Source organism: Rhodopirellula sp. UH5 (genome assembly GCF_056839225.1).
The window spans coordinates 922,747-980,417 of sequence record NZ_CM166390.1 but is presented as its reverse complement, the minus strand read 5'-3'; the positions used below and the strand labels follow the sequence as shown (position 1 = coordinate 980,417).

At 57.2% G+C, this 57,671-nt stretch carries 42 protein-coding genes (2 of these 42 only partly in view); 22 read left to right on the top strand and 20 right to left on the bottom strand.

Features of this window, described 5'->3' with window-relative positions; genetic code table 11:
• Positions 1–1,323, top strand: the 3' portion of a protein-coding gene (nadB, locus tag UH5x_RS03505) for an L-aspartate oxidase (protein WP_047815435.1). The gene continues 360 nt to the left of window position 1, outside the view; the window shows 1,323 of its 1,683 coding nt (coding positions 361–1,683); its start codon lies beyond the left edge, outside the window; it ends in the stop codon at positions 1,321–1,323.
• A 21-nt stretch (positions 1,324–1,344) separates the two neighbouring features.
• Here nadB and UH5x_RS03500 read toward each other — a convergent pair whose 3' ends face one another.
• The 3 genes from UH5x_RS03500 to UH5x_RS03490 all read right to left on the bottom strand — a co-directional run bounded on the left by UH5x_RS03500 (position 1,345) and on the right by UH5x_RS03490 (position 6,569).
• The gene (locus tag UH5x_RS03500) at positions 1,345–3,792 is read right to left on the bottom strand and encodes a cytochrome-c peroxidase (protein ID WP_482634723.1); all 2,448 of its coding nucleotides are present in this window, start codon (positions 3,790–3,792) and stop codon (positions 1,345–1,347) included.
• 8 nt (positions 3,793–3,800) lie between these two features.
• Positions 3,801–4,775, bottom strand: a complete 975-nt coding sequence (locus UH5x_RS03495; protein WP_482634722.1) for a DUF1559 family PulG-like putative transporter — start codon at positions 4,773–4,775, stop codon at positions 3,801–3,803.
• 282 nt (positions 4,776–5,057) lie between these two features.
• Positions 5,058–6,569 (bottom strand): OprO/OprP family phosphate-selective porin, encoded by a 1,512-nt coding sequence (locus UH5x_RS03490; protein WP_482634721.1) that lies wholly within the window; start codon positions 6,567–6,569, stop codon positions 5,058–5,060.
• Positions 6,570–6,802: 233 nt separating this feature from the next.
• Here UH5x_RS03490 and UH5x_RS03485 point away from each other — a divergent pair, with 233 nt between their 5' ends.
• The 4 genes from UH5x_RS03485 to UH5x_RS03470 all read left to right on the top strand — a co-directional run bounded on the left by UH5x_RS03485 (position 6,803) and on the right by UH5x_RS03470 (position 12,472).
• Entirely contained in the window at positions 6,803–8,983 is a 2,181-nt protein-coding gene (locus tag UH5x_RS03485; RefSeq protein WP_482634720.1) for a DUF5722 domain-containing protein, read from the top strand.
• A 94-nt stretch (positions 8,984–9,077) separates the two neighbouring features.
• Entirely contained in the window at positions 9,078–9,455 is a 378-nt protein-coding gene (locus UH5x_RS03480; RefSeq protein WP_482634719.1) for a hypothetical protein, read from the top strand.
• Positions 9,456–10,472: 1,017 nt separating this feature from the next.
• The gene (locus UH5x_RS03475; RefSeq protein ID WP_482634718.1) at positions 10,473–10,670 is read left to right on the top strand and encodes a hypothetical protein; all 198 of its coding nucleotides are present in this window, start codon (positions 10,473–10,475) and stop codon (positions 10,668–10,670) included.
• 47 nt (positions 10,671–10,717) lie between these two features.
• Positions 10,718–12,472 (top strand): glycoside hydrolase family 43 protein, encoded by a 1,755-nt coding sequence (locus UH5x_RS03470; RefSeq protein ID WP_482634717.1) that lies wholly within the window; start codon positions 10,718–10,720, stop codon positions 12,470–12,472.
• Positions 12,473–12,677: 205 nt separating this feature from the next.
• On the opposite strand, the gene UH5x_RS03465 is transcribed toward UH5x_RS03470, so the two are convergent.
• Positions 12,678–14,798 carry a S9 family peptidase gene (locus UH5x_RS03465; protein ID WP_482634716.1) on the bottom strand — a complete coding sequence of 707 codons (2,121 nt, stop codon included), beginning with the start codon at positions 14,796–14,798 and terminating at the stop codon, positions 12,678–12,680.
• Positions 14,799–15,164: 366 nt separating this feature from the next.
• Here UH5x_RS03465 and UH5x_RS03460 point away from each other — a divergent pair, with 366 nt between their 5' ends.
• Entirely contained in the window at positions 15,165–15,659 is a 495-nt protein-coding gene (locus UH5x_RS03460; protein WP_482634715.1) for an ACT domain-containing protein, read from the top strand.
• 224 nt (positions 15,660–15,883) lie between these two features.
• Here UH5x_RS03460 and UH5x_RS03455 read toward each other — a convergent pair whose 3' ends face one another.
• A complete protein-coding gene (locus tag UH5x_RS03455) occupies positions 15,884–17,278 on the bottom strand; it encodes an alpha/beta hydrolase family protein (RefSeq protein WP_482634714.1) in 1,395 nt (464 codons plus the stop codon).
• Between the two features lie 538 nt (positions 17,279–17,816).
• On the opposite strand from UH5x_RS03455, the gene UH5x_RS03450 reads away from it, so the two are divergent.
• A complete protein-coding gene (locus UH5x_RS03450) occupies positions 17,817–19,151 on the top strand; it encodes a sulfatase-like hydrolase/transferase (RefSeq protein WP_482634713.1) in 1,335 nt (444 codons plus the stop codon).
• Positions 19,152–19,809: 658 nt separating this feature from the next.
• On the opposite strand, the gene UH5x_RS03445 is transcribed toward UH5x_RS03450, so the two are convergent.
• Complete coding sequence (locus UH5x_RS03445; protein WP_047815428.1) at positions 19,810–21,360, bottom strand: arylsulfatase; 1,551 nt, start codon at positions 21,358–21,360, stop codon at positions 19,810–19,812.
• Between the two features lie 516 nt (positions 21,361–21,876).
• Positions 21,877–22,215, bottom strand: coding sequence for a hypothetical protein (locus UH5x_RS03440; protein WP_047815427.1), 339 nt, complete (start codon positions 22,213–22,215; stop codon positions 21,877–21,879).
• 303 nt (positions 22,216–22,518) lie between these two features.
• Here UH5x_RS03440 and pyrH point away from each other — a divergent pair, with 303 nt between their 5' ends.
• Genes pyrH through UH5x_RS03425 form a run of 3 tightly spaced genes read left to right on the top strand, consistent with a single transcriptional unit; the run spans position 22,519 to position 25,615 of the window.
• Entirely contained in the window at positions 22,519–23,298 is a 780-nt protein-coding gene (pyrH, locus tag UH5x_RS03435; RefSeq protein ID WP_047815426.1) for a UMP kinase, read from the top strand.
• 43 nt (positions 23,299–23,341) lie between these two features.
• A complete protein-coding gene (gene frr / locus UH5x_RS03430) occupies positions 23,342–23,902 on the top strand; it encodes a ribosome recycling factor (protein ID WP_047815425.1) in 561 nt (186 codons plus the stop codon).
• 6 nt (positions 23,903–23,908) lie between these two features.
• Complete coding sequence (locus UH5x_RS03425) at positions 23,909–25,615, top strand: APC family permease (protein ID WP_482634712.1); 1,707 nt, start codon at positions 23,909–23,911, stop codon at positions 25,613–25,615.
• A gap of 40 nt (positions 25,616–25,655) precedes the next feature.
• Here the strand turns inward: UH5x_RS03425 and UH5x_RS03420 are convergent, their stop codons facing one another.
• The 6 genes from UH5x_RS03420 to UH5x_RS03395 all read right to left on the bottom strand — a co-directional run bounded on the left by UH5x_RS03420 (position 25,656) and on the right by UH5x_RS03395 (position 32,297).
• Complete coding sequence (locus tag UH5x_RS03420) at positions 25,656–25,895, bottom strand: hypothetical protein (RefSeq protein WP_047815423.1); 240 nt, start codon at positions 25,893–25,895, stop codon at positions 25,656–25,658.
• A gap of 91 nt (positions 25,896–25,986) precedes the next feature.
• Positions 25,987–26,805, bottom strand: a complete 819-nt coding sequence (gene proC, locus UH5x_RS03415) for a pyrroline-5-carboxylate reductase (protein ID WP_482634711.1) — start codon at positions 26,803–26,805, stop codon at positions 25,987–25,989.
• A 55-nt stretch (positions 26,806–26,860) separates the two neighbouring features.
• Positions 26,861–28,369 (bottom strand): protein kinase domain-containing protein, encoded by a 1,509-nt coding sequence (locus tag UH5x_RS03410; protein ID WP_482634710.1) that lies wholly within the window; start codon positions 28,367–28,369, stop codon positions 26,861–26,863.
• Positions 28,366–29,415, bottom strand: coding sequence for a leucine-rich repeat domain-containing protein (locus UH5x_RS03405; protein ID WP_482634709.1), 1,050 nt, complete (start codon positions 29,413–29,415; stop codon positions 28,366–28,368). The genes UH5x_RS03410 and UH5x_RS03405 overlap by 4 nt, the downstream gene beginning before the upstream one ends.
• Positions 29,416–29,536: 121 nt before the next feature.
• Positions 29,537–30,121, bottom strand: a complete 585-nt coding sequence (locus tag UH5x_RS03400) for a pyroglutamyl-peptidase I (RefSeq protein ID WP_047815420.1) — start codon at positions 30,119–30,121, stop codon at positions 29,537–29,539.
• 214 nt (positions 30,122–30,335) lie between these two features.
• Entirely contained in the window at positions 30,336–32,297 is a 1,962-nt protein-coding gene (locus UH5x_RS03395) for a hypothetical protein (RefSeq protein ID WP_047815419.1), read from the bottom strand.
• A gap of 652 nt (positions 32,298–32,949) precedes the next feature.
• On the opposite strand from UH5x_RS03395, the gene UH5x_RS03390 reads away from it, so the two are divergent.
• A complete protein-coding gene (locus UH5x_RS03390; protein ID WP_047815418.1) occupies positions 32,950–33,336 on the top strand; it encodes a DUF2237 family protein in 387 nt (128 codons plus the stop codon).
• A 79-nt stretch (positions 33,337–33,415) separates the two neighbouring features.
• Here UH5x_RS03390 and UH5x_RS03385 read toward each other — a convergent pair whose 3' ends face one another.
• Positions 33,416–33,850 (bottom strand): secondary thiamine-phosphate synthase enzyme YjbQ, encoded by a 435-nt coding sequence (locus UH5x_RS03385; protein ID WP_047815417.1) that lies wholly within the window; start codon positions 33,848–33,850, stop codon positions 33,416–33,418.
• 474 nt (positions 33,851–34,324) lie between these two features.
• Here UH5x_RS03385 and UH5x_RS03380 point away from each other — a divergent pair, with 474 nt between their 5' ends.
• Both UH5x_RS03380 and UH5x_RS03375 read left to right on the top strand, forming a co-directional pair.
• Positions 34,325–34,549: a hypothetical protein gene (locus tag UH5x_RS03380; RefSeq protein ID WP_047815582.1), complete on the top strand. Its 225-nt coding sequence runs from the start codon at positions 34,325–34,327 to the stop codon at positions 34,547–34,549.
• Between the two features lie 342 nt (positions 34,550–34,891).
• Positions 34,892–37,588: a U32 family peptidase gene (locus tag UH5x_RS03375; RefSeq protein WP_482634708.1), complete on the top strand. Its 2,697-nt coding sequence runs from the start codon at positions 34,892–34,894 to the stop codon at positions 37,586–37,588.
• A gap of 118 nt (positions 37,589–37,706) precedes the next feature.
• Here the strand turns inward: UH5x_RS03375 and UH5x_RS03370 are convergent, their stop codons facing one another.
• The gene (locus UH5x_RS03370; protein WP_482634707.1) at positions 37,707–39,479 is read right to left on the bottom strand and encodes a divalent metal cation transporter; all 1,773 of its coding nucleotides are present in this window, start codon (positions 39,477–39,479) and stop codon (positions 37,707–37,709) included.
• A 307-nt stretch (positions 39,480–39,786) separates the two neighbouring features.
• On the opposite strand from UH5x_RS03370, the gene UH5x_RS03365 reads away from it, so the two are divergent.
• Positions 39,787–44,568: a PVC-type heme-binding CxxCH protein gene (locus tag UH5x_RS03365; protein ID WP_482634706.1), complete on the top strand. Its 4,782-nt coding sequence runs from the start codon at positions 39,787–39,789 to the stop codon at positions 44,566–44,568.
• 550 nt (positions 44,569–45,118) lie between these two features.
• Here UH5x_RS03365 and UH5x_RS03360 read toward each other — a convergent pair.
• Both UH5x_RS03360 and UH5x_RS03355 read right to left on the bottom strand, forming a co-directional pair.
• Positions 45,119–46,090 (bottom strand): SMP-30/gluconolactonase/LRE family protein, encoded by a 972-nt coding sequence (locus tag UH5x_RS03360; protein ID WP_482634705.1) that lies wholly within the window; start codon positions 46,088–46,090, stop codon positions 45,119–45,121.
• 113 nt (positions 46,091–46,203) lie between these two features.
• Positions 46,204–46,461, bottom strand: coding sequence for a DUF4404 family protein (locus UH5x_RS03355; RefSeq protein ID WP_047815408.1), 258 nt, complete (start codon positions 46,459–46,461; stop codon positions 46,204–46,206).
• A gap of 424 nt (positions 46,462–46,885) precedes the next feature.
• Here UH5x_RS03355 and UH5x_RS03350 point away from each other — a divergent pair, with 424 nt between their 5' ends.
• From UH5x_RS03350 to UH5x_RS03325, 6 genes are read left to right on the top strand one after another with little or no spacing between them, the layout of a single operon-like run.
• Positions 46,886–47,788, top strand: a complete 903-nt coding sequence (locus UH5x_RS03350) for a MotA/TolQ/ExbB proton channel family protein (RefSeq protein WP_047815406.1) — start codon at positions 46,886–46,888, stop codon at positions 47,786–47,788.
• Positions 47,788–48,225 (top strand): ExbD/TolR family protein, encoded by a 438-nt coding sequence (locus UH5x_RS03345; RefSeq protein WP_047815405.1) that lies wholly within the window; start codon positions 47,788–47,790, stop codon positions 48,223–48,225. The genes UH5x_RS03350 and UH5x_RS03345 overlap by 1 nt, the downstream gene beginning before the upstream one ends.
• Positions 48,222–48,713, top strand: a complete 492-nt coding sequence (locus UH5x_RS03340) for an ExbD/TolR family protein (RefSeq protein WP_047815404.1) — start codon at positions 48,222–48,224, stop codon at positions 48,711–48,713. Before UH5x_RS03345 ends, UH5x_RS03340 begins: the two co-directional genes overlap by 4 nt.
• Before the next feature lie 49 nt (positions 48,714–48,762).
• Positions 48,763–49,497 carry an anthranilate synthase component II gene (locus UH5x_RS03335; protein WP_482634704.1) on the top strand — a complete coding sequence of 245 codons (735 nt, stop codon included), beginning with the start codon at positions 48,763–48,765 and terminating at the stop codon, positions 49,495–49,497.
• Entirely contained in the window at positions 49,494–50,081 is a 588-nt protein-coding gene (locus UH5x_RS03330) for a DUF447 domain-containing protein (protein WP_482634703.1), read from the top strand. Before UH5x_RS03335 ends, UH5x_RS03330 begins: the two co-directional genes overlap by 4 nt.
• The gene (locus tag UH5x_RS03325; RefSeq protein WP_482634702.1) at positions 50,078–51,037 is read left to right on the top strand and encodes a GHMP family kinase ATP-binding protein; all 960 of its coding nucleotides are present in this window, start codon (positions 50,078–50,080) and stop codon (positions 51,035–51,037) included. Before UH5x_RS03330 ends, UH5x_RS03325 begins: the two co-directional genes overlap by 4 nt.
• A 121-nt stretch (positions 51,038–51,158) precedes the next feature.
• Here UH5x_RS03325 and UH5x_RS03320 read toward each other — a convergent pair whose 3' ends face one another.
• Complete coding sequence (locus tag UH5x_RS03320) at positions 51,159–51,647, bottom strand: tRNA (cytidine(34)-2'-O)-methyltransferase (protein ID WP_482634701.1); 489 nt, start codon at positions 51,645–51,647, stop codon at positions 51,159–51,161.
• Positions 51,648–51,977: 330 nt separating this feature from the next.
• On the opposite strand from UH5x_RS03320, the gene UH5x_RS03315 reads away from it, so the two are divergent.
• Complete coding sequence (locus UH5x_RS03315; protein WP_482634700.1) at positions 51,978–53,303, top strand: 3-keto-disaccharide hydrolase; 1,326 nt, start codon at positions 51,978–51,980, stop codon at positions 53,301–53,303.
• Positions 53,304–53,501: 198 nt separating this feature from the next.
• The gene (locus UH5x_RS03310; protein ID WP_482636116.1) at positions 53,502–54,710 is read left to right on the top strand and encodes a tRNA-uridine aminocarboxypropyltransferase; all 1,209 of its coding nucleotides are present in this window, start codon (positions 53,502–53,504) and stop codon (positions 54,708–54,710) included.
• A 234-nt stretch (positions 54,711–54,944) separates the two neighbouring features.
• Here UH5x_RS03310 and tnpA read toward each other — a convergent pair whose 3' ends face one another.
• Both tnpA and UH5x_RS03300 read right to left on the bottom strand, forming a co-directional pair.
• Positions 54,945–55,394 (bottom strand): IS200/IS605 family transposase, encoded by a 450-nt coding sequence (tnpA, locus tag UH5x_RS03305; protein WP_482634699.1) that lies wholly within the window; start codon positions 55,392–55,394, stop codon positions 54,945–54,947.
• A gap of 333 nt (positions 55,395–55,727) precedes the next feature.
• Positions 55,728–57,671, bottom strand: the 3' portion of a protein-coding gene (locus UH5x_RS03300; RefSeq protein WP_482634698.1) for an efflux RND transporter permease subunit. The gene runs 1,359 nt beyond the window's last position; 1,944 of the gene's 3,303 nt are visible here — the last part of the coding sequence; the start codon falls outside the window, past its right edge; it ends in the stop codon at positions 55,728–55,730.

The window sequence follows — 57,671 nt, the reverse complement described above, 5'->3', positions numbered from 1 at the left end:
GAATTGGCTCTCGGCCGGGAAGGCGGCCACAGCCACGAACGCATCGTCCACGCGATGGGCGACGCGACCGGCCGCGAAGTCATGCGGGCCGTGATCGCTCGTTCGCGGGAAGCCGCCAACATCGACATTTGGGAAAACGCGTTCACCGTCGATTTGCTCAGCCAAGAAGGTCGCTGCCACGGAGCGATCGTGGTTACCCCCGACGGTCGTCCCACAATGGTCTGGGCCAAGGAAACAATTCTTTGCACCGGCGGCGTCGGCCAAGTCTACCGGGAATCGACCAACCCGCCCGTCGCCACCGGGGATGGCACCTCGTTGGCTTACCGGGCCGGTGTCCAGTTGCGGGACATGGAATTCATTCAATTTCACCCGACGGTCCTCTACATCGCTGGTTCCTCGCGGTCGCTGATCACCGAGGCCCTGCGTGGCGATGGGGCGTACTTGCGAGACGCGACCGGACATCGATTCATGCCCGACTACGACTCTCGTGGTGAACTGGCACCGCGGGATGTGGTCAGCCAATCGATCGTCAACCAAATGAACGAAACCGCGCACCCCTGCGTGTACTTGGACCTGTCGCATCTCAACGCGGAACACGTTCGCACTCGTTTTCCCGGCATCGCGGAAACTTGTGGCAAGTTTGGCTTGGACATCGCGACCGACCGCATCCCCGTTCGCCCTGGCGCTCACTACATGATTGGTGGCGTTCGAGTCGACATGCTGGGGCGAACCAGTCTGCCTGGATTGTGGGCCGCAGGCGAAGCCACCAGCTCCGGTTTGCACGGTGCCAACCGGCTTGCCAGCAACAGTTTGCTGGAAGGTTTGGTCTACGGGGCACACGCCGGAGAAGCAGCCAGTCGATCGGCCGCAGAAGGGCCGCACAAGATGGTCGCCCGTCGCATTCAACATGCCGACCACACACTCAGTGAATCGTTCGACATCGCCGACGTTCGCGTCTCCCTAAAAAGCCTGATGGGCCGGTTGGTCGGTGTACAACGCGACGCCGAAGGGTTGCGGCAGGCCGACAGCCAAATCCGATCGCTTGCGGCTTACGTGATGCGGCATCAATTCGACAAAGTGGAAGGCTGGGAACTCCAAAACTTGTTGCTGACCGCCCACTGCATGGCATCCTCGGCACTGGCACGGACCGAGTCACGTGGCGTTCATCTCCGCAGCGACTTCCCGGAACCCGATGACGAGAACTGGCGTTGCCACCTCAGCGTGCAAGTCGATGTGGACGGTGGCATGCCCCAAAAAGGCGAACCGATGACCTCGCCCGTGATCACACGCGAATCGACGCAAGCAAACTCGACCGCCGATTGAAACGCCCCGCGAATGCGTTCGTCATTTCGGAAGTTCGGGCGGCCAAGTGCGGCGTTTGGGTTCTTCCAACGCGGTGAGAAACGCGATCAAGTCAGCGAGGTCTTGCTTGTTCAATCCAAGCGGCTTCAGCAAATGCGACTTTTCGGGGAACAAGGGGTCGCCAATCTGGCTTTCCTTTCGTCGCAACGTCGGCATGCCGGCGTTGTACATGTTCAACACCCCAGGCAACTCAAACAATCCGTTGTGCATCAATGGTCGCGTTCGTGTGATGTTGCGCAAACTCGGCGTGCGAAACCGTCCCACATCGTCGGCATCCCCCGTGACAGAATACCGACCGAGATCCTCGAACTTACGTCCGTAGTAGCTCAGCCCAACGTCATGCAGTTGGCTGTCTGAAAACAACGGGCCATTGTGGCAATGGATGCAACGAGCTTCGCGGCGAAACAGATCCAACCCCACGATTGCATCGTCGGACAAGGCCTCCTTGTCGCCTTTCAGGTAACGATCAAATGGTGAGTTGCCGCCCACAATCGTTCGTTCATAACAGGCAATGGCCTGGGCAATCCGTTGAAACGTGACCTCCTCGGTTCCATATGCCGCCGCGAAGAGATCTTGATAGCCCTCCAGTTCCTGGAATTCTCGAACCACGTCCTGCTCGGACGCATGCATTTCGCTCGGGTTTTCCAAAACATGAATCACCTGTTCTTCCAACGAACCAGCTCGCCCGTCCCAGAACAACTGTTTGAAATGTCCCGTGTTTTGAATGGTCGGGGCGTTGCGTCGAAGTAACTCTCGCGAATGACCGAAACTCGTCGTCCGACCATCCGCCCAAGCCAGATCAGGATCATGGCAGGATGCACACGCAATTTGTCCGCTACCAGACAGTCGAGGATCAAAGAACAGCCGTTTCCCCAGCTCGGCCTTCGGTTCGCTATATGGGTTGTCACTTGGGTGCTGCACCAAAGGCAACACCCCCAGCTCTTCCCAATTTGCCCCCGGATCAATTTCAGGGGCCGGCCATTGCGAAGGATCCTTGCCGTAGCTTTCACGCAATTGAAGAATCCAAGCCAGTCGCTCTTCGGGGCTGCGTTCAGCGCGAGGCGGACTCCTGGTTGTGCTTTCATCCGAGCGAACTTCGTTCATGGATTGCCCGTCCATCGCATCATGGGCGGCCAAGCGTTCACGCAATCGATTGATGACGGGGGTCATTTCCTGCAACGCCAATTGCTCACGCTCGCCCGCCTCCGCGGGATGCGGTTCCGAGTGACGCGTCAAGACTCGAAAGCCCTCGGGAGCCTGCCCGCCATTGTTGGTGCGGCGATGACAGAGCGTGCATTGCGCCGAATAGGTGGCGTGTTTCAACGTTCCATATTCAACAAACAATGATTCCGACGAATCGGCCACGAATTCGAAATCGGAGGTCGCGGGGCGGGACGACCCGTAGCGAGTCCTGCGGAACACCCAGTGATTCGAACCGTCCCGACTGCTGGTGTTGTTGTCGCCGGACAAGGTGGCTGGCCCCTGCAAAACACGCACTCTCGCGTCGTCAATGACGGGTGTCACAACCGGCCGAAGTTGATCATCCAAGGCAATGATTTGCTGAATCAGGACCGCCTGTGTTTCTGCAGGGACTTCGACGGCCCCGGCCGCTTTGGTTTTGGCATCCTGGATCAACTGCAACGTCCGCTCACGCGAACCAGCATTCAAATAGACCTTCGATGCGTGCAGCGAACGATCCGCTTTGAACAAAGCGGAACTGATCCGCCCCACCTCAACCCAGCAGCTTTGGTCGCCACCAGTGCCAACGAAGTCTGTTGGGAAGTAAGCCATCGAAGGAGTGGATGGGCGATCGGCAGCAAAATTCGCATGCAACTGTTCCACTCCGCTTGGCAGCGTTTTCAGCCTGTCAGCGGGTTGAGCCAAAGCCTCGATTGTTCGAGCCATTGCGTTCAACAACTCGGTGTCTTTCAAGCTTTCCTTTTCCCAATTCCACCATACCGACGCGATGTCCCATTGGACCAACGCTCGGGTCAGCGCCGAATCCAGTTCCGAATATCGCTCGGGATCACAAACTCGATCCAGTAGACTCAGTAATTCCGTTCGCGATGTTCCTGACAGACGACTGACGGGCGAGACACGAACGTCCCCACCGAAGACACGACGGTCGTCCGGGCCCCCTTCTCGCTTCAAAAAGTACCAACCACGTTTGTAGAACTCCGCCTCGGATTTTTCGTCACGCTGTCTTTCAGACGGCAACGCAGCCTGCACCTCTTCCGGGACCAAGGATTGAATGAACAACAGTTGGTGCAAACGATTCAAATCACTGGTCGGGTCGTCATCATAAACCGGCATCGGCGACTCGGAAGTGGGCAGGCCACTCGCATCCACCAACGGTTCGATCGCGAAAACACTGCCGGCGAGGAGTAGCCAAGCCACTCCGAACAATGGAACTGCAAACGAGACTTTCACGATCAAACTCAATACCCTTCGATCACTTCACCACCCGCGATTGTCAGTAGTTGACACATGACATCCGCACTGGTGCTCTCGGTTAAAAAATGAACAGAGCCGTCCACAAAGGCAACGTGAGCGCCGCCAACATGAAACGAGTAAACGGCGTACTTGTTCGACGCATTGATCATCTGCCCTCCCGGAGCACTCCATCGAGCATGCTCATCCGGTTCGGTCGCATCGTATTCATATCCCCGTGCGACAAACAGATTGCCTGCCGCCCAGCTGGACACCGCCACGTAATTCGCACCGGAACTTGTCTCTTCTCCAGAACCTGGCACCCTGCCGCTCTTGGCTTGCCAGATCTGCGGTCGGCCAGACGACTCGACAAACACGATCGAATGGGAAGTCCCATCCAAGACATCGCGAATGCGTCTGCCCTTCATCCCCGGTTTCACCGTTCCATCAAACAGTCCATCGATGTTGCCCGGTTTGGGGTATGACACCACCGCTGGATCGGTCCACATCCGTGAATAGGGCCCCGCGCTGCCTGCATAGTCGGAACCGAACGAGCCCCACGCTTCTGGGCTGGAGGAGGTCGCACGTTTGAATTTCGGATCCTCAACCGGACTGCCCGGCGTGCTGGGGCACAGCATCAACGAAAGTGGAGTCTGAACGGCTTCTCGATTCTTGATGTCGTTGTACCGGACGCGATAGTCATAGATTTCGGCAAGTGGACTTTGTTCCAGATAGGGAAGCAACTGAGCTCCCCAATAGTGCAGTGCTCCGCTGCCCGAAACACTGCTCGGAAACGCATTGTGGGCAGCGTGATGATTCTGCATCCCCAGCCCGAGTTGCTTCAGATTGTTCGAGCACTGCATGCGTCGAGCCGCCTCGCGGGCAGACTGCACGGCGGGCAACAACAACCCCACCAAAACACCGATGATGGCAATCACCACCAACAATTCGACCAAGGTGAACGCATTTCGACGACCAGCCATTCAATCACTCCAGTTTAGATCTACAGTCAGCGCAAACGTGACATTTGGCTGGCTGAGCCGGTCCCAAAGGCCGGCGATCGCTTGCTGGAACAACACTGAAAATCAAGAATCAGTGGTGAGGTCACGCTAATGAGAAACTCTCTCATTAGTGCACCTATCATGAACAATTGGCGTATTTTCCGCAACCCGGGCGAGTGGTGGATCCAGGAGTCGCTCGGTTCCCCACACCGAGCCTCGCAGATCAGAAGCTCGTTGGGAGCCTATGAGGCCCTGCCGGCTGGATCAGAAATCCAGGTGGGCTCGCATTGCAAAGATGCTCGCGTCGCTGTCGCCATTGACCGGACTGTCCAGCATCGCATGGATGTAGTTGAGTTGGAACTTGGTGTGTGGGTTCCAGTGCCAGTTCAATCCCGTCGTGATGTCGCTCAACCGTCCGCCTTGAACGTTCGCGTCGTTGAAATCCAGATACGAGTAGCGAACCGCCAACTCCCAGGCCCCGATGCCGCCGTCTTTGCCGACACTGCAATTGGGAACGACGTCGCCAAACACGCCGTTCTTCTTGTCATACGAACGCTGCTCCCCGGTCAAGAAGTAGCCTGCGTACGCGTAGGCACCCGGCAGTGCGACCGTTGGCCCGCCAATCTGATCCACCACGCTGACCAGATACTCCGACTGGGCATAGAACGAACCCGCCGAAGCCGCGAGTTCCGCTCCGAACAGATGGGTGTGCTCCGCGTCGATGATCCCCGTGTCAACGAAAAACGGCGTGTTCACTGCCACGGCCGCGGGCACTCCGCCACCGGTTTCGCTGACAAACACTTCGGGCTGGCTGCGGTATTGAAACAGATCGTTCGAAGGATCAATGAAACTGTAGGCACCTCCAACGTGGAAGCGAACGTTGCCTGGTTCACGATCCACCAACAATCCGGTCAAACGGGCGGCTGTTCCATAGCCACCGTTCTCGCCGACACTGCCGCCATAGACATCCGTCGGAAATCGAAAACCGCTGACTGCCCAAGTCATCAAATCATCCGTCGACGTACCGTAAAGAACCGCTCCGATCTGACGAAACGGGATCAAGGCAAACGGCAATGAGCGTTCCATGAACGTCAGCTCTTTCACGCTGGTCAAGCCTTCCATTCCGATCGGTTGCCGAAACTGGCCGACTCGCAGATTGCCATCCCCAACCACATCTTCCAAATCGACCCACACGTCCATGAAGCTCGGGCGTCCGGGAAATCCGAAGTCCATCTCAAGCGAGTAGGCAACGTTGTCCCAAACGTTCCCAACCGCGGCCAAACGAGCTCGCCGAAAGTCGGAGCCATCTTCCGCATCCCCCACCGCTGCGATGTTTCGCTCGCTTTGATGGAACCAAGCGGTATCGGCTTGGAAGAATCCGGTCAGCCGCGCGGTGGGATACTTGCTCGACGCAGGGGGAGTGCAAGAGGTTGCAGGAGACTCCTCCGCATAAACAAAAACCGGCTCCTGCGAAATCTTCGACGCTTGCTTCAGTTCATCGATCTGGGCCTGCAAGCGTGCCAACTCCTGTGACACGTCATCCGAAGGGTTGTCAGTGTTTCCCGCAATCGACTCCTCCGACACTGTCTGCCCCAGTGGAACCTCAACGGGTGACTGCGAGACAATTCCGCTTCCCAAAATCAGGGGTTCCTGGGCGTTGGTCACCGTCGTCTGAAGACCAACCAGTGTCCACGTGATCATCACCATTCGCAGACTGATTCCGCGGAATTCTGTTTGCCGCGTTCGAAGTCGTTTCCCGATTGCTCGCCCAGTCATCCATCCGCCTTTGATTGGAAGTCATTCCTTGTGATGCAAGCCTTGCGTCCCGGATGACCGGCCCACAAGAATTGATCCTTCGTATCGCTCCGATGATCAAAATCGACACGTCTACCAAGCGGATGTAGACCGACGCGGCGAACCGTTACAATCGGACCAAATGCAACTCCCCGCTGGCGGCCTCCCCCTCCTTCGTCGCTGAGCCCCCTCCCCACCAAACAACCCCCCTTCGAATGAATCTGTTTTCCGATTGGTTTGCTCTCCGACGCACTTGTTTCACGCCTTCCGTGCGGGACGTTCTGCCGGTTCTCGCGATCTTAGCTTTGATCCCCCTTTTCAATTCGCTCGCGACCGCTCAATCCCCCTCCACCATCGCGCCGCGATCGATCCAGCTTTCCAGTGAACAGACGCAACTCAAGCACTTGAAAATGGAACCGGCGGAAGACGCGATCGCGTTCCGAACCACTGGCAACGATCCATTCATTGCCTTTCAGATCCCGCCGACACCCGCGAACGAACGACGTTGGATTCTGGCGATGGAAGTGTTTTGCCCGCAGGGCATCCGAAACATGCAACTGTTCTACGGACAACCATGGACAGAAAAACGCCGCGTCGACCTGCCGCATTTGAATCGCGCGGAAGGCTGGACGACGTACACCTGCGACCTGTCCCTGGGCCAACAGTTTCTGCGTGACGACCAACCGCTTTGGTTGCGACTCGATTTCGGAACCGTCGCCGACAAACGGTTTCGAATCCGAAATGTTGTCCTGCGTCTCGAAAACGATTTCGAGCGACGACAAAACCAGGAACAACAGGAACGAGTCAAGCGATTGGAACGACTGGACGAACAGATTGCCTCGTACTATCAGACGCAATTCCCGCTTGAAATCACGCGGGTGGAACACACTGCCGACGCGATCCTCGTCGCGGGAAAAGCGGTCGGCCAACTCTCAACGGCCAACCTCAGTTTGATCGTGCGCGGGTTGACCGAAATTTCCGCGGTTCCGGCCAAGGTGAACTCGAAAACCTTCTTTCGCCCCGTCCGGATTGACGCCGACGGGAACTTTCAGGTTCGCATCCCGGCCGACCAAGAATCGAAGCTGCGTGACACGGGCGTTCGATGGCAAGTCGTTTCAATTTCGAGCCAACTGGACCCCGAAGGCAATCGATCCGCAACGCCGTTTTCCGCCGTGCATCACGTCGATCGCTACGATGCGGCCGAGGACAAAGAGCTTCCCCCAACGCCAAAGCTGCGTGCCGCCAAAGGCATGACCTGCCTTGCCGAGCTTGCACCGGAACATGTCAAGGAACTCGGACTAGCTCACGGTTCGGTCAATCTGGTCTTGAGCCATTTGGTTTCACCGACACCACGTCGCGGGTTTCAGGCCACGCAGGTCCGCGGGCGAGAACGATACGTCAACCAAGCCGCCATGCGGCACCTCGATCACCGTGTGCAAAAGGGACGCGACGCTGGTTTGGTGATGGCGGCCATTCTGCTGATCCCCAATTCGGGAACTAAGTCGACCGATGACTTGCCCAGTTTGGAACATCCCAATGCCGACCCCGCTGGCACGTACACGATGCCCAACTTGGTCGACGAAGCGTCCGCCCAACTGTATGCCGACACGCTGGACTTCCTCGCTGAACGCTACAGCGAAGGCAACCTTCGCATCGATCACTGGATTGTCCACAATGAAATCGACGCCGGTTGGCAATGGACCAACATGGGCGAGGTTCCCATGCACATCTATCTCGACCACTACTTTCGCTCCATGCGGATGGTCGACGCCGCAACTCGACGGGTCAATCCTCACGCTCGCACGTTCATTTCGTTGACGCATCATTGGAACCTGGAAGATCCTCCGCATTGGCGTTGGTACGCGTCCAAAGACATCATGCAGGCTCTCGTTCGACACGGTGAAGTCGAAGGCAACTTCCCGTGGGGATTGGCTCATCATCCCTACCCCGAAAGCCTGTGGGAATCCGACACCTGGAACGACAACGTTGAATTCACACTCGATGCCAGCATGTTCACACTTAAAAACTGGCAGGTGCTGGACGACTGGTTGCACACCGAACGTTTGCGAGATCCCGAGGGCAAGGTGCGTGCGGTGTTGCTCAGCGAGCAAGGCTTCCACGCGTCCGAGACTGATCCACAAGCTTTGGAACAACAGGCCGCCGCGGTGTTCTACACCTTTGAACAAATTCGCAAGTGCACGTCCATTCTCGCATTCGACTACCATCGCCCCGTGGACTCCCGTGCCGAAGGTGGCCTGCACTTGGGACTGCGTGGACTCGGTTCGCCCGAGCAACCACGCGGTGCCCCCAAACCAGCCTGGGATGCTTACAAGTCGATCGGAACCTCAGCCGAATCAAACCTCCGCTCCCACTACCAATCTCTTTGGAAACGATGAACGACGCCATGACTGCACCATCCGGAGATGGGCAGTGGCACCAATTCGTCGCGTCCAACGACAGATCCCCCCTTCATCTCCCTGGTAGCCGATCATGGAACTCACTGCTCATTCGATTCCCAAACGCCGCCAAGCCAAAAGCCTGGCACTTGAATCCTTGATCAGCACCGTCGCGATGCTCTCGATCCTCTTCGGAGTGATCGCCGCCGTCGCCGTACTGATCTTCGTCGGTTTTCCAGCCATCGTCACTTCGCTTTCCATCCTCGTCGGATCACTTTTGAATTGGCTGTTCTTTCAATCCCTCGCCGAAATCATTCGGCTGCTCAAAAAGATTGCGAAGATCGACTACGCCGGGGCTATCTCCGGCAGTCACATGGAAGTGGTCCCCACCTGCAGCCACTGCGACGCCACGCTTCGCAACGACGTCTGCTGCGACCAATGTGGCGCCCGGTTGATTCCACCGAGTGACTGAGCGAACCAATAAGACTGTTCCGTAAAACGCCAGACGAGATTGCTTTCCTTAAACGGCAACGTTGAACGACCTCGTCCCGTATCCGCTTCGCTTGCTCGTCAGCGCACACACAGTGTGAACGTCCCACCATCCGTCGGCGTCATCCAAAATCCAAACGGCATGCATCAAATCCTGGTTTACGGCGATTCTCTCAGTTGAGGGATCATTCCCAATACACGTCGTCGATTCGCGTTCCATCAGCGCTGGCCAGGGGTGATGGAAGTTTCCGGTGGTGCGCTGCGTTGCAGCGACCATCGGCTACCGTCTGACATCCCTCCCGGGATGAAGAAGGGCAAAAGCCGGAAGACGAGTTGCATCTGCTAAGCAGGTCGGCAGGAATGATCGGGCGTAATCACGTGAGCCGTTTGGGCGTTAGCCCCGGTTGTACGTGGGAGCAACGACGCTTGCCAAACCAATTCAAAAGCCGAAAGACTCATAGTGGTCTGTCACGACTTATTCTTAGGGTCGTGGACGAGGCGACGAGTCCTGAACTGGCGTCAAATCCAAGGACTCGTCGCCTCGTCCACTACGATCACCCCGCACGTTTAGCTGTAACAGACCACTAACGACTTGCTTTCCAGCCAAATTCGCTAGACTTCTGCCTCGCAAGCGAACGGAGTCAGCCTTCCACCGCGGAGCGTCATTCCGCTTCCGGGATCCAACTGAGTCCGCCAGCAACGATCTTGCAAACCGCTTTTGTTCGAATTTCGATCGTCAATCTGAGCCGCAGTGACTGACAACCCTTACGCACCACCGACCGTTACCGAGACAGTTCGTCCGGCGTGTCATGGTGTGAATTCAGAATTCCGAAGGGGACCGGCGTGGTACATCATTTTCTCCGCAGTGGCTGGTGCGTTTGCATCCGTTCCCTTGCTGACTACCCTTCCTGCAATGGGGCTCGTCGCGAGTTTAGCTGGAAGCGTCATCGGTGGACTGATCTTCCGGATTCGTTCTCGGAATTGGCCCCATGATCCAAGCGTGCGTTCTCGCCAGGTGCTCTACGCGTTGATTGCAATCTCCTTTCCGCCCGCCGGATTGTTCCTTTTGGCTGGGCACAACGCTCAAGGAATTGGCATCATCCTTCTCGGGGCACTCGTCGGTGCATTCATCGCGTGCGGAATCTTCGTCAGCGGCACCAAGCGTTTCTCCCCTGTCGACACATCCAATCCCATTTGATGCTCCCGCCTTTCACCTCCCCACCTCATTGCTGCAACCTGTTGATCATGAAAATGAACTCCGCCGTCTTGAATCTCTGCAAGCAAACATCCCGCCTTTACCTGCTCTTCATCCTGACGCTCTCATCGGTCGTCTCTGCGGATCACCCCGACACTGCACCGCCCTCGCCTACGAAGGCCGAAACGGCTGACTCATCCATCGACTCACGTTTCCTTCAGTGGGGTGACCTGGGCAACGGCACTTACGCCAACCCGATTCTCAATGGCGACTTCGCCGACAGCGACGTCGAACGCGACGAGGCCAATGACCGCTGGGTGATGATCACGTCGACCAATCACTACTCGCCCGGGATGACCATTTTGGAATCCAAGGACTTGGTGAACTGGCAGTACACCGGGCACGCCATCCCGACGCTGAATTGGGAGCCCATGTACAACTGGGACCAAATGAACGGCTATCGTTGGGGATGCTGGGCTGGGGATCTGGTCCAACACAATGGTGAGTGGTTGTGCTACCAAATCGATTTCCAATCAGGCCTCTACCTCACGCGTGCCAAGGATATTGCCGGTCCTTGGACCGAGCCCGTCTGCCTACTGAAGCGAAAGCATTGGACCGATCCAGCGGTCTACTTTGACGACGAAAAACAGGAAGCCTGGTTGGTTTGCAATTGGGGCAAAGGCTCTCCACCACGTCCAGACCAACCCCATGAGATCAAACTCTTCCGCCTGTCCTGGGATGGCTCTGATTTGCTCGACGAAGGCACGACCATCTTCTCAGGGACAGCTGTCGAAGCCGCCAAGATTCGACGCTTCCACAACCAGTGGTACATCATGCTGATTGAGTGGCAAGGCGAAGGTGCAAGCCGCGATCGCAAGCAACTGTGTCTTCGATCACAAACTGATTCCTTGCAAGGCCCCTACGAATCGCGTGTGGTGATGGAACGAGAAACGGACTCCGATCGATCGGCCTGCCAAGGTTCCTTGATCGAAGCCCCGGATGGCAGATGGTGGTTCATGCATCAGCTCGTTCAAAACGGAACACCCGTCTTTCACGGACGCCCTCAGTGTTTGCAACCCGTCACTTGGAAAGAGGGATGGCCAATCATTGGCGAGGACATCGACGGTGATGGGATCGGCGAGCCCGTTTGGGTTCACAACAAGCCCATCCCAAGCGAGCACGCTCGTCCGCTTCAGACATCCGATGAATTCGATGGCCAGCAAATCGGTCCGCAATGGAATTGGAACCACGAACCACGTCGCGAACGGTTTTCACTTTCAGCTCGGCCGGGCTATTTGCGTCTGCACGCCTCCCAACCCGTCACGGTGGATCGCGGCCGACTGAAAGGAGCGTTCTGGGGAGCGTCCAACACGCTTTCCCAGCGCCATCTCGGCGTCACCCAGACGATCGCCACGACGAAGTTGGACTTGAGTGGCATGACTTGGGGAACACGCGCCGGCCTCTGTCACCATTCCGGCCGTTATGCCTTGTTCGGCGTTGCAAAGCAAAAGGATGGCACGACGCAGCTCTTCTTCAACCACAACGGCAAGTTGGACACCGGGCCAACGGTCCCTGGCACAGATCTCTATCTACGAAGCACGACCGATGGTGATGAAGCGGACTTCGCGTGGAGTCTCGATGGAGAGTCCTGGACCCCAACGCCTTGGAACTACAAGCTGAACTTCGGAAACTGGCGTGGCAATCGTCCCGGCGTGTTCTGTTGGAACAACCGAACCGACAACGTTTCCGAAAGTGGTTGGGTCGACATCGACTGGTTCCACTATGAAACAGGATCAAAACGCTAGCCAAACTTTCCCGGGTGAGAGCGGGAACCGTGGCGAACGCCGAACAGTTCCCACTCGAAGAGACCTAAACCTACCGGCCTCGTGGTCTGTCAGGACTTGTTTTTAGGGTAGTGGACGAGGCCACGAGTCCTGAACTGGCGTCAAATCCAAGGACTCGTGGCCTCGTCCACTACGATCAACCCTCACTTTTAGCTGTGACAGACCACTAGTTCGATTCCACCGGCATCGGACCGGGTGTCAGGTTCTCGAGCAAGTACCGCGTAATCAACATTCGGACATGCACTTCAGAACCTTTGCCTTCACGCAGCCCATGGTCTCGGTTGGGATAGACCATGTAATCAAAGGGCTTGCCCAGTTCGATCAACCGATCGACCAAACCTTCGATGATCTGAATGTGCGTGTTGGTTTCGCCTGATCCTGTGACAATCAGCAACTTGCCCTTCAACCCGTCTGCAAATCCCAAGGGAGCCGAACGAGCGTATCCGTCGGCGTTGACTTCCGGAGTCCGCATGTAGATCTCTTGGAACCAAGCGTTGTAGAGATGCGGTTGTGGCTTGGGCACGACAGCGATCCCGAGATGATAAACATCGGGTTTGCGAAACAACGCGTTCAGTGTGTTCGAACCACCGCCGCTCCAACCCCAAATGCCGACCCGCGACAGATCCACATACGATCGCGTGCGTCCCAGTTCCTGAATCGCGGCAGCTTGTTCTTCGGTTGAGAGTGGTCCCAAGCTACCGAAGATGCTTCGTCGCCACGCTGCCCCCTTGGGGCAAGGGGTCCCGCGGTTGTCGATCGAAACGGTGATGTATCCAAGGTCCGCAATCGTGCGGAGAAAGTCGATTTGAGCGGCTCCCCAACGATCAAGCACCGTCTGCAAATAGGGCTCGCCATAGACATAGACAAACACCGGGTAACGTTTCGACTCATCAAAGTCACTGGGTTTGGTCACACTCGCATCAACGGTCACATCCTCAGACAGCTTCAACTGGACGAATTCGGTGGCTCGCGTGATTGTCTTTTGGGCAAGCTTCTGCAGCTCTTGGTTGTCTTCCAGGATCCGGATCGAGCGATGTTCTGGAATCGAAACCAAGTCAACCACCGGAGGCGTGTTCACGGTTGAATAGGTATGAAAAGCCCATTTGCGATCCGGCGAAAACTGATACTCATGCCATCCAGGCTGGTCCCCCGGCGTGATCTTTTCAAGCGTTCCTGATCCATCCAGAGGAACACGGTGCAGATACCGTTGCGTGCCGTTTTCAGGCGACGCATAGAAGTAGTACCAACCGTTTGCTTCGTCGACGACATCGCCCGGTTCCGCACGATCGATGATGTCGTACTCACCCGGTGTCAGAATCTGAATGTCTGTTCCGTCGCGTGCGATCGTGAAGGCCTGCCGCCAACCGTCCTTTTCACTCAGGAAGAGGAACCGTTTGCCTCCATCAAGCCACGTGATGCCCGAGTTGATCCCGTGGCTTCCAACCGCCCACGCGTCATTGGATTCTTCAAAAAGGGTGGACACCGCCCCGCCCACTTTGGCCAATAGAAACTCGCGTTTGTCACGGAAACGACTGAGTCGCTCGACCAGAACTTCGTCCGAATTCCCTGCCCATGAAACTTCACCGAAGTAGCCACCTTCCTCAGGGAAGGCAATTGGCAACCAGGTCACTGAACCAGCGTCATCGCCGTCCACACTGACCACGCCCACTCTCAATTTGGGAATTTTGGTTCCGACGCGAGCGAAACGTGTTTTGCTGACACTGGGATAAGAAGGGTCATCCGGAACGAGGACATTGCGAAATTGGACATCATTGGAGTTGGCTTCGACGAAAAGAATTCGCTTGCCATCAGGGCTCCAGCTCGGATCTTGATAGGAGATGTCACCGGACTTGGATGGTTCCAACAAAGGACGTGACTCCCCGCTTCCCAGATCGCGAATCACCCAGCTTCGACGCTGCTTCTTCAGCAGACTGCGTCCATCGGGTGACAGCAAGGGATCACGCTCGGCGATCTCGACATCCGGCGATGCAACCGTGCGTTCCCCTGACTCCACGCTGTAGATGGCTCGGACGGATTCTCCGGAATCGGCGTCCTTCTCAGGAATCACAAACCCCGTGCTGTCTCCCAACCAGTTTGCCTCGAAACGCTTGGGACGCATCTCACCTTTGGCGTAGATGCCTTCCAATCGAGGCCGAGACCTTTCGAGCAACTCGGCCGGGCTGATCGATTGCGAGACGGCCGATTGAGCCAGTGCGGCATTCATGTTCAATGAGAACGCGAATGCCGCGACCGACAACTGAGTGACAACCTTCAGACATGGGTGCATCAATTTTGCTCTTCAGTGGTTGTCGCGTGACGATTTCTTGACCGGACACAGATCATCAACCACAACGCGGTTGTGCAAAATCCGATCGCAGTTTCGCCAAGAGGCGACGCAGGGGAAGGGTGGCGGCAGATAGCAGGTCAACAAAGGGGGACCACAAGAGAGTAAACGAAACGCTCCCTTCCATTTCTCCTTCCGAACTTTTTTCAAGCTCCATTTGTTTCAGATTTCCAGTGGACGCGAATAGTGGCAAATGATCCGCCCCATGCATCCAGGGGTTTTGGTCCTGCAATGACCAACGAACAAACCAAAGCAGGGTGCCAAGACTCCCCCTCCACCTTGTCCTGAGGTCCCGTTCCAAACGATCCCTTGCTATCCTCGCTCGGCGTGTTCGCTGCGAACACCGAGGGGTTCAACGCCTCAGCGACATTGAACGAAACCATCCTGGAGGGAACGTCTATGACTGGGATCACCGACTTGCCAACCCTGCTTGGCTCTTTGCATCCCCTGATGTCCGAACATGAATTTGTATTCGTGACCCAACCTGGAAAATGCATCGCTGACGCCGCTGACCTGCACCCCATCGCCGCGTTCGAAGAGCAGGAGGGTTTGACGCTGGTGCTGCGAAGGGAACAAGCGGACGTCGCGGGAGAACAGTACCAAGCCGTCTTTCGAATGATCACGCTGCAAGTGCATTCCAGTCTCGAGGCAGTGGGGCTGACGGCCGCCATCGCCAAGGCTCTTTCTGATCGAGGGATCAGCGCCAATGTGATGGCGGCATTCTTTCACGATCACGTCTTTGTCCCCTCCGATCGTGCTCAAGATGCCATGAAAACTCTCGCAGGACTCGCCCCCCCAAGGTAGCCCACCCTTGTACCCAGGCTCCCGCCTGGGCACACACTGCGTCTGAGGCTCCCGCCTCACGATCACCCAACCGACAGGCAGTGCCTGCAAGGCACCGCGTTCCCAGGCCGGAGCCTGGGAACGAGCTGGCAACAACCTTGACCCCAGGCTCCCGCCTAGGAACGAGCAGCCCAGCAGATCTCGGCCATCAATCTAATCCGAAAGGTGAATCGCACCGTCCAGGATCATTGCCTCCGTTCGCCAGGGGCGGTCGTGGAGGGAGCACCCCGCGCAGGATCGTCGGTCGACTTCAGGCCGAGCGTATTCACGGCGATCACGCGATAGGAATGGTTTTCGCCTTGCCTGGCGGTCTTGTCCGTGAAACGCATCTCGGCGAGTGGTTGCAGGGGTGTGTCACTGTATTGCAGGCCTTGAAAGAGAGCTCGCCCGAAAGGGTTCCTCGCCGTCGTTGGAACGGTCGCGATTTCCTTGCCATCGCGTTCGATGATGAAGTGAGCGAGTCCGCTTTCGAAATCAACTTCGGCGTCCCAACTCAGTTCGCCGTCGGACACTCGCAAATTGGTTGGGGAGGGCGGAGGTGTCGTGTCCTCAATCGCGGTGTCTTTCACGTACTGCATGCAAGCCATCGCGATCGCTTCGTTGGGCAACCAAATAGCATCCATCGGATCGCCCTTCCACTCTGCTGACGGGAAAGCTTCTGTCTCGAGCAACGGAGCGAGCCAAGCTTCGTTCGTGGGAATGGGTTTCAGCGGTTGGTTGATTCGTTCTGGCAACCGCGCACTCAAGCAGACGTCGAACCACGGAATGGCAAGGTAGCGCTGGTTGCCGCACTCGTGGCTGGTGAGCGGATCCACCGCGACACCGATCAGGCCGCCTTTGGCACGCAACGAGTGGAACAGTGTTTTCATCTTTGGCCAGAGACCGGAGAAGCGACCCTCCGTCACGGTGACGCCCTCCTTCGTACCGAGATTCAACATGATCGGGACGTCGAGCGGGGTCTCGGGAACCACGACCGTCTTGGCAGATGGCCGCTCGGGAATGGGATCCAGAATCGGCACGCCCGAACGCAACCAAGCGGCCGCGACGCGATCCGGGTGCAGCAACGTCATTGTCCCCGCCCAGACTCCGCCGCCGCTGTGCCCCCAAAGCGCCCACGGGATCGTGTCGAGCTCCGGATGACCGGAGGCTTTGCCGAGATCCGTGAGTGACTTCTGGAAAGCGGCGTCCGATCCGTTGCGTGGATCGCACCACAGTTGGCAGTCAGCAGCCTGTGGTTGTTCGTAAGCTGGTGCTAACAACGCGCAGTCATGTTTGCTCGCGAGTGCCTGCCAATGAAGATCGAATGCGCCGGTGAGCCCTGATTTGCAGGACCCTTCGCCACAACCATGTTGATGAACGATCACGCCACGCAAAGTCGCCGCGTTCGGCGGAATCCAAACCGTGTACTTGACCGGGAAATTCAGTTCGCCCTTCTCCGACGACGCCTCGTAACGCACTCGGAAATACGGCGGTTCAACAGCGGGATAGACGTCATACGGCGACTCCTCGGCGGACGCGACTGCGGTGAAGGCGAGCAGCACAGCGATCGGTGGCAGGAGAAAGACATGGATCAATCGCATAGCGAAAGGGGCCCTTTGACGGATGAAGATTGAGTGGATTGCTCGGAAACCTGGACAAAACTGGCAACATACCATGGCGGTGCCCCCCACGCTTCTCTCCGGCGTCGCTCCAGATCTCATCGAGTCGAAAGGCTGCCAGGGGGACAGACCGGACTCTTGGTTTGCAGGCTCCGTTGAGCAGGTCAGCAGGAATGATCGAGCAGAACCATGTGAGCCGTTTGGGCGTTGGCCCCGGTTGTACGTGGGAGCAACAACGCTTACCAAAACAGTTCCAATCCCCACAGACTCCTGCCGACCTGCTTCGCAGATCCACGGGGCCGATCCATGGAAAGGAATGCGGGCTTCAAACGTCCATCTCCCGTCTCACTTCATCGATCCCCTGTTTGAGTCGTGTCGTTAAACTGCTCGCAGGTTCGCCTGTGCTTTGACTGTTCTTCATTTCCTCGTTTTGATTCGCCCCGGTATGATGCGTTCGATCTCTTGCGCCCGTCGATTCCCATGCTCTCTTTGGTGGTGGAGAGTAATTGTGCCTCTTGTGATGGCGTTTCAATGCCAGCACACCGTTCGGTCGGAAACGGCGGCGTTGATCGATGCTCGCCCGAACATCGTGATGATCTTTGCGGACGACCTCGGCTACGAAACGCTCGGTTGCTACGGTGGCCTTGACTTTCAAACGCCGCGACTGGATCGCATGGCTGCGGAAGGCCTGCGATTCACGCGTGCGTACACCAGTCCAGTTTGCACACCATCCCGGGTCAGTCTGCACACGGGTCTGTATGTGATGCGGCATCGACAAACCGATGTGTTGCCGGTTCATCTGGGGACGAACAAATTGGTTGACTTTCAGGAACTGCCAACCTTTGCACAGCAGTTGAGGTCCGCGGGTTACTCCACATCTGTGACCGGCAAATGGCAGCTTGCGACGTTGGAGAAGCATCCCAATCACATCCGTGACAGTGGTTTCGATTCCTGGTGCGTCTGGCAAATCTGGAAAGACGGAGCCAAGACGGTTCGGCACTGGAACCCAACCTTAGATCACGATGGACGGGTTCGCGAAGATGTTGCCGAGCGATTTGGTCCCGACGTCTTGGTGGACTACGTCGTCGATCAAATGCGGGAAGCGACGGAAGCCAACACGCCGTTCCTGATCGTCCACAACGAAATGCTCCCGCACGATCCGATCGTCGAAACTCCTGACGACCGATCGGCGGGACGATCCGCATCGCTCGGCAACATGATCACCTACTTGGACAAACTGGCGGGGCGAGTCCTGGATGCAGCCGAGGACCTTGGCATTCGCAAAAACACCTACGTGATCTTCATGGGTGACAACGGAACCCACCAACGAGACTTTCGGAATCCGAAAGCCGGTCAACCGAACGAACGCCCGCACACACGGCACACCCAGGCAGGTCGAGTCAACGGTGGAAAGTATGAACTCAATGATGCGGGCACCCACGTTCCACTGATCGTTTGGGGCCCCGATCCAGTTCCAGTCGACTCGGTTTGCGACGATCTGGTCGACGTCGTTGATTTGTTCCCGACGTTTTGCGAGCTAGCAGGGCACAACGTCCCAGACTCCATTTCAATCGACGGTCATAGCATCGCGTCTCAGTTCCATGGCCGCGTCGGCCCCAAACGTGACTGGGTGATTCACGGCATCCGGTCAGACGTCAATGTGTTTGACGGTCGCTGGCGTTGGTCCAATCACTTGGACAAGCTGATTGACGCAAGCGAGCTTCCCAAAGAGCAACCCACCGACGCGTCATCGAATCAACCATCCGAAGCGTCCGCTGCGAACCAGCGTTTGAGCAACATCTTCCAAAACGTGTCGGACTCCTCCCCCGCTCCACCGCCCCAACACGCTGAGTAGCCTCCGGCCTCTCAAAGAGGTCGTGCAGTCTTTCAATGCTCTGCCAGCAGCATCTTGAGAACCCCGCCTGACGAAGTTGGGAGGGATCGAAAAACGAGCGTTCAGCGAGATTTTCGGGGGAGGGGGAGTGCGAGCCGCTTCCCATGCCCGGCCCCCTCCCTCACGCACGCCTGAACGGCGTCGCTCGACCTCTCCCAAAACTTCGTTTTGGGAGAGGTTCTAGGTAAATCGGCAGGAGTCTTTCGGCATTTGGACTGTTTCGGTAAGCGTCGTTGCTTCCACGTACAACCGGGGCTAACGCCCAAACGGCTCACATGATGATGCCCGATCATTCCTGCTGACCTGCTTAGGACCGCCCCCGTTGGGGCTTTGTAATCTTGGTCCCGCCACAACCCAGGGCGTTGCCCTGGGCTGGCATAGGGCTGCCCCGTTGGGGCGGGACCTCCAAAAGGGGACGGACTCACAAAAGGGGACGACTCACAAAAGGGGACGACTCACAAAAGGGGACGGGGGTCAATTCACGCTTGATCGCGAATCTCACCACGACAGAATCCTTCGCTCGGCACCGATCGGCCGCTTCCTCAGGGGCACAAAAAAAGAAGCGGCGAGCCTGGCTCGCCGCTTCCTGAGAATCATTCTGTGAGCTTTGGCACTCAGATCAACGACCGCCCATGCTGCCTTCGATTTGCTTTTGAATCTTTTCCAGGTTGAAAGAACCAGGCGTTTGGCTTGGTGGGAATTCTTTCATCGTTTTCAGGAAGTTCCCTGCCAACTGCTGCATCGGAGCCAGCACGAAGACTCGCGACAAGAACCAATCGTTGTAGGTGTTGGAGTTGTGTTGTGCTTTCTCAAACGGATCGCGACGTAAGTTGAACAACAACGGAACTCGAAGTTCGACAAACGGTTCACGCCAGACTTCGAAAGCCACGCCCCGGTTTTCGAGGAAAACGGCTTTCCAATCTTCGTAGCGAATCGCAACGATCTGTCCGTCATCGTTCACATACATGAACTCTTTGCGAGGCGACTCGTCCGTCTTGCCGGTGAGGTAGTCGAGCTGATTGTGACCGTCGATGTGGTTCTTGTAAGAACGACCGTTCAGTTCCACACCTTGGAGCAGTTGTTCTTTGATGTCGGTCGAACCGCCAATGGCAGCAAACGTGGGCAACCAATCTTCGTGGGCCAAAACCCCGTTCAGAACTGTGCCGGCTTTGAATTTCCCAGGCCAACGAATGTAACAAGGAACGCGATAGGCACCTTCCCAGTTGGAGTTCTTCTCACTGCGGAACGGAGTCGTTCCTGCATCGGGCCAGGTGTTGTAGTGAGGGCCGTTGTCAGTGGAGTACTGAACGACCGTGTTGTCAGCGATTCCGAGTTCATCCAACAGGTCGAGCAGTTCGCCAACCTGCATGTCGTGCTCGATCATGCCGTCGGTGTATTCATCGTTGCCCTTGTGACGATTCTCTTTCTTGACGTGGGTGCGGAAGTGCATGCGGGTGCCATTCCACCAGCAGAAGAAGGGCTTGCCAGCTTTGTGTTGACGGGTGATGAAATCTTTCGCCGCCGAGATGGTTTCTTCGTCGATGGTTTCCATCCGCTTCTTGGTGAGCGGTCCGGTGTCTTCGATCTTCCCATCGGCGGTGGCCTTGATCACACCACGAGGACCGAAGGCTTGACGAAAAGTTCTTCCGTCTGCCATTTTCATGTCGCCGGGATAGTCTTCGTTCTCTGGTTCCTCTTCGGCGTTGAGGTGATACAGGTTGCCGACGAACTCATCAAAACCATGTTGAGTGGGCAGGTGTTCGTCGCGGTCACCTTGGTGATTCTTGCCGAACTGGCCGGTGGAATATCCCAGGCTCTTGAGCACAGTTGCCATAGTGACGTCGGTCTTTTGCCAGCCTTCTTTGGCTCCTGGCAAACCGACCTTGGTCATTCCGCTACGGACAGGGACGCTGCCGCCGATGAACGCCGCGCGTCCGGCAGTGCAAGACTGTTGACCGTAGTAGTCCGTGAAGAAGATCCCTTCGTTGGCAACACGATCAATGTTGGGCGTTTTGTAGCCCATCATTCCTCGGTTGTAATGACTGATGTTTTCAGTCCCAATGTCGTCACCCCAGATGACGAGAATGTTGGGTTTTTCTTGTGCCTGTACCGTGAGGCTTAGCCCCAGGGTCAGCAGGCAAGCTTGAAAGAGAAGAACTCGAGGCTTCATTCGGACGGCTCCAAACCGGGAGTGTTCACCGCTGCAGAGTTGCAGGGCGGATCGAAAAGAAAAGTGGGTCTTGGTGAATCTAATTCTTGAGGTGCTATTTCAATCCGAAGGCTCACCACAAGGATTTTACCACCGCACTGATGGGCGGGTGTGATCGCCGCAAACCGAGAGGGTCGCAATTTCGAAAGAAAACGAGGCTCACAAATTGTCAGGTCCCTGCTCGATTATCGCGTTCCGGCAAGATCGAGCAGCGAAATTCGGGTTGGCCGCTGGAGCCTGTTCTCGGGCGACAGAACGGATGGGAGATCCACCGGGATGAACCCGAGATGAACGACGAGACCGCAATCCTGCTGGAAGGACGCTGCGGCCGGAGGAGGCGTGGAAGGGTCCCTGCGAGGAGGCTCCCCCGTTGTTGGAGAGAAGAATTTGGCGGGCGACACGGAAACGTTGGTCGCCCGCCTGCTCAATGACCGGGAGCTTGAAAACTGGCACGTCACAGAGCAGCGTTCTGTCGAGCTACGATTTGCTGTAACCCAACTGCCGCATCACGACCAGCATCTCATCGCAGGTGATGTACCGACGATGGTGGGTCATTTTGTACTTGTCGATGGCGGCTGCCAGTTCTCGGCCATCTTCGGAGAGGTCCGCGTGCGAGCTTCCGAATTGACGACGTTCGCCGGAAAACGAGCCATTCGATGATTCCCGCTTGCGACGGCGGTCTTGTCGGACCACTTGATCGGAGGAGCGAGCATTTTGGCGGTCCGGATTCGAGGTGAATGCGGAACGAGCCCGACGTGGCGGAATCACCGTCACGGGCGGCGGTTGGCTAACGTTTGTCGGTGTTGGGAGCGGCATCAATTGGGATCCTCACACGGGTAACGGGCGTGTCTTGCACACGTTTTCGAGAGACCTCTCACACCAACCCTAGGTCAAAAACCGAATCAAGGCGGCCGAAAAACGTTTTTGATCCCCATCGATGGGGGCTGTCTGTAGCAAACGTTCCTGTTGGAGAAACAAAACGGAGTGATTCGAGTCTGGTTTCGCAAACCCTTGGAAATCGTTACCGTTTTGGCAGCGGTGTCAGCTCGCAAATGGAGTGATCCGCCGCGCTGATTTCACCTTTTCTGTTTGCTTCCTCTGACACGACCTGACGCCGAGATGCCCGACATTGCCCCCTCAAGTCAACCAGACGGCGATTTACGTTATCGCCGCGTGATTTTGAAACTCAGTGGTGAAAGCCTGGCCGAATCTGGCAAACGGGGGATCAGCGAGAACGAACTCCTGGCGATCGCCCGGCAGATCAAGTCGGCTCACGAATCCGGTTGCCAAATCGCGATCGTCAACGGGGGCGGCAATATCCTCCGCGGGGCATCGTTCTCTGGCGCCAACGCTTGCGTCCAAGAAGCCACGGCTCACTACATGGGCATGCTGGCGACGGTGATCAATTCCCTGGCCCTGCAAGACGCTCTGGATTCGATCGGATTGCAAACTCGAGTCATGAGCGCCTTGCCCGTGGATCGGGTCGCCGAACAATTCATTCGACGTCGTGCCATCCGTCATCTCGAAAAAGGCCGCGTGATCATCCTTTCCGGAGGAATCGGAAGCCCCTTTGTGACGACCGACACGGCCGCCGCTCAGCGTGCTCTGGAAATCGAAGCGGATGTGATTTTGAAAGCGACTCGCGTTGACGGCGTCTACAGCGACGACCCGGAAAAGAACCCCCATGCGGTTTTGTACGAACAACTCAGCTACAACGAAGTGATCCAAAAGAAGCTGCGAGTGATGGATGCCACCGCAATTGCGTTGTGCAACGAACACCGCAAGCCGATCTTGGTGTTTAATTTCAAGCAGGACGGCAACATTGTGCGTGCCGTCCGCGGTGAATCCGTGGGAACCTGGATCGGTGACCCACAGGACACGCAAACCAACCAACGTTGAGTGCAATCAGCCTTTCCCCTCCTCAATCCCCCAGGATGACACGATGACGAGCGACGAGATATTGATGGACGCCGAAGAGCGAATGGACAAAGCCGTTTCGGTGCTGCAACACAATTTGTCGGGGATTCGCACCGGACGAGCCAACCCAGGCCTGGTCGATTCGATCAAAGTCGAAGTCTACGGTTCGCTGACGCCACTGAAACAATTGGCCAGCATCGGGACCCCCGAGCCACAACAAATCTTGATTCGCCCGTACGACGCAACCACAATCAAAGACATTGAAAAGGCACTGGTTGCCGGTGACCTGGGACTGAACCCTCAAAACGACGGCCGCGTCATTCGTTTGAATGTCCCCCCGTTGTCCGGCGAAGTCCGCAAGAAAATGGTTGCGCGAATCAAGGAGCTGTCCGAAGAAGCCAAGGTCTCGATCCGCAATATTCGTCGCGATGCGAACAAGGCTGCTGACACAGCTGAAAAAGACAAGGAAATGACGGAGGACGATCGCGACAAGACCAAGGATCAGGTGCAAGAGTTGACCAAGAAAGCAGAAAACAGTGTCAATGAATCCGCCAAAGCTCGAGAAGCGGAAGTGATGGAGGACTGATCCTCGATGACTCAATCGGTGCAATGCCCGCGATGTCTCGTGGCCGTCGCGGTCAGCGACGATGCCGGGGGGACACGCGTGGTTTGCCCGCATTGTCGAGAAACGTTCTTGGTTCCAGGGGTTTCCGCTAGCACCACCAATGATGACGACGATTGGTTGGTGCTGAGCGACCCGCCGGAGAAACCGGCGGTCAAACCGCAGGACGCGACCATCACGCCTACCAAGATCTCTCGATCGACTCCCCCCCAGCCCGCTGCGACGGGCCCGGCAACCCAGTCCAACGCGGATTCCGACGAGCCACCGACCTCCGCCGCGGAGGGAGACCTGTTTGGCATGGATCTGCCTCCGGTCGACTCCGGGCCAGAGTCAGAGGATGCGGATCCGTTTGGGTTCGACAACATCCAAGATCTTTCGGACGGATCAACTGCGGCAGGAACGACAAAGGCTGCCGATGCCTTTGATGATCCCGACGATCCATTCAACTTCGATGCGATGGAAGAATCGGTGACGTCGTCTGCAGGGGTCGCACCTGTTGCGCCTGCTTCCAAAGACTCAACCGTCGATCCGCTGTTCGAACAGGCCGCCGCGTTGGCCGCTGCCGCCAGCAAGCCGAAACCGCCATCGTCGGACAAACCGGTCGCTCACAACGTCGAATACGAAGAGCACTACCGGGTCCGATGCCCGGTCTGCGCAACGATGATGAATGTCACCGCGGCACAAGCGGGCAAGCAGATTCGTTGCCACGATTGCCACAAGATGATCAAGGTGCCGCCGGCGCCACGAAAGAAGAAGAAGGTCGTGATCGACATGGAGCGAGCTCAATCGTTCCAGTTCAACGAATCCTCGGTGACCCAAAGTGATCGCCCTGCCGATCCCTTCCGCAAATCCGCCCAAGAACTTCTCGATCAGGCCGCCCGCACGGAAGAAGATTCGCCGGCGGCGGATTTGGATGTTCCCAAGATCTCCGATTGGGCCAAATCCGTTTTTGGGATCTTTAGCCAACTGAGCGTGACCGTTCACTGGCTGATTCTGTCCACGATCGGGTCTGCCGTCGCCGTCATTGCCATTGCCACTGGATTCGATGCAGCACTGAAGTTCTTGTTTCCTGCCGGGATCGTTTACGGGGCAATGGTCTTGGCCTGTGGATTCACCATTCTGCAATCAGTCAGCAACGACGAAGACGAGGTGTCGGATTGGCCGTTGACGCTCGAACCGCTGGAGTGGCTTGCCCCCACGTTGTTCTGCTTTGCTGCGGTGGGTCTGACGGGCGGCCCTGGATGGATGATCGGGACGTTGGCGTTTGGTCAAAACCTGGCAACCGTCTGCTTGATCATGTTGTCGGTGTTTCTGTTGTTCCCATTCGTTTTGCTGTCGATGTTGGACATGCAAAACATGTTTGTACCGTTTTCTCCTGAAGTCGGACGCAGTGTGACTCGGTGCGAGGAAGCATGGGGCGGCTTTTATCTTTCCGCCGCGTTGATCTTCTTTGCCGCGTTTCTGATTTTCGTCTCCGCCAGCCTGATGTCCCCAATCGCCGCCGCGGCGGTGTGCATCTTCACCGGCACAGCGGGAACGTTCATCTACTTCGCCATGCTGGGTCGCTTGGCCAAAGCGATTGGCCAAGCGGTCAACGACAAACCCCGCGAGAACGACATCGAGGAAGTTCGCGAGAAGGATCGCGAAAAAGATCGTGCTCGAGAGGCGGGCGGCTGAGATCTGGACGATCGGCCACACGGCTTCGAACGAATGTGGCTTAAAACGGTCGCTCGTCGGAGTCTTCACGCGGATCACCGCACCAACGGTTCAGGGCTTCCAGCACCTCATCACGCTCCGCTGAGCTCGTCCATATCGAATCTTCGACGTCCAACCGGATCTCGTAATAGCCTTCGCGTTGGCAATCTTCTTCGCCACAAAAATGTGGCAGATCTGCAACCCAAACGACTCGGTACAGAGGCAAGTGCTTGTCGTCGACTTTGACGATCGGCGAAACCATCGCGGCGTCCCTATGGAAAGTATGAAAGTGAACTCGTCGATCGAAAGCCCAGACGACTTTCGCTCTCTAAAACGCAGCGTTGACCAACCGGCTATGCCAACTCGCGACTGCGATTGGCCGACGCCTGCACGGCTTGAATCATTGCTCCACGAACTGCATTCTGTTCCAGGACGCTCATCGCGGCAATGGTTGTTCCCCCAGGGCTGCAAACGTTGTCCTTCAGAACGCCGGGGTGCTCGCCCGTCTCACGAACCATTTTCGCGGCCCCCAAAACCGTTTGCGTTGCCAATTTCAACGCCGTGGCACGCGGCAAACCGGCTGCGACGCCGCCGTCAGCGAGTGCCTCGATGATCAGAAACACGTAGGCAGGTCCGGAGCCACTGACGCCGGTGACCGCATTCATTTGCGGTTCCGTGACCAGGGAGGCAATCCCAACGCTATTCAACATCGTTTCGATCAATTTCACATCGTCGTCGCTCACGCCCAAACTGACGCAGTACCCGCTGGCCCCTTCCCCGACCAGGCTGGGCGTGTTGGGCATCACGCGGACGACGCGATCGTGACCGACCCCTTGGGTCAATTTGTCCAGCCCGATGCCCGCGGCGATGGACACGATCAAACGCCCTGACCAATCGGCTGATTTGCCGTCCGCATTCTTGACCGCCAATACATCCGCAATGACGTGCGGCTTGACGGCCAGCATCACCGTGCTGGCGCCCGAAACCGCTTCGACGGTGTCGGTGCTGGTTGTGCACCCGGGATACTTTGCCCCCCACCAATCGCCAGTCGCTTTGGTTTGGTGCACGACCGTCAGTTCGCTTGCTTTCAGGCATCCACTTTCGAGCATCCCGCCCACAAGAGCCCGAGCCATTTGGCCGCCGCCGATAACCGTCAATCCGGTGAGTTGCATGTCGTGGTTCAATCCATCTGTCGCGTGTTGTGAAAGAAGGGACTGAAAGGACAGCTCAAAACATTCCCGGGGTCCGCTTTTCGATGTTGGCCAGCAACTGCATCAGCGCAACTCGAAGTTGCTTGACTCGCAGTGGCAACGGTAGCAGCACGCGATTGGGACCGCGTTTGGCGCGGCTGATGATGTGTCCTTGGCGTTGATCGACGAGCAAGATCGCCGGGATTTCGGCCGTCTTTTCGTCCGTGACAAATTGGTTGTAGGCCTCCAAGGCGTCGTTGCCAAGTTCGGCTGCACCAAAGATCACACAATCTGCGGGATTCTCAATGTCATCCTCGAATCTCGCCAAAGCTCGTTTGGGATCGGCGATGATCAACACGCGATAACCACGGGCCTTCAACCGTTCGCGAACCGCGTTTTGCAAGTTGGCTTTCGATTCCACCAACATCACGACGTAGCCTTCGCCCTCGTTGGTGACCACCTGGTCATCACCGACATCGGCCGCGTTGACGGTTCCGGTGGTGTCATGGACTTTCCGTTCCGTTGGGCCCTTCTTCAGCGTTTCCAGGACGCGTTCGACTTCAATCCGCATCGCCGCAGCGGATTGAATGCGTTTCTCAGGATCGTACGCCAGAATTTTCATCAACAGTTGACTGACGATCCCGGGGCAATCGGGAACGTGTTCCGAGATCGGTTTGATTTCTTGAAATCGCGACACGTTGAGCCGCGCCAAACGGTCACGGGTTTCGGTCAGTGCCGGCTCGCCCGCGATCATGTGATACAGCATGTTGCCGGTGAAGAAGACGTCACTGCGTGGGTCGTCCTTGCGAACGTTGGTGCCGCGTTCCAACGCGGCGTAATCAATCGCGCGAGCGTTGGGGCAATCCGCGACTTGTTCGGGGTTGTTGCGATCGGCCAACGCGGCCAAGCCGAAGTCGACCAGCTTCGCCGTCCCGGCCGATGAAATCAGCACGTTGGACAGCTTCAAGTCACGGTGAGAAATCCCAAGCCCGGCCGCGTGTGCCAGACCGGCCGAGATCTCCATCGTGAGTTTCAACGCAAGTTCAACCGGCAGCTGCTTGCGAATTCTCACCAGCTCGCGAAGCGTTTGCCCCTCGACAAACTCCATCACCAAGAACGGATTCCTCACGTCCGGAACGACATCCAAGATACGAACAATGTTGGGGTGTTTCAGCTTCAGCCCCATCCGACCTTCGCGAAGGAATTGTTCCATTTCCTTCGGTTCATCACGGAACCGTTTGCGAAGCACTTTGACCGCGAAGACTTCTTCGCCCTTCTGAGCTCGGTACACCCGTGCGAACGTACCAGCACCGATCAGGTACTGGACGATGTACTCGCCGTAGAAGTAACCACCCTTGTCGCCTCGGGTCAGCTTCTCGCATTGCAAGGTGGTCAGAATTCCGTGTCGCTGCAGCAGCTCAATCACATCGCTGAGCCCACGTTCTTCCGAACCTAGGTCCGCTAGCGCGCGGTCGACTGAACGGCGGTCAGCAATCCCAACAGCCAACGCTCGCTGAATGAATTCTTCGGGAGTCGGAGCACTCATGGATTCGACTTTGCTCCCGGCTGCTTCCGCTCATACTCGTGCAGACGCACACCGAGACTTCGCAGGCCAGCAAGGTCTTCGGACCAATCTGCGTGATTCAACTGCGTGGGGGAAAAGTAAACGTTCAAGTAAGGAGCGAAACGTCGGTCACCCTCCAGGTCCGCACGACACATTTCGACCAGAGGTTTCAGGTTGGCAATCGGATTGCCAGGAACGATCAGCATGTCGAGGTCATGGAGCGCCGTCAGTGGTTGAAGGGACGTGATTTGGTTGTCCGAAATTTCGAGCGTGGTCAACCAACCAAGCTTCGAAATGGGATCCAAGCTGGTCAGGTGATTCCCGGCCACATCCAGCGACCAAATCTTGGTCAGACCTGCCAAAGGATCCAGGCTGGTCAATTGATTGTCGGCCAAATACAGAGTCCGCAAATTGGACATCTTCGTCAGCGGATCCAAGCTGGTCAGTTGGTTGGCCGAAACATCGAGCAACTGCATCGCAGTCAGTTCAGCGACCGGATCGAGGCTGCTGATTTTGTTGCTCGCCAAGGTGACGGATTGCAAGCGTTTGAGCCCGGAGATCGGAGTCAAGTCTTCGATTTCATTGTTCGCCAAATCGATCAACATCAATGACTTGCAGTGCTGCAAACCCTCCAGTGAGGCGATGCCTTTGCCGCTGCCCACCACTCGCGAGATTTTGGCAACGTCTTCGGCCGTGATCGGTTCGTCGTTGTGGCGTTTGGCGAACACCTCCGCACGGACGGCCGTTTCGAGAGCCTTGTCGGGAAAGATCGATTGGACGATGGGTTTTTCATCCGCCTTCTGGGGCACTTCTTTCTCGGTGACTTCCTTCGTTTCAGCCACCTTTTTCGGTGCCGGTTTGTCAGCCTTGGCGGGAGGCTTCACCTCGGCGGCTGTTTCGGTCGCCGCGGGCTTGTCCTTCGAGTCAGCCGTCTTTTCATCATCGGCGGACACGGGGGCGACCGAGGCCAAGGCAAGGCAGCAGAGCGACACGAACCGCAAGAAAGACGATTTTCGCGAACTGGTCATGGTGATGGTGCAGAACGGTGATGGAAGAAGGAGGGCAGCAAAGACACCCATCATAGTCGCTGACCCCCGCAATCGTCATCGCCCGCTTTGGCCCGATCAGCCGTTCCGGACCGGATTCTGGTCAGTTGGTCGATGCAACCAGACTTTGAATCAGAATCGCGAGTGCGGCGCTGGTCATCGGCACACTCATGCTGGGCGAATCCGAATTTTCACGTGCGACCTGGGAAGGGGCCAGGGGCACGTGCACGAACAGAGACTGGGTCTGCAGCCCGAATGCTGCTGAATAATGGTGACTCAGGTACAACGCCGCATTGCACAAATATGTACCCGCGTGATGCGACACCGCGGCAGGAATGCCCGCATCTCGGATCTTTTGAGCGGATGCTGGCAGCGGCAAACCAGATCGGTAGGCCGCAGGAGCGTCGGGCAGGATTTCGGTGCCATCGGTGCGGAGATTCAGCCCCACGTTTTCCAATCGCATTTGGGTTGATCCTGGAGCCTGACCGCAATGAATCGCCAGATCGTAACCCGCCTGCAAGTCAGCTCTTAGCCGCTCGCTCATGGTCAGCAAGTTCACGGGATATCGCCGTGTGACCAGCTCCACGGGGCCGTCGTACCAATGCGTCAGCTCCATCAGACTCATCCAGCTCGAGTTGTCCGGCCAGCGGTCGTAGGGCTCGAAAGCCGTCAAGAGAACCTTGGTCACGTGTTGGGTCGTCCGGCGGGAATGCGAGAGAAGCGAGTGGGATTCCTGTGCCGAATCCCGGGCGAAAAAGCTGAAAAGGGCCCCGCCAGTATACTTCGCTCTTTTTCACACCGAAGTCAGAAACGCGAAAACGCCCCCGAATCAAGCGATTCGAGGGCGTCAAGCGGTTCTCAAAAACTGGAGTCATCCGGCCACCGGACATGGCCGACGACAACTACCAGTTGAAGTTGGCTCCAACATAGGCTCCGTGAAGCAACAGGCTGCTGTCGGCGTGCAGGGCACTGGCCGAGGCGACCGAGCTGTAATCACGCGAGTAGTTGTCGGCGATTGCCAAACCGGAGGCTCCCAGGACACGGTAACCACCACGGACCGTCCAGGCGTTGCTGACGCGAACACCAAGACCCAGATCAATTTCGCCGAGAGTCGACAACACGGTGTCGGAGGTCTCGTAGTTGATCATTTCGCCGGGCATTGCAGCCAACTCAGCGGCGGTGTCTTGGGTACCCAAACGATGACGGAACTCAGCTTGGTTTCCGTAGACACCGAACTTGCCACCCAGGTTCAAGTTGACGCGGCTGCCCAAGCAGTAGATCAGTTGGCTGCCGAATTGGTAGCCGAACAGATCGTTCTCAGTCGAAGTCGTGTCGTAGATGTCGTTCATCGTGTAGCCGGCTCGTCCGTCAACATCGAAGGCGTAATCGACGCTGTCTTTGAACTGGAACCAACGAAGTCCGTGGCTGGTCACGACCTGGACTTTGCCGTTGCAAGGACGCACCAAGGGGCCACCGGCTCCACCGTACCCGTGCATCGGGCCGCACTGTTGCGGTGGGCAAGCCCCGGTGTTGCAGCTGCCGTAGCCACCGTAGTTGGCTCCGCCGTAGCCGCCGACTCCACCGTAGCCACCCAAGCCCATGAAGCTCTTCAGTTTGTGGCCCATGCCCATGCCGGTTCCGCACGAAGCGGCCGAAGCACGTTGAGCACCCATCAGACCAAAGCTGAACAGGTTGACTTCCAGGCCTTGAACGTCGACGTCACGACGAGCACGAAACTGAGTCGCTTCAGCATGCGAGCTGCCTGGCATCGCGACCGAATCAGCATTGGCGTCACCGCCATCCAGTGCACTCTGCCCCGCACGACCATCGATGATGTCATAAACGGTGTAGGCGGCACCACCATTCAAGGCATTGTAGCCTCCACCATTGTCGAAGTTGTACGCCATCTGGGCACCGTTGTACTGAGGCATGCCCGAGGCACGCAGAGCACCACCGCCACCGCCAGCTCCGGTAGAATCTTCCGGCGTGTAGACCGGCGAGTTGTACATCTCGGAATCAGGATCCCAATTGAAGTACGTCATCCCCAGACCGTACTGGCCACATCCCAAGTAGCGACCGAAGCTGAGGCTGTACCCGAGCGAGCTGTCTGGCTCGATCGATCCGATGCCCATCAAAGGCAAGTACGGTCGCGTTGGATCAACGGCGTCGTAACGCGACACGATGTTGCGATCTTTGCCGTTCGTGTCCATGTTGAAGAACAACAGGTCAAACGAACCGAACCATGGGAACAACGGCCCACGGGCGGGAGCGGCCGATGGCATGCCACAGGATTGTGCTGCGTAGGAGGCACCTTCCCATGGTTGCGAAGCCGCTTGCATGTAAGGACTCGGTTGAGCACAGGTTTGGCAGTCGCCGGCAGGACCACTGTTGTACTGCGTGGGTGCACCGTAGTGCTCGACGGGTGCCGACGAATGCTGATGCTGCACGCTCGCCGAAGGGGCAGGCGACGAGTACGTCGGAGCGGGTTGAGCAGGCGCGGTGTGCTGCTGCATCGGGGCGGCCAATTGCTCGCCGTACGAAGGAGCTGGCGTGGGGATGGATTCAGGCGATGGCATCTGGTTGTCATATCCACCCGACGAGGCGGGTTGGAACAATTGCGGGCCGTTGCTTTGGTTGCCGAAGTTGTTCCACTTCGCAGGCGCTTGGTAGCCGCCCGAGTTGGGTGCCTGGTAGTTTCCGCCACCAAACGTTTGAACCGCTTGTGTCTGTGGAACACCCAGTTGGCTGGTTGGACCAGCGTAGGGTTGTCCGCCGTATTGACCAGGCCCGTATTGTGCCGAGGCGATCGTGCAAACACCCATGGAAAGGGTGGCTGCGACAGCTCGCAAGACGTTGAATTTCATCGCTGACTCCTTCTGCGTGCGCTAATGTGCTTCATTGCAACTGCCCTAGCCGAAATCGAGTCATCCACAGAGGCGACCGACCAAGATCGAAATGACAGTCAAGTAGGACCAGTAGCGGCCGGCCCAAGTAGCTGGGAGGCAGTTACGGAATGTCATGTCGATCTCAATCAGTGGGACGAACAATGCCGCCCAACACCCCAGCCGAATGTTCAATACGGTGGACCTGAATTGAGAGAAGTTGGTTGACCAGACCGATCCCTCGGTTTGGCTTTCCTTCCGCAAGTCGAATCGACCGAGGTGGACTCCTTTCCACGTATCAATCCCTCAAATGGTGGCCAACTCGTTCCGGAATCTGCGAAGAATGGGATCGACTGTTAGGAGCGTTTCAATCGGAACCCCTTGCCAATCCGGACCACCTTGTCTGAACCGACCCTCTGCCTCTGATCAAATCCCCCAACCGCTAAAGTCCCTCAAATTGGCTGCGACTGGGAAAATGGGGAGTTCAACCAGGTTGCCCGCGTGTTTGTAGATTGAATCGGGTCGACCGACCCTTGCTTGATTGCTGAATCAGGGGCACGATTGCGTCAGGACGCAACACTTGGCTGTCGTTCCGGACGCTCTCGTTCCCACTCACTAACGACGGACCCGCGACATGGCTTCACCCAACCCTTCCGGCGCGAAAAATGTCTTGGGGACCGAATTGCAAACCTGCAACACGGATCCGATGACCGGATTTTATCGAGACGGATGCTGCAACACGGGTGGCCAAGACGTCGGACTGCACGTGGTTTGTGCGGAGATGACCGCTGACTTCCTCCAATTCAGTCGCTCGCGGGGGAATGACCTCAGCACTCCGATACCGGTGTATGAGTTCCCTGGCCTGCAGCCCGGCGATCGCTGGTGCCTGTGCGCCGCTCGCTGGAAAGAAGCCTTCGATGCTGGCATGGCCCCCAAGGTCCACCTGGAGGCGACACACATTTCCGCCCTGGAATTCGCTTCCCTGGAAGAATTGCAACGATTCGCGACGGAATCTCACTGATTCGTCCCAGTCAATCGTCGCTGTCAAACCCGCAAGGCAATCGCGGCGATCCAACACCGACGTCCCAGGAAGCCCGGACTCAGGTGCCCGCCCGCTTCCCTTGCAATGTCAGGACGAGATGACGCGAGGAAGCTTGGTCGCGGTGTTCGCAGAGATAGATGCCCTGCCAAGTTCCGACATTCAGCCGCCCATTTTTGAGGGGGACGCTGACGCTGCTGCCCATCATCGAGGCTTTCACGTGCGCGGGCATGTCATCGGGCCCTTCCAGGGTGTGAACGTACGGCAGCGATTCAGGCACCGCGTGATTCATCGCAGTTTCAAAGTCGACTCGAACGTCTGGATCCGCATTTTCATTGATCGTCAGCGAAGCGCTGGTGTGCTGAATGAACACGTGCAGCAGCCCCACCTCGATTTCCCCCAGCTCCGGAATTGCTTCCACAATGCGGCGAGTGACCAAGTGAAACCCGCGTCGCGCGGCCGGCAATGTCAATTCCCGTTGGATCCAGTACGACATTTAGGAAGGTACCGAGGGTTCGAGGAGAAATTTTTCAGAAGTTTTTTTCTAGCCCGATCGAGTGGTGACGTTTATACGGTTCCTGCGTCGAAGGGCTCCCAGTCCCAAAATTCTGACGGAGAAGGCCGCTGCCTGGCAACCCTGTCAAGAGCCTCCTGACGACCTTCACCGAGAAACTAGGTTGGGCATCTCCCCCTTGACGGCTTTCAGAATCCTTCAACTGCAAGTCGATGGATTCTTGATCGGCAAACTCACCGTGTTTGACATGATCGTGAGTGACCGTTGTGGGTGACGCCGGAATGGCAGGGAAGAGCAAGGCCCCTCCAGAATTTTCTTGACCAACGCCCACAAACACGAATAATCCCTCCGTGTGAAATGCTTTCGACGAATGGACTTGGTTGAAGGCGAATGTTTGAAAGCTGTGTCGTGGACGCTCGGATCGCTCCCGACCCTTGGAAGAAAAATCGGAATAGTATGACTCATTGCAAAAACGTTTTCGAAGCAATCTTGCGTTACGGCCACGATGAAGACTTCGTGCCCAACGAAGACGAAATGTTCTCCTCGACGGATGCACCTGCTGGCAGTCAAGAGAAAATCGAAGTGCTTCGTCGTCGTGTCGAACTGGGGCAACCCCTTTGGCACACGACCGACCGCGTTGACTACAGCGGTTTGACAGGCGCCATCCGCCCTCGCGAATAGTTCGATCGATCGAAGTGCCCGCCTCCCACTTTGGAGGCAGAACGCACCCATCGAATCCCACAACGAACGACCCAGAAAGCCCCGGTCTCCCGCGACCGGGGCTTTTTCTATTCCCCCGGGAGCATCTTCAAACGGCCGCTGCTTCCCCAAACTGCCATCCTCTGCTCGACCCAAACGCGTCCCAAGAACGCTCGGCTCAAAAACGAGTTTCCGAGTGCAGCCCGCCCTCGGGCCGACGTGATGGTCGTGGTTCCCTCCGCTTTGAATGCCCAGCCCACGCCAACTTGGCGGGCTTCCATGTTTCCGTTCTGAAACAGGGTGTCGTCGGTTACAATCTCACAAATGCTCGATTCCCCTTTGTCATCCAACGTCTCCGCTCCTGAATTGCTCGCCCCCGCCGGCAATTGGGACTGTGTCCACGCCGCCATCGAAAACGGAGCCGACGCCGTCTACTTCGGTCTCGATCGCGGTTTCAACGCCCGGCACCGTGCGGCCAATTTTGGTGTCAACGACCTTTCCTCGTTGATGGGCCAGCTGCATCTCCGCGGTGTTCGCGGTTATGTGACGCTCAACACGTTGGTTTTTCCCGACGAACTGAACGATTTGGTCGAAGTGGTCGACGCGATCGCCAGTGCCGGGGTCGATGCGGTCCTCGTGCAAGACTTCGGTGTCGCGAGAATTGTCCGCGCCGTCTGTCCTGAACTGGAGATTCACGCTTCCACGCAAATGAGCCTGACCAGCTCAGAAACCATCGAAGCCGCCCGATCACTGGATCTGTCCCGTGTCGTCGTCGCTCGCGAATTGTCGATCGGCGAAATCAAGCAGATTCGGTCGAAGACCGACATGCCGATCGAGGCCTTCATTCATGGGGCACTTTGTGTCGCCTACAGCGGCCAGTGCTTGACCAGCGAATCGCTTGGCGGACGCAGCGCCAACCGCGGCCAGTGTGCGCAGGCCTGTCGATTGCCGTACGACTTGGTTTGCGATGGGATCGATCAGGAACTGGGCGACGTTCGCTACTTGCTCAGCCCTCAAGATTTGGCGGGTTACGCCGCAATCCCTGACATGATCCAGGCGGGCGTCAACAGTTTGAAAATTGAAGGCCGGCTGAAGACCCCCGAATACGTCGCCAACATCACCGGCCACTACCGTCGCGCGATCGATCAAGCCATCTCAGAAGGCGTTGTGAACCTCGGCGAGGACGCTCAACACGAAATGGAGCTGTCGTTCTCTCGCGGCTTCACCCCCGGATGGCTCGAAGGCAACGATCACAAACGCTTGGTCCCCGGCATCCGCTCGGCCAAACAAGGCATTGTGCTGGGCGAAGTCCTAGCCATTGGACGAGATTCGATCTTGGTGGAGATTCAAGCGGGAATCGCCCTGGGCGATGGACTGGCGATGGAATCCGCCGTGGATCCCAACAGCACGAAGGCCTTCGACAGCGGCTTCGCCGACAATCACCAAGGCGGGCGAATCTATTCACTGCGTTTGGACGATGAATCGAAACCCGATCCGCGCCGACCAGACGACTCACAGAATGACCCGAAATCCGCACAAAGTCCGTGGGAACAAGCCCGCCAGCGGAAACAATCCGAATCGCAAGCAGGCACCGACAAACTCTCCAAGGTCCAAGCCAATCAAACCGTTTGGATTGGATTCGGACGAGGCGAACTCGACTTTTCACGCATCGCGATTGGGGCGACGGTCTTCAAAAACGATGACCCTCAACTGAACAAGCGATTGGCAGCCACGTTTGGTGGCAAGCCACGGCGCACACGTCCGATTCATCTGCATGTCGTGGCCCATGTGGGCCGCCCGGTCGAAGTCACCGCGACCCTGGGCAGCGGCGAACACGCCACGACCGAAAACATCGTCGGCGAAGACGACCTGGCCGTCGCGAACAAACATGCGATCACCGAGGAAGTCTTGGCAGACAAACTGGGCCGGCTTGGCGGTACGCCCTTTCACCTGGCACGTCTGACCAGCGACCTGAACGGTGGTCCCATGGTGCCACTCGGCGTTCTCAACCAACTCCGCCGGGAATTGGTCGAAAAGCTTGAAGATCAATTTCACGCAGCACCTCGCCGGACCGTTCGCTTGTCGGCCGGACGAGCACTGGTGACTCCAATCAAGACCGAAACGCCGGTTTCAGACGACCAGCCAACCGTTCCTCAGGCACCGCCGCAGTTGTCGGTGCTCTGCCGAACTCTGGATCAAGTCCGAGGCGCGATCGCAGCGTCCGCAGAACGGATCTACGCTGACTTCCACGATCCACGCGAGCACAAAGCTGCCATTGCTCTGGGAGCCGAACACAACGCGTCGATTTGGATCGCGTCGCTTCGGATCCAAAAGCCCGGCGAAATGGGACTTCTCAAGCAAGTGGTCAAACAGGGCCCGGCAGGGTTGCTGGCTCGAAACTTGGCCGCGGTTCGATTGGGCGTCGAGGCAGGCCTGCCAACCATCGCTGACTTTTCACTCAACGTTGCCAACCATCGCTCAGCAGAATGGCTGATCGACCAAGGCGTCCAACGAGTCACAGCCTCTTACGATTTGAACGCCGACCAACTCGATCAATTGGTCAGTTCGATGCCTGCGGAATGGCTGGAATTGGTTCTGCACCAACACATGCCGATGTTCCACATGGAGCACTGTGTGTTCTGCAGCGTGCTGTCGCCAGGAACAAACAAGACCAACTGTGGGCGTCCCTGTGATCGGCACGTGGTTGAACTGCGTGACCGCGTCGGCAAACTGCACGTCCTCCAAGCCGACATCGCGTGCCGGAACACGCTGTTCAATGCGACGCCTCAGAGCGGTGCCGAGATTGTTAGCAACATGGTCGCCTGTGGCGTTGGATCGTTCCGAGTCGAACTGCTCAGCGAAAACGCGCAAGAAGCCGAATCGATCCTGCGTCTGTACCGGCAATTGCTGCTCGGCGAGATCGCTGGACAAGAGGTTTGGCGATCACTGTCCGCCGAAAATCGCGTGGGTGTGACTCGAGGAACGCTCGAAGCCAAACGCAACCCACTGGCGATTCTGTAACTGCCAACTCATCGGCACTGGATCACGCAAGCACCTCTGACCGCGCCCTCGGGAACACCTGCTGTGTTCATCGGACGCGGCCTAGAAATCACGTGATCACGGAACGTGCGTGTTCCGATCAAGCAGCTTGCGTTGACTTCTTCTTCAACACAAATCCCAACACCACCGCAATCGCGTACGCCACCCAGATGGCAGCGACAATCCGGAAGGACAAGGGATCCTCCGCCATGTACTTTTCGTACACGGCAACGCCAGCCGCAGCGGTCGCTCCGATGACAGCCAATCCCATGAACACGTTCCAAGTCAAACGGTGCCCGCCGGTGGGGCGATCATCACCCAAAATCTCGCGGCTGTTCATCATCAGGAAGAACGTGAAATACGCGATCGGCAACAACATCACCGCGAAGGTGCTGGCCAGAATCGCGAGCCAGAACTTCTTGTCAGGGTCCGTCCAAAGCTCCACCCAACTCGCTCCCGAGGCACCTGCGATCAACACGCCGATGATGAAAATCGTTTGGCTGTTCGGACGTCCAAACATTTCGCGAATCGCGTAGCCGTTGATCAACATCAGAATGATGATCGTGGAGAAACCCATTCCGAAAACGCCCAAACCGAAGATCAATTTGGCGGATTCGTCCCCCAACAACGGTGCGAGTGTCTGGGAAAGCTCGAACGCGTTGCGTTTGACCAAGGCCGCGGCAAGTCGCTTTTCTTCTTCCGGAAGTTCCGCGACCATTTGCAGTTTGGCGACTTCAGCCGTCGCTGCTGCTTCCGCCCCCAGACCCGCGTCGACGCGAGCGATCAAATCGCCCTTCACCTTTTCGTACAGCGGCGACTGCTGCATCACCTGCAGGTCAGTCGATGCCAATTGCTCGTCAATTTTATTGTGAAACGACGACGCCGAAGCGATCACGACGCAGCTGGTCACCAAGACAAAGGGAATCGCCATGCCGGTCGAAAGGTCAAACCGAGCCAGTCCACGGAAGGTCTTGTCCCAACCACGCGCCAGCATGGAATAAGGCAACAGGAAGGTCATGTTGATCCCGACGGCGGTCGCAATGGCTGAGATCATCACGCTTCGCTGAGTGCCCATCAGACGATGCGTCCAAAACGAGCTGCCTTCGGGAGAAAGGTTCGCGACCGTTTCACGGAGGTCACCAGCCGGGCGAACAAACTGAGTCAGGTCAGGAACCAGACCCGCGAAAATGCTGGCAAAATCGAGTTGGCCCTTTGCCAACAGCAAGATCGCGACGCCGAAGAAGCAGATCACGACCATCCCGATCAACGTCTTCAGGAAGATGTCAAAAATCTTCGCGGCCCGGCCCTGCTTGGTGTTCAGCAGCACGATGAAACCCGCGGCAAAGAACAGAACCATGGTCACGATCCAGCGAGCCGAACGCGAATCGCCCAGCCCCTCGCCTCCACCGAGCGTCAACAGATTCTTGTCGAGCGCGTCGTAGCAAAGACTGAACTGGGGCATGCAAAAGATCATGTTCGCCAGCACGGTCGCGATGATCCATCCCCAACCAAGTGCGGGGTTGATCTCGTTGTTGATCGCTTCAAACGGTCGACGACCAGTCGAAAGCGTCACGTAACTGATCGCCGACAGCATCACCACGCCCAAGATGATTGCAACGAGTTGCAGCCACAACATGCTGGTCCCACCCATCACTCCCAGGAACAATGACCCTGCGAGCGATCCACCACCGAGCGTGATGGCAGATTGCAACCACCCGGGGCCCGAGAGCTTGATGTAGGTGCCCAGCGTTTTGCCTTCCGCTTGGGCTTTTTGCAGCATCGCACGATCGGCGAGGACTTTGTCGCTGATCACAGCATCGCCACCGGTCAGAGGGTTGGCTTCGGTGTGGGAGGTGGGGTTCGATTCAGACATGCGCGGTCACGAGGCGGGCGGGAGGTAGGAAACTGGCAAGATAATACCAGCGATGAATCACGCGTCGTTACCCCCTAGCGGCACAGAATCAGTCATACTGGCAAAGAACCATAGAAGTTGAGATCAGGTCCTGACGGTTTCGGGCAAAGAATCGGCCATACGAAGCCTCCGCGGCGGTCTCACTTCGCAATCGGAACACCAACCTGACTTCTGGTTTCGCGAGTCCACTTCGCATTGCCATTGCCGCTTTGAAGCCGCGGTCCCGCCTGACAATCCGCCTTCCCCGACCTCCCACCGGTTTTTTGACATGAATCTGTTCGCGTTCATGACTCGCCCCACCTCAGTGTCCTGCACAGCCGCATTGGGCTGGGCAGCACTGCTTCTCGGATGGCTTGCCAGTCCCGTCGTCGCACAGGAAACACCTTCCAAGCTCGAAGACACTCACGTCGGCTGGGAATCGCACCAGATCACCGACCAATTCTTCGCCGAAGGCTCTGCTGTCGGTGATCTGAACGGTGACGGCTTGAACGATCTGGTGTACGGGCCGGTGTGGTTCGAAGGCCCCGACTTTCAAGTTCAAAATTCCCTCGCAGAACCGAACGTGGTTCCGGTGATGGGATACAGCCAACACTTTTTCTCCCACGTTTGCGACGTCAACCGGGATGGCCGCCTCGACGTGATCTCGGTCGGTTTTCCTGGCCGCAACGCAACGCTGTACATCAACCCAGGTGAGTTTGACGCCCGTGGCGACGCGCCAACCTGGGCTGCTCACACAATCGCCCCACGGGTCTCAAACGAATCTCCCGCCTGGGTGAATTTGATTCCTGGTGGGTTGCCGGAACTCGTGTGCGCCCGTGATCGAGCCTATGGCTATTACACGGCGGACTCCTTGGAGGACCCGACTCAGCCTTGGAAATGGGTCCCAATCTCGGAACCCGGCACGGCAATCGAACCGTTCGGGCATGGGCTGGGCGTCGGCGACATCGATGGTGACGGGCAGCAGGACATCATCGACCGCCAGCACTGGTGGAAACACCCGGACACCGACGACTCGGCAACGGAACCCAACTTGTGGCAGCGACAAACTTGGATTGCCCAACCGTACGGTGGGGGAGGTGCTCAAATTCATGTGCACGATTTCGATGGCGACGGTGATTCCGACTTGGTCACGTCCAAGAATGCGCACGGGTACGGACTGGCGTGGTTTGAACAAACCGTCGCCGGGCAGTTTGTCGCCCACGAAATCAGCGGCGAATCGTCGATGCACAATCCACACGGGTACGCCACATCCCAAATGCATGCCTTGGAATCGATCGACGTCGATGGCGACGGACGGCGTGACATCGTGACCGGCAAACGCTACTTCGCCCACGGCGGCAAAGACCCTGGCGGCCTGCAAGCTCCCTTGGTCGTTTGGTTTCGCAACGTGGAGAGCGACCAATCTGGCGGCATCGAATTCATTCCCCACGTCATTCACGAAACCGCCGGCGTGGGCGTTGAAGTCATCGTCACTGACATCAACGGTGACGGCCGCGTGGACGTTTTGGCAGGAAACAAAAAGGGCCTGAGCGTCCATTTCCAAACCGACCTCAGCGACGTCCCCCAAAACAAACGGCCCCACGTCGCGGAACGTTGGCGAACCCCGAAGCTCCCGCAAACAGAATATGCAATTGGTTTGAGTCCTGAAGAGTCGGCCCAGCACATGAACCTGCCCGACGGATTCGAGGTTGATGTTGTTGCCAGCGAACCGGAATTGGTCCAACCCATCGCGATGTGCTTCGATGATCGTGGCCGGATCTGGATGATCGAAGGCAACACGTATCCCACGAAGGCTCCTGAAGGCGAAGGCAAAGACCGCATCCTGATCCTCGAGGATTCCAATGGCGACGGATCATTCGAAACCCACAAAGTGTTTGCCGAAGGTGTGAACCTCGCCAGCGGGATCGAAGTCGGTTTCGGAGGCGTTTGGATCGGTGCGGCTCCTGAGCTGTTGTTCTATCCCGATGCGGATCGCGACGACGTGCCAGACGCGGAACCAACCGTGTTGCTGGATGGATGGGGATACCAGGACACGCACGAAACCCTCAACAGCTTCACTTGGGGAATGGATGGGTGGCTGTACGGTTGCCATGGGGTCTTCACCCATTCCAACGTCGGCAAACCTGGCACTGCCAAAGAAGATCGCGTTCCTTTGAACGCAGGCGTGTGGCGATATCATCCGGTGCGACACGAATTCGAGGTGTACGCGCATGGAACCAGCAACCCGTGGGGAGTCGACTTCAACGAAGACGGCGATTGGTTCGTCAGTGCTTGTGTGATTCCGCACCTGTTTCATCTGTCGCATGGTGGAAGGTATTTCCGCCAGGCGGGCCAGCACTTCAACCCGCACACCTATGACGACATCAAAACCATTGCGGATCACCTTCACTACGGTGATGGCACGTTCCAATCCGCCAATTCAGCGAACCGGGTCGATCGCGAATTGGTACGCCGCACCGTCGCAACCACGTCGATGGTCGGCGGCGGGCATGCGCATGCCGGTTTGACGATTTACCAAGCCGATGAATTTCCGGCTCACTACCGTGGTGAACTGTTCTTCCACAACTTGCACGGCCACCGAATCGTTCGCGAACACCTCGAGCCAGAAGGTTCCGGGTACATCGGTCGGCACCGCCCTGATTTCATGATGTCACACGACCACGAACAGATCGGCGTGGGGATCATGCAAGGCCCCGACGGAGCCCTTTACACATCGGATTGGCACGACGACCAAACCTGCCACCACCGTGACCATGAAATCTGGGACCGCACCAACGGTCGCCTCTTCCGAATTCGCTACGGGGACCTGCAACCGTATCGCTTTGACCTGTCGACACAAAGCCTCGATCAACTGGTTGAGAACCTGCAACATCCAAACGCGTACTTCGTGCGTCAGTCGCAACGCATTCTGCAAGAACGCGCCGCAGCGGGAACGCTCGATCGAGCTCAACTCGCTTCCAAACTGACTGCGTTGTTGCGAGCTGAGCTGCCGCGTCGGCATCGACTGCAAGCCGTATGGACGGCCTGGACATCAGACCTGCTTCCGGTCAACGGTTCGCAAAGTTCAAACGCAGGTCGCGTTGCAACCGATCTCACCACGCTGTTGGACGACAACGATCCCCTGATTCGCGGATGGGCAGTCCAGTTGATTGGTGAGGAACAACCGACCTTGTCGACGGATCTGCTTGCAAAACTCCAGCGCATGGCGGATTCCGAAACGTCACCGGTCACCCGTCGTCACCTCGCGTCGTTTCTGCAGCGCATCCCAGAATCGCAACGCCTCGGTATCGCACGTGGACTGCTCAAGCACGGCATCGACCAAAACGACCGCAACCTGCCTTGGTTGATTTGGTACGGCATCGAACCGGTCGTCGACGTCGACCCCGCCGGAGTGATGAGCGTTGTTTCCAATGGCAACTGGAATCAGTTGCAACGGTTCGTGACTCGTCGCACGGCGACGACACCCGAGGGAAGGCAAGCCTTGGTGAAATCGATCGGGAACAAAATTGAGGGGATGGCCAAGGACGGAAGCGTCAACAATCAATTCGACTGGATGCTGGAGGAATTGTTGCAATCGGCGCGGAGTCGCGGCGGTGTCGTGATGCCAGACGCGTGGCCTCACGTTTCTCAGCTGCTTCGGGAACGAGCCTCGGCGACCAGCACGAGGGATTTCGTCGGTGCCTTGGCAATTCAATTTGGGGACGCATCGGCACTTCCCGAGTTGCGCAAGATTCTGACCGATCCTTCCCAAGCGGCTTCGGCTCGCTTGGATGCCATGCGACTGCTCACGCAGGCCAAAGATCAAGAACTCGGTGAAGTCATGCTGGAATTGATCGACGATCGCGAAATTGGCTCCCGAGCTGTTCGCGGTCTCGCCTCGTATGACTCACCGAAGATCGCTCCGCTGCTGATCCAACGATTTCAAGATTGGTCCCCACAAAAGCAGTCCGATGCGTTAGCCACCCTGACTTCGCGGATCGATTCCGCGATTCAGTTGATCGCCGCGATGGAAGAAAACGTGATCCCACCAACAATCGTTCCGGCGTACGCGATCCAAAATGTGCTGTCGTTGCCGTTCACAGACGACTCCGCGCGCAAGCGTTTGGAAGCGGCTTGGGGACGCATTGGATCGACGAGTGAACAAGCCAAGCAAATGCACGAAAAGTATTCCGGGTTGCTGACGCCTGCCTCACTCGCGTCGGCCAACCGCGCCGAAGGCAAGAAGCTCTACGAAACCAACTGCGGCAAATGCCATCGTCTGTTTGGCGAAGGCGAACCGATTGGCCCCGACCTCACCGGCGCCAACCGCAGCGACGTCAACTACTGGTTGGAAAACATCCTGCAACCCAACGCGGTGATTGGCAACGCCTATCAGATGACGACGTTCTTGCTGGCAGACGGAAGAGTCGTTTCTGGATTGGTTCGCTCGCGGAATGAAGACGCGGTGACGGTTCAAACGCCCTCCGAGATCACCGTGTTGTCACTCGATGACGTTGAGATCGAAAAGCTCTCGGAAACATCGCTGATGCCCGAAGGCCAACTTGAACCGATGTCACCCAACCAAGTCCGTGACCTGTTTGGCTACCTGATGAGCCCGGGTCCTGCCTACAGCCGGGAGTGGGCAATTGAGGCGGAAAGTCTGATTCGTTCCGCCGATGTCAAAGGTGGTCAAATTCAAGACCAAAATATGAAGCCATTCAACGATCAATGGTCGGCCGACAATCACCTGTGGTGGACCGGCGGACAGGTGGGATCGACGCTGACATTGAATGTCCCCCATCAGATCAATGGTCCCGCCGAGATTCAAATGCACCTGACCGGGGCGATTGATTACGCCACGTTGTCACTGAAAGTCAACGAACAATCGGAGAAGTCATTCGACGGTTACTCCCGCGACGTCAAAGTCATGCCTGCAGTCACGTGGGAACGAGTCGAATTGACGCCCGAAAAACCCGTGACGATACAAATCAAGATCACTGGCAAAAACGAAAAAGCGATCGCACGTTGGATGGCCGGAATCGACACCGTTTCCATCCGCCCCCTGCACTGACCCCAAATCGCCCCAGCCAACCGCCGCGAACCCCGTGCAGCTCACACCCCCAACGTTCCAACCAACAACAACCTCGCCCCGCACCACACGCCAACCACCGCGAACGCCGTGCATCGCACAAAACCAACGCCCAAGTGAGCCGACGGCCGTTAGGCCCGGTTGCCACCCCAACATCCAAACCACCCAACATCCAAACCACCCAACATCCAAACCACCCAACATCCAAACCACCCAACATCCAAACCACCCAACATCCAAACCAACCCAACATCCAAACCAACCCAACATCCAAACCAACCCAACGTTCCAACCAACAACGACCTCGCCCCGCACCACACTTAACCGCGGCTAACGCCGTGCGGCTCACAAAACCAACACCCACGTGAGCCGGCGGCCGTTAGGCCCGGTTACCAACCCAACATCCAAACATCCACAACGTTCCAACCAACAACGACCTCGCCCCGCATCACGCCAACCGCGGCTAACGCCGTGCATCGCACAAAACCAACGCCCACGTGAACCAACGGCCGTTTGCAACGATCACCCACACTCAAACGGGCCAAACGGTTCGTTCGAATGAATCGTCTGCGGCGTAATCCGTTTCGCCAACAAACAGTCGCCCTGCGTTGGGGCACTTGGCTTGATCTTCCGAACTGAAGTTTTCAACGGCGGTCGTGATGATCAATTTCAATTTGCCTTCCTGAGGCACCAATGCCGGACACGTGTTTTGTGGCGACCCTGGTGTTTGCCACACGATGCGAAGCTCACTGCTCGCCAGATCGTAAAGACGAGTCTCACCGTGCTCCGCCACTCCGGGATGAAAAATCGCGACAATGATGCCGGTTCCATCGGGCGTCAGAATCGCACCGTCGGGGACGCCCGGGTCGCTCGTCAGATCCAACACCACGCGAGGCTCACCCATCGTTCCGGCGGCAACGTCCAACGAATATTCCACGATCGTCCGTGTCGGCGAATCGATGTCGATCAAGAACAAATTGCCCGCATCGTCTCGACGGATCATCTTGCCGTTGCTGCAGATTTGATCGTCACGTAGGCGGATCAGCTTTTGATCGCTCCCCCGGTACAGGTACAAGCCCGCCTTCTTTTCTGCGAACGCCAAGTCCTTCGTTCCGAAAATCAGGTTGTCTTCGAATGCCAAGCCATCGTTGATGATCGTGTTGGTGACGTCGTCGTCCACGCCCTCGCAGAACGGCGTCCACTCACCTGAGTTGGTGTCGAAGATCCCCAGCGAACGTTCGACACCAGCAACGAACTTGCCCGGCGTTTGACACTGGAACGCGAAACCGGGACGTCCCGGCAAATCAAACGACTGGTTCGCTTGCGTGGCAAGCTCCAACACGTTGATGCTGCCGTGAGTCACATCGGCACCGTGTTGGATTCCAACCCAAGACAATTTGCCGTCGCCCACCATCGCCATCGGACCTTCTGGCAGAAAACGCAAGGCGTCGCTGTCGGGGACATTCAGTGGGGTGGCAACGCGAGTCTCGGGTGCGGGCGACATATCGATCTTCAAATGCGAGTTGACAGGTACGAAAACGACGGATTGTAGGAAGCTCGGACAAGATCAACCACCGTCAGCAACACCTGTTCTCGGAACCCCTTTCGGTCCCGACTTCAGATTCCCATCTGTGCCAACATGTCCGCGACACGGCCCGCGTTTTCGGTCAGCACCGGATACGACTCACGAAAATGTTCGACCTGCGTTTTCCAACGCTCGGCCAGCGTCGCTGAATTCACATCTTGCTCATCCAGCGTTTCACGAATCTCGTCGAGTTCGGATTTGAGTCGTTCGATTTCAGCGGGGTCCAGATCGTCAATGTCTGCGAGTTGTTCATGAAGGTGAGCAATCGCAGCGTCCAATTCGCTTCGCATGATGGGGTCTCGATCTTTGGTGGGAGGTCATGTTCATTGCTGGAAGTCCAACCGTCGTCGCGTCTCCTCTGACAAGCAATCTCTCCAACGCTCCAACAAGTGTGGTTGGCGAAATCCATCGCTCCGTGAGAACAAACGAGGTCTTCAATCGTTATTGTATCGTTCGCAACTCTTCTTGGCGGAAGTGGTGACCATGCGAATGTCTGACGTCCAGCTCCGTGACAACTCTCCGCCGAATGGGTCCCTTCAAACAGCCCATGCTCACGGAAGTTGAAACGATTCGGGGGAATGAACCGTTCAATCGGAACCACCGACTGAGTTTTGGGAGCACAAACCGCCTCAGGGGTGGTGCGACGGGCGTCAGCGTGGATTATTCTGATCCGTACCCACTCGACTTTTCTCTCCTTCCGTGGTTGTTTCATCGATGATGCGTCCTGCTGAACTGTTGGCTCCTCGAACTTGGCTCTTCTGTGTGGGTCTTGTTCTCGCTTCTTTGGTTTTGTTCGGGACGTCGCCCACGACCAGCTTCGCTCAAGACGATGCGATGGCGGAGTTCGGCGAAGATCCTGTCGCGGAACAACCTGCCGAGCCGGCTGGTCCCGGTGCCGCGGAGCAACCCGTTGGTGACGCAGGGGCAGCCAATGCAGGCGGTGGCAACGCCAACACGGCTCCTCCAGCCGCTGATCAATCACTCTTGGCATGGGTCTTTGAATCATTGGGGGCCGCCTACCTGATCGTCTTCTTGGCGCTGTCAGTGACGCTGGTGTCTCTGTTCGTCATGAACATGTTGGCAGCACGACGCGACACGCTGTGCCCGACGGAATTGGTCGAAGAGTTCAGCCAACGCATTGCGGCCAACGACAACCAAGGTGCTTATGACCTCGCGAAAGCCGACGAGTCCGTGCTAGGTCAGGTTCTGGCGGCCGGGTTGGCGAAGGTCAGCAAAGGATACAGCAAAGCAATCGAAGCGATGCAGGAAGTCGGCGAAGAGGAAAGCATGAAGCTTGAGCACCGTCTGAGCTACATGGCCTTGATCGGCAACCTGTCGCCCATGATCGGATTGTTCGGAACGGTTCAGGGGATGATCTCCTCGTTCCAAGTCATCGCGACTGGCGGTTCAACGCCCAAACCATCTGATTTGGCGGCCGGTATTTCGACCGCTTTGTTCACCACGCTGGTTGGCCTTGCCGTCGCGATTCCCGCGATTGCGGCCTACAACATTCTTCGCAACCGCGTCGCTCGACTGCTGCTGGAAGTCGGCGTGGAAAGCGAAAACCTGATGAGCAAGTTTGAAGACCTGTCGCCTAAGTCCGGAGCCCGTGGCTGATGCGAGTCAAACGCACCGAAGTCGACATGGCGGAAGGTGACATGACGCCGATGATCGACATGACGTTTCAGTTGATCGCCTTCTTCATGGTCCTGATCAATTTCGCTCAGACGGAAGCCAACGACAACGTGGTGTTGCCGAACAGTCGCTTGGTCAAACCGCCCGAAGTCGCGCTTGAGTTTCCGATCATCCTGCACGTCGGTGCAGACGGTCGAGTCTTTTTGGGCGGCGACGACTACACCGCTGAAACACTCCGCATTGGGCTGGACCGGGAATTGGCTGTGGTTCGTGCCGAAGGCAAAGCTGTCAGCGATGCCAACGTGATCATCCGCGGTCACAAAGATGTCGCCGCTGGTGAGGTCCAAGAGATCATCCGGGTCTGCCAGGATTCCAAGCTGGAGAACTTTGCCTTGCGGGTCAAAGAGGATCGCTCATGAAGATTCGCAACCGCGAAACCAGCCAGGGCACTGAGCTGAACATGACCAGCATGATTGACATTGTCTTTCTGCTGCTGATCTTCTTTGTGATGACGTTCAAAATTGTCGAGATGGAAGGCGACTTCAGCATCAAGATGCCGCTGGCCGGTCAGGGCAGCAGCAGCCTGGATCCAACCGACCTGCCGTTGAAACTGCGACTTCGATCCGACGCCGCAGGATCCTTGGCTGGGATTGAACTGAATGACATTCAGATGGGCAATGACGCGACCAGCTTCGACAAACTGCGTGCGAAGGTCGTTGGGATGATCGGTTCGTCAACGCCCACGGAGGTCGAAGCGGGCGAGGGGCCGGAAATCGAAATCGACACGGACTACAACTTGCGGTACGAATACGTGATTCGGGCGATCACCGCGGTCAGTGGTTACAAAGACGGCGATCAGGTGGTCAAATTGATCGAGAAGATCAAATTCGCCAAACCGCGGCGTTGATTCGCGATTGGCAGAACCATCCGTGAAGCCGTTTTGATACTGTTGCTCGTTGATCCTGTTACTCGATAACTACGACTCCTTCGTTCACAACGTGGCGCGGTATCTCCGCGTTGCCGCTCGTCGGAACCGCACTGGCAACAACCTGCCAATGGACGACGAGCCCGGAAAAGGGCTGCGGACCCAGGTCGTCCGCAGCGACTCGCTGACGGTCGAACAAATCGTCGAAATGAGACCGAGTGCGATCGTGATATCGCCCGGTCCCCACGGCCCCGAGTCCGCGGGTTGTTCTCTCGAAGTGGTCCGGCAACTCGCCGGCCGCATTCCCATTTTGGGAATCTGCCTGGGGCATCAGACGATCGCGGCGGCCTATGGAGCCAAAGTCGTGGTCGGCCCGCCGATGCACGGGATGGCGGTCCCCATCCGGCACCGTGGCGTCAGCGTTTTTGCAGGCTTGCCATCGTCGCTCGAAGTGGGACGGTATCACTCGCTCCGTGTTGATGCGACCACCTTGCCGGAGTCTTTGGAAGTCACCGCCTGGTCCGCTGACGATCCCGGCCTGGTGATGGGATTGGCGGATCACGACCGCTGTGTGCACGGGGTTCAGTTTCATCCCGAATCGTTGTTGACCCAAGATGGACTGGCGATGTTTGAACACTTCATCGGCTTGGCTCAACGTCATCAGCCCGATGAGCAACCGCTCACCCGCAGTTCAAGGTTTCAACGCAGCCCACTGCCAACCGTCTCAATCTCGCCGACCAAAACCGGCGGAGGCGTGAATCCATGATTTTGGAATCACTCGTCACCACATTGGACGCACAGGGTCGCGTCAACCTGGCTCCGCTGGGGCCAATCGTGCATCCCTCTGCTTCCGCTGAGGGCTTGCCCACGTTTTTACTGCGGCCCTACCAGGGTTCCACGACCTGCACGAATCTTCTCGACAATGGCAACGCCGTCATTCATGTGATCGACGACGCCTTGCTGATCGCTCAAACGGCAATTGGAAAGGTCGATGCATCGGAGTTGGTCATTCCCGTGCCTGGACTGGAAAGCTCGCACGTTCGGCTGACGCACTGCCATCGCTGGTTCGCGATTCGCGTGACGCACCGTGCCGGCACACCGCCCAGACATGAACTGACAGCGAGCTGCTTGGATTCCCAGATCGTGGATCCCTTCTTTGGATTCAATCGTGCCAAACATGCGGTGATCGAAGCGGCAATCGCCGCGACCCGTTTGCATCTGTTGCCGGACGAACAAATCTCAGAAGAACTCAGACGTGCCGCGATCGCCGTTGAGAAGACAGGCGGCGACGACGAACGAGAAGCGTTGCAACTGATTGAACGACACGTGCGAGAGACGAAGGTCTCATGAGCGTCGAAGTTCAAACGGGAGCACGCCTGCACTTTGGATTGCTGGACGTCGCACCGCCGTTTGGCGGTTGTGGGGTGATGATCGATGGCCCGCCCACCCGTGTTCGCGTGAGTGCAGCCTCCGCCTTCGCATCGGACGTTCGACATCACGACCGAATTGCGGGAATCGTCCAGCGTTGGCAACAGATGACCGGCAACGCCTCGCCTCCGGCGGTTGCCATCGAAGTCCTTCACGCCGCTCCGTCGCACCATGGTTTGGGAAGCGGGACTCAGCTGTCACTCGCCATTGCCGATGCCTTGCTGAAACAAACATCCGGTGAAACGCCCGCTCGAGAGCAAGTCCTCCAACTGGCCAACCGAGGCCGGCGGAGCGCCGTTGGTTCGCATGGATTCTTTGAACCCGGTTTGATCGTGGAAGGTCTCGACCGCCAACGATCGAGAGGAACCCAACTCAACCCAATCGACCAGCGAATCCAACTTCCTGATGCATGGCGGGTTGGTGTGGTGTTGATGGACGAAGTGTCCTCCGCGGAAACCATCAGCGGCGACGAAGAACAACAACAATTCGACGCGTTGCAACCGGCGCACCCTGATGATCGTTCACGACTCGTTGGAATGCTCACCGAAGAGATGATCCCCGCGATCGCGAGAAAGGATTTCTCGAGATTCGCAGACGCCGTGACCCAGTACAACCGATCCAGTGGCGAACTGTTTGCTCCAGTTCAAGGCGGTCCCTACAACGGCGATGCCACAACGCGGCTGATTGAACAATTGATCGCCGTTGGATTGCACGGCGTTGGACAGAGCAGTTGGGGCCCCGGTGTGTTCACTTGGTTTGAAACGGAGCAGGCTGCTCAACAAGCCGCACTGAATTGGAGAGAACGATTCCCCGGAACACGCTTGCTCGTCCAACGCCCACTCGGCAATGCCAATTCTCTCGGGCGCCCAAAGGCCTGAGAAAAGCACAAACCGTCCAATGCTAAGGAACCGGATGGTTTGCAACTTTCGCTGGAATCGAAGTCGGGAAATTGATTCGGGACAATCCCGAAGGATGCGAACTTCGATCGCCCCCCTGCGGTTATGAGACGGTCGTTGTTTGACGTTGATGTTCGTACAACGCGATTCCGGCGGTGACGCTCAAATTCAAACTTCGGACTTGTTCTCTCATTGGCAACCGCAATGCTCTCGGATCATGGGGCTTCAAAATTGTCGCGGGCAACCCACTGGTTTCGCGGCCGAACACCAACACATCTCCCAACGCAAAATCGGCTTCCCAAACGGTCCGCTTGGCGAACTTTGAAAAGAAGAAGAACCGTTCCGGATCCAGTTGCTCACACAGAGCCTCCCAGGACGGGACCGGTTCCCAGTCCAGGTACTGCCAGTAGTCCAACCCGGCTCGACGCAATCGCTTTTCATCGAACTGAAACGAAGCTGGTTCGACGATCCACAGTTTGGCACCCACTGCCACGCAGGTGCGACCGATATTCCCCGTGTTCTGGGGGATTTCCGGTTGATAGAGGACGACGTGGGCAGGCGTTACGGCGGATAAGGGTGGACTGTCGGACATCAACGGCACATTTCAGCGATTGGCGGTCAGCCGCAACATCAGCGACTTGGAAATGACTATCCTACGAGGACTTCGGATATTGTCCCACCTCCATTGTGAGGTCACGTCTGAAACCCTGCCTGATTCTTGCCCACCTCCTTCGAACACTTTGATGCCAACTGGTTCATCATGCCGACTCGGCCTGCCTCCAGCGTCATTGGCCGTTCCATTGCCCCAACGGTTCCCGCCTTCGTCGTCGCACATTGGCGAGCAACCATGCATGAACGACACGTCGCCACGCGTGCGTTCGATTGACTCACTTCATCCTGGTTACCACTTCAACGTTGCAACATGAAATTCCACTTCAACCATCGCTTGCCGCTTTGCGTGGCCTTGTGCCTTGCCGCCCTCACGACTTCTCATGCCCAAGACACCACCGACGCCAAGTCAGGCTGGACAGCTTTGTTCAACGGCAAAGACATGACGGGATGGCACGGCCAACCCCACTTTGACCCTTACAAACTCGCCGAACTGTCCGAAGAAGAACGTGCGGCGAAGATCGAAGCATGGACCGCAGACGCCAAGCAACACTGGTCGATCGAAAACGGCGAATTGGTCAACGACGGTCACGGGGCTTACCTGACCACGGACGAAAACTTTTCGGACTACGAGTTGAAATTGGAGTACCGCACCGTCGCCAAAGCTGACAGTGGCATCTACTTGAAAGGCACCCCGCAAGTCCAGATTTGGGATTACACCGACGAGGGCAAATTCAACATCGGATCCAACCTGGGCAGCGGAGCGTTGTGGAACAACTCCCCCAAGGCCCCCGGCAAAGACCCATTGGTTCTCGCTGACAAGCCCTTTGGCGAATGGAACACCGTTCACATCATCCAGGTCGGTTCACGCACGTCGGTGTGGCTGAACGGAAAGCAAACCGTCGATCACGCCATCATGGAAAACTACTGGCGGCGTGACGAACCATTGCCCGCCTCCGGCCCCATTCAATTGCAAACGCATGGCGGTGAAATCCGCTGGCGAAACCTCGAAGTGCGTCCATTGGGAACCGAAGAAGCCAATTCGATTTTGGCCGCCCACCACAACGACGGCTTCGTCTCCGTGTTTGATGGCAAAACCCTTGATGGCTGGATCGGAGCGGTCAACGATTACGAAGTCACCGAAAACGGTTCCGTCCAATGCCAAAAGGGACGCGGTGGCAATCTGTTGACCGAAAAGGAATACAGCGACTTCTCCGCCCGCTTGATGTTCCGTTTGCCAGCACGCGGCAACAACGGCCTGGCGATCCGAGCCCCCAAAGAAGGCAACCCGGCCTATGCGGCGATGACCGAACTGCAAGTCCTGGACAACGATCACCCCGCCTACGCCACGTTGGATGAACGCCAGTACCATGGTTCGGCCTATGGCATGGCGGCTGCGACCCGCGGCTACCTGCGTCCCACTGGCGAGTGGAACTTCCAACAAGTCACCGTGATCGGACCGACGATCCGAGTGGAACTCAATGGCAACGTGATCCTCGATGCCGATGTCTCCAAGGTGGAAGACTACATGGCAGGCAGCGCTCACCCAGGCAAGACTCGCACCTCCGGCCACTTCGGATTCGCCGGTCACAACGATCCGGTCGAGTTCAAAGACATCTCGATCCGCGAAGAAAACTGATCGGTCGATTCGCGATCTCTGAAAACACTCGAAACCCCGCGTGCCGATTCGTTGCAGGCGGGGTTTCTGTTGCGCCGTCGGAGGGGCAACCTTGTCCCGATCCACACCACCCCCGATTGAGGTGACAACATTCGCCTCCTACTCGGACTCCCGATACCCTCCCATTGCAATTTCTTCTAGAACTATTCGCAGTCGCTCATCTCATCGCTCCCTCGCTCCAGACGTTTTCCGATCGCCACCCAATCGCTGAATCCGAACGAATCCTTGGTCGATCCCGACTCGCCGACACGCTGCCACGTCTGCTTCCGCCCCCGGTCGCTTTGTTTTTGCAAGCTGATTCCGAAGGTCGCCAACCAGACCGAGGTGTTGATCATGCAACACCGGCGCGAACGATCCCACCCCTTCAACACCGCCCGGATCGTCAGCCAATCGCTGCAAAGGTGCCAGGTCATGGTGGCTTACAACCATGAACTGGCGGAGCGGTTCGCCACCATGGCACTCAGTGATCGCGTCGGTTTGTTGTATCCCGGCGAGAACGCAAAGCTGCTCTCAGACCTGGAGCCTGAGGAACGGCCCCGGCAGTTGGTCGTGATCGACGGAACCTGGCATCATGCCAAGACACTCTTTCGCGACATTCCAAGGCTCCAAACGTTGCCCCGATATCGACTGGCTCCCTCGGAACCCGGGCGTTACCGAATTCGCCGAGAGCCGAACGAGCACGCCCTGTCGACGCTGGAAGCCACCGTCGCGGCCTTGTCCGCGATTGAGCCCAACACACTTGGGTTCGACCGCTTGTTGGATGTGTTCGACCACATGATCGTGGATCAGCTCAAGGTCTCAAAATCCAACTGGCGTCACAACGAAGCCCGCCGGCCTGGATCTCCCAACGTGCCGCGAGTGCTGACCAAAGACATCAGCAAAATTGTTGTCGCCTATGGCGAACAAGAACGTGGCAACACCGGCGACGAGTCGAGCACGCCCAACCAACCGCCCGCACCGCTGTATTGGAGCGCGGTCCGCATGGGCACGGGCGAATTCTTTCGATGTGCAATCCAGTCCGATTCATTGAAAGACGAAGCGTTCATGAATCGCTTGCGGCTGACTTCGGCTGATTTGCAACCGCTTGTCTCCGTGGACGAATTTCGTGAACGCTGGCGAGCCTTCCTTCGGCCCGATGATCGCGTCGCTACTTTCCATCGCAGCACGTCCAAGTTGCTGGAAGACGTCGGAGCGGACTTCACGCCGAGTATCGTGCTGAAATCGATCGCGTTGAAACCCAAAACCAAAGAATGCGATCCACGAACGCCAGAGATTTTGGCCAACCAAACCAGCAACTCCCGGCCGCTGAGACGTCTCGCCTGGGCAGTCCGCTTCGTCGAAGAATTGGTGGAACGTTCCAAGACCTAAGTCGACATGGCGGATTCAGGGAGTTTCTGTGTCGCCCCATTCGGGGCTGTGGTTTTCATCGAGCACAGTTCCGGGGCCTCACGGCCCCGGCAAGGGTTCTGTCGGCCCTATCGGGCCTGCAGTCCGACAAAAAACATCAGGCCTGGAAGGCCGACACAGCCATTGCCGGGGGCGTCAGTCCCCGGTTTGCCAAACACCCACAATCAAAAAAGCCCCAACGGGGCGACACAGGGGTTAGTCAAACACATACCGCTCATCAAACTCAACCTCGTGCTTCTTCAACAACTCCAAATACTCCTCTTCAAAGGTCCGCTTTCGATGATGTTCCATCTGACCGCGGATGTAACGACCAACCGCTTCCTTGTTCGAGCGACTGACTGAAAAGGCTCCGAATCCATCCTGCCACGCAAAAGGAACTCCAATGCGTTTGCCCTCATTCAGGTGCTTGCTCACGTTTGCTTTGACCTTCCCCACGAAGTCAGAAACAGCAACACGGGCCGGAATCCGTACGAGTAAATGAGCGTGGTCGTAGTAGCCACCCACCTCCAACGCAAAACCATCCAACCGTTTGCAAACTCCAGCGAGGTAGGCGAATGCATCATCGCGAATCGAATCATTCAAGAGGCGCTTGCGACGCTTCGTGCTGAAGACAATGTGGTAGAGAAGCTGCTGATGAGTCGACATGGCTGGCCCTTGGCGTATCTGTGTCGCCCCATTCGGGGCTACTGTTCTCAAAACGCATATCACCCGGGGCCTAACGGCCCCGGCAATGGTTCTGCCGGCCCTATCGGGCCTAGTCCGAATCAGGTGAACCATACCATGCCAGGGCCTCTGACTTGAAAAGTCGCCCCCGCTCCACCTTGGCCTGGAAGGCCCTTGCTCGCATCACGACCAGGCCCGGCGGGCCGAAACAGCCTTTGCCGGGGCCGTCAGGCCCCGGTCCGCCAAACACCCTCGTTCAAAAAAGCCCCAACGGGGCGACACAGCGAACGCCCTCGCTCACCAACCGAGCCCCACTCACGACTTCCAGATCAGTCGCCGAGCATCGATCACCAAGCTGAACAGCAACGGAATCACAAGCAAGGTGAACACGGTCGAGAACAACAGCCCGCCAACCACGATCGATCCCAACCCGCGATACAGTTCGCTGCCGGAACCCGGCGCGATGACCAGCGGCAACATTCCAAACACGCTGGTGCAGGTGGTCATGAAGATGGGCCGCATGCGAGTGCGGACGGATTCGCGAATCGCATCCCGTGGCGACATCGGCTCGGCATCGCCCTCGCCATCGTGATGCCGGCCATGCATGTTGTTGAGGGCTTGGTGCACAATCAAAATCGCATTGTTCACCACCACGCCCACCAAAATGACAAACCCCAGCATCGTCAACACATCCAGTTGTTGCGTCGGATCATTTTGACGGATGAACCACAAACCGATGAAGCCACCGACCGTCGCCAAGGGCACCGTGAACATGATGACCAGCGGGTAGAGAAAGTTTTCAAACAGAGCGGTCATCAACAGATAGGTGATCACCATCGCCAAGAAGAATCGACTCAGGGCGACACTTCCGATTGACTCCCAATTCCATCCTGTCCAGCGTCCCATCAACGACGCCCGGACTTCCGACAGGCGGTCCGCGTTGCCCGACAACGAGACAAAGATGTCGTTGCCAAGCCGTCCTTCGGCACGGGCGTCGGCAACAATCTCGAGGATCGTCGCTTGGGCTTCTTCCAACGCGATATTCTCCGGCGGTGTGACCGACAGTGCGATCGCTCGTTGCTGTTCGACTCGCCGGATCTCTTGGGACGCTTCGGTCGAAACGAATTCGGCGATTTGCCCCAATGGAACCATCGCGACTTCCCCATTGGCCTCGCGAACAGCGATGGGTAGATCGGGAACATCGTCAGGAGAAATCTCGATGGCAGGGTCGCGGATCAGCAAGAGATCGATGTTGTCGCCTTCAAAATCAAAATCGCCGACGAACGATCCATCGATCATTGCACGCGCCGACATGGCCAGCTCGCTGACGCTAATGTTCAAGCGTTTCGCGACCTCTTGTTTGATCTGCAACTGCCGTTCAGGTCCGGCCTCGTTGTAATTGCTGGGTGAGGCACGGACGGAAAACTTCGAGAATGCGAGCTTCAATTCCCGCTCCAGGTGAGAACAAGCCGCTTTCAGACGGACCAAGTCGTTCCCGCTGATTTCAATGTCGACGGCATTGGAACTGCCCGCCCCACGTCCAAAGATCGACTTCTGAGAAGTCACCCCTTTGCTGGCCGGGATCACCTCAAAGGCTTTGTTGAAAACCGCTGCAATGGGTTCGACGTTGTCAGGTTCATCACTGATCCCCACCATGAACACACTTCCGCGAGCCACGACAAAGAAGAACTCCTTCAAAGCGGGAATTGTCTCGAACACATTGCCTGACCGTTGGTCCGTGATCGGGCCATAAGCGGACGCTTCTTCGGAACTCTCTGCACTCCAGAACGGCTTCAAAGCTTCTTCGATCCGTTGCCCAACGTAAAAGTTCTCCATCACGGAATAGCCGGCCGGTGTCGACATCCGGCAGAACGTGAAGTTCTTGTTTCCGTTGGGAAGGTAACTCGCGGGCGGCATCAAGATCATGCTGATCACCACCGAAACCAAGATGGTGAGCGTGATCAAGACAACCCGCAGCCAAGCACTGGCGATGCTGCGATAGGTCAACAGGTGAATCAGCGATGCCCAACCGTTCCCGAGCCACTGAAACACAGGAGCAATGCCGAACAAATCAGAAGCAGAACGAGCGATCGGGCTGGTCACGGTCGACGAACGCAAAAACAACGATGCCGCGGCAGGGATGACGGTGATCGACACGACGAACGACAGTCCGACGGCGGCGCAGATCGCAAGAATCAAGTCGTAGAACAACTGGCCGGCTTCGTCTTGGATCGTCAACACCGGTGCGAACACGGCGAG

What these genes read in the sequence shown, in the direction of transcription:
- UH5x_RS03495 (WP_482634722.1), bottom strand. Translation starts at nt 4,775, where the DNA reads ATGGCTGGTCGTCGAAATGCGTTCACCTTGGTCGAATTGTTGGTGGTG.
- UH5x_RS03490 (WP_482634721.1), bottom strand. Translation starts at nt 6,569, where the DNA reads ATGACTGGGCGAGCAATCGGGAAACGACTTCGAACGCGGCAAACAGAA.
- UH5x_RS03485 (WP_482634720.1), top strand. Translation starts at nt 6,803, where the DNA reads ATGAATCTGTTTTCCGATTGGTTTGCTCTCCGACGCACTTGTTTCACG.
- UH5x_RS03480 (WP_482634719.1), top strand. Translation starts at nt 9,078, where the DNA reads ATGGAACTCACTGCTCATTCGATTCCCAAACGCCGCCAAGCCAAAAGC.
- UH5x_RS03470 (WP_482634717.1), top strand. Translation starts at nt 10,718, where the DNA reads ATGAAAATGAACTCCGCCGTCTTGAATCTCTGCAAGCAAACATCCCGC.
- UH5x_RS03465 (WP_482634716.1), bottom strand. Translation starts at nt 14,798, where the DNA reads ATGCACCCATGTCTGAAGGTTGTCACTCAGTTGTCGGTCGCGGCATTC.
- UH5x_RS03455 (WP_482634714.1), bottom strand. Translation starts at nt 17,278, where the DNA reads ATGCGATTGATCCATGTCTTTCTCCTGCCACCGATCGCTGTGCTGCTC.
- UH5x_RS03450 (WP_482634713.1), top strand. Translation starts at nt 17,817, where the DNA reads ATGGCGTTTCAATGCCAGCACACCGTTCGGTCGGAAACGGCGGCGTTG.
- UH5x_RS03445 (WP_047815428.1), bottom strand. Translation starts at nt 21,360, where the DNA reads ATGAAGCCTCGAGTTCTTCTCTTTCAAGCTTGCCTGCTGACCCTGGGG.
- UH5x_RS03440 (WP_047815427.1), bottom strand. Translation starts at nt 22,215, where the DNA reads ATGCCGCTCCCAACACCGACAAACGTTAGCCAACCGCCGCCCGTGACG.
- pyrH (WP_047815426.1), top strand. Translation starts at nt 22,519, where the DNA reads ATGCCCGACATTGCCCCCTCAAGTCAACCAGACGGCGATTTACGTTAT.
- frr (WP_047815425.1), top strand. Translation starts at nt 23,342, where the DNA reads ATGACGAGCGACGAGATATTGATGGACGCCGAAGAGCGAATGGACAAA.
- UH5x_RS03425 (WP_482634712.1), top strand. Translation starts at nt 23,909, where the DNA reads ATGACTCAATCGGTGCAATGCCCGCGATGTCTCGTGGCCGTCGCGGTC.
- UH5x_RS03420 (WP_047815423.1), bottom strand. Translation starts at nt 25,895, where the DNA reads ATGGTTTCGCCGATCGTCAAAGTCGACGACAAGCACTTGCCTCTGTAC.
- proC (WP_482634711.1), bottom strand. Translation starts at nt 26,805, where the DNA reads ATGCAACTCACCGGATTGACGGTTATCGGCGGCGGCCAAATGGCTCGG.
- UH5x_RS03410 (WP_482634710.1), bottom strand. Translation starts at nt 28,369, where the DNA reads ATGAGTGCTCCGACTCCCGAAGAATTCATTCAGCGAGCGTTGGCTGTT.
- UH5x_RS03405 (WP_482634709.1), bottom strand. Translation starts at nt 29,415, where the DNA reads ATGACCAGTTCGCGAAAATCGTCTTTCTTGCGGTTCGTGTCGCTCTGC.
- UH5x_RS03395 (WP_047815419.1), bottom strand. Translation starts at nt 32,297, where the DNA reads ATGAAATTCAACGTCTTGCGAGCTGTCGCAGCCACCCTTTCCATGGGT.
- UH5x_RS03390 (WP_047815418.1), top strand. Translation starts at nt 32,950, where the DNA reads ATGGCTTCACCCAACCCTTCCGGCGCGAAAAATGTCTTGGGGACCGAA.
- UH5x_RS03385 (WP_047815417.1), bottom strand. Translation starts at nt 33,850, where the DNA reads ATGTCGTACTGGATCCAACGGGAATTGACATTGCCGGCCGCGCGACGC.
- UH5x_RS03380 (WP_047815582.1), top strand. Translation starts at nt 34,325, where the DNA reads ATGACTCATTGCAAAAACGTTTTCGAAGCAATCTTGCGTTACGGCCAC.
- UH5x_RS03375 (WP_482634708.1), top strand. Translation starts at nt 34,892, where the DNA reads ATGCTCGATTCCCCTTTGTCATCCAACGTCTCCGCTCCTGAATTGCTC.
- UH5x_RS03370 (WP_482634707.1), bottom strand. Translation starts at nt 39,479, where the DNA reads ATGTCTGAATCGAACCCCACCTCCCACACCGAAGCCAACCCTCTGACC.
- UH5x_RS03365 (WP_482634706.1), top strand. Translation starts at nt 39,787, where the DNA reads ATGAATCTGTTCGCGTTCATGACTCGCCCCACCTCAGTGTCCTGCACA.
- UH5x_RS03360 (WP_482634705.1), bottom strand. Translation starts at nt 46,090, where the DNA reads ATGTCGCCCGCACCCGAGACTCGCGTTGCCACCCCACTGAATGTCCCC.
- UH5x_RS03355 (WP_047815408.1), bottom strand. Translation starts at nt 46,461, where the DNA reads ATGCGAAGCGAATTGGACGCTGCGATTGCTCACCTTCATGAACAACTC.
- UH5x_RS03350 (WP_047815406.1), top strand. Translation starts at nt 46,886, where the DNA reads ATGATGCGTCCTGCTGAACTGTTGGCTCCTCGAACTTGGCTCTTCTGT.
- UH5x_RS03345 (WP_047815405.1), top strand. Translation starts at nt 47,788, where the DNA reads ATGCGAGTCAAACGCACCGAAGTCGACATGGCGGAAGGTGACATGACG.
- UH5x_RS03340 (WP_047815404.1), top strand. Translation starts at nt 48,222, where the DNA reads ATGAAGATTCGCAACCGCGAAACCAGCCAGGGCACTGAGCTGAACATG.
- UH5x_RS03330 (WP_482634703.1), top strand. Translation starts at nt 49,494, where the DNA reads ATGATTTTGGAATCACTCGTCACCACATTGGACGCACAGGGTCGCGTC.
- UH5x_RS03325 (WP_482634702.1), top strand. Translation starts at nt 50,078, where the DNA reads ATGAGCGTCGAAGTTCAAACGGGAGCACGCCTGCACTTTGGATTGCTG.
- UH5x_RS03320 (WP_482634701.1), bottom strand. Translation starts at nt 51,647, where the DNA reads ATGTCCGACAGTCCACCCTTATCCGCCGTAACGCCTGCCCACGTCGTC.
- UH5x_RS03315 (WP_482634700.1), top strand. Translation starts at nt 51,978, where the DNA reads ATGAAATTCCACTTCAACCATCGCTTGCCGCTTTGCGTGGCCTTGTGC.
- tnpA (WP_482634699.1), bottom strand. Translation starts at nt 55,394, where the DNA reads ATGTCGACTCATCAGCAGCTTCTCTACCACATTGTCTTCAGCACGAAG.